43 protein-coding genes, 2 tRNA genes and 8 pseudogenes (1 of these 53 running past the window's edge) are annotated in these 57,671 nt (G+C 53.5%); 20 read left to right on the forward strand and 33 right to left on the reverse strand.

Going from position 1 to position 57,671, the window contains the following annotated elements; genetic code table 11:
- Positions 1-243, reverse strand: a 243-nt coding sequence (locus tag DFR77_RS13730; RefSeq protein ID WP_346223244.1) for a hypothetical protein, incomplete at its 3' end; no start/stop codon positions are given.
- A 254-nt stretch (positions 244-497) separates the two neighbouring features.
- On the reverse strand, positions 498-1,337 hold the full coding sequence (locus DFR77_RS06275; protein ID WP_002216672.1) for a c-type cytochrome: 840 nt from the start codon (positions 1,335-1,337) through the stop codon (positions 498-500).
- Positions 1,338-1,621: 284 nt separating this feature from the next.
- On the opposite strand from DFR77_RS06275, the gene DFR77_RS06280 reads away from it, so the two are divergent.
- A tRNA-Arg gene (locus DFR77_RS06280) sits at positions 1,622-1,697 on the forward strand.
- Positions 1,698-1,761: 64 nt separating this feature from the next.
- Here the strand turns inward: DFR77_RS06280 and DFR77_RS06285 are convergent.
- Both DFR77_RS06285 and trmA read right to left on the reverse strand, forming a co-directional pair.
- Positions 1,762-2,955, reverse strand: a complete 1,194-nt coding sequence (locus DFR77_RS06285) for an amino acid aminotransferase (protein WP_003691659.1) — start codon at positions 2,953-2,955, stop codon at positions 1,762-1,764.
- Between the two features lie 19 nt (positions 2,956-2,974).
- A complete protein-coding gene (gene trmA / locus DFR77_RS06290) occupies positions 2,975-4,063 on the reverse strand; it encodes a tRNA (uridine(54)-C5)-methyltransferase TrmA (protein ID WP_003691661.1) in 1,089 nt (362 codons plus the stop codon).
- Between the two features lie 146 nt (positions 4,064-4,209).
- Here trmA and aroC point away from each other — a divergent pair, with 146 nt between their 5' ends.
- The gene (gene aroC / locus DFR77_RS06295; RefSeq protein ID WP_003691663.1) at positions 4,210-5,310 is read left to right on the forward strand and encodes a chorismate synthase; all 1,101 of its coding nucleotides are present in this window, start codon (positions 4,210-4,212) and stop codon (positions 5,308-5,310) included.
- Positions 5,311-5,400: 90 nt separating this feature from the next.
- Positions 5,401-5,826, forward strand: coding sequence for a ProQ/FINO family protein (locus DFR77_RS06300; RefSeq protein ID WP_002238237.1), 426 nt, complete (start codon positions 5,401-5,403; stop codon positions 5,824-5,826).
- A gap of 73 nt (positions 5,827-5,899) precedes the next feature.
- Here the strand turns inward: DFR77_RS06300 and DFR77_RS06305 are convergent, their stop codons facing one another.
- Positions 5,900-7,885, reverse strand: a complete 1,986-nt coding sequence (locus DFR77_RS06305; RefSeq protein WP_003697337.1) for a DNA topoisomerase IV subunit B — start codon at positions 7,883-7,885, stop codon at positions 5,900-5,902.
- A 66-nt stretch (positions 7,886-7,951) separates the two neighbouring features.
- A complete protein-coding gene (locus DFR77_RS06310; RefSeq protein ID WP_010358841.1) occupies positions 7,952-8,476 on the reverse strand; it encodes an RNA pyrophosphohydrolase in 525 nt (174 codons plus the stop codon).
- A 165-nt stretch (positions 8,477-8,641) separates the two neighbouring features.
- On the opposite strand from DFR77_RS06310, the gene serS reads away from it, so the two are divergent.
- Entirely contained in the window at positions 8,642-9,937 is a 1,296-nt protein-coding gene (gene serS, locus DFR77_RS06315; RefSeq protein WP_003691671.1) for a serine--tRNA ligase, read from the forward strand.
- Between the two features lie 72 nt (positions 9,938-10,009).
- Here the strand turns inward: serS and DFR77_RS06320 are convergent, their stop codons facing one another.
- From DFR77_RS06320 to DFR77_RS06355, 8 genes are all read right to left on the reverse strand, one after another.
- Positions 10,010-11,008: a 2-hydroxyacid dehydrogenase gene (locus DFR77_RS06320; protein WP_003693793.1), complete on the reverse strand. Its 999-nt coding sequence runs from the start codon at positions 11,006-11,008 to the stop codon at positions 10,010-10,012.
- Between the two features lie 124 nt (positions 11,009-11,132).
- A complete protein-coding gene (prfA, locus tag DFR77_RS06325) occupies positions 11,133-12,209 on the reverse strand; it encodes a peptide chain release factor 1 (RefSeq protein WP_003691675.1) in 1,077 nt (358 codons plus the stop codon).
- 89 nt (positions 12,210-12,298) lie between these two features.
- Positions 12,299-13,069, reverse strand: a complete 771-nt coding sequence (locus DFR77_RS06330; RefSeq protein WP_010358842.1) for a TatD family hydrolase — start codon at positions 13,067-13,069, stop codon at positions 12,299-12,301.
- A gap of 2 nt (positions 13,070-13,071) precedes the next feature.
- Positions 13,072-14,064: an asparaginase gene (locus DFR77_RS06335; RefSeq protein WP_003693790.1), complete on the reverse strand. Its 993-nt coding sequence runs from the start codon at positions 14,062-14,064 to the stop codon at positions 13,072-13,074.
- 66 nt (positions 14,065-14,130) lie between these two features.
- Positions 14,131-14,814 carry a DedA family protein gene (locus tag DFR77_RS06340; RefSeq protein WP_002216652.1) on the reverse strand — a complete coding sequence of 228 codons (684 nt, stop codon included), beginning with the start codon at positions 14,812-14,814 and terminating at the stop codon, positions 14,131-14,133.
- A gap of 189 nt (positions 14,815-15,003) precedes the next feature.
- Entirely contained in the window at positions 15,004-16,338 is a 1,335-nt protein-coding gene (gene glmM / locus DFR77_RS06345) for a phosphoglucosamine mutase (RefSeq protein WP_003691680.1), read from the reverse strand.
- Positions 16,339-16,467: 129 nt separating this feature from the next.
- Positions 16,468-17,319, reverse strand: a complete 852-nt coding sequence (folP, locus tag DFR77_RS06350) for a dihydropteroate synthase (protein WP_033910087.1) — start codon at positions 17,317-17,319, stop codon at positions 16,468-16,470.
- Positions 17,320-17,458: 139 nt separating this feature from the next.
- Complete coding sequence (locus DFR77_RS06355; RefSeq protein WP_003691684.1) at positions 17,459-18,352, reverse strand: chorismate mutase; 894 nt, start codon at positions 18,350-18,352, stop codon at positions 17,459-17,461.
- A gap of 90 nt (positions 18,353-18,442) precedes the next feature.
- Here DFR77_RS06355 and DFR77_RS06360 point away from each other — a divergent pair, with 90 nt between their 5' ends.
- Positions 18,443-20,545, forward strand: a complete 2,103-nt coding sequence (locus DFR77_RS06360) for an AsmA family protein (RefSeq protein ID WP_033910088.1) — start codon at positions 18,443-18,445, stop codon at positions 20,543-20,545.
- A gap of 63 nt (positions 20,546-20,608) precedes the next feature.
- On the opposite strand, the gene ubiD is transcribed toward DFR77_RS06360, so the two are convergent.
- The 4 genes and pseudogenes from ubiD to DFR77_RS06380 all read right to left on the reverse strand — a co-directional run bounded on the left by ubiD (position 20,609) and on the right by DFR77_RS06380 (position 24,008).
- A complete protein-coding gene (gene ubiD / locus DFR77_RS06365) occupies positions 20,609-22,087 on the reverse strand; it encodes a 4-hydroxy-3-polyprenylbenzoate decarboxylase (protein ID WP_003691687.1) in 1,479 nt (492 codons plus the stop codon).
- Positions 22,088-22,106: 19 nt separating this feature from the next.
- Positions 22,107-22,622 (reverse strand): DUF2199 domain-containing protein, encoded by a 516-nt coding sequence (locus DFR77_RS06370; RefSeq protein ID WP_003693782.1) that lies wholly within the window; start codon positions 22,620-22,622, stop codon positions 22,107-22,109.
- Between the two features lie 6 nt (positions 22,623-22,628).
- Positions 22,629-23,166: pseudogene (locus DFR77_RS14685) on the reverse strand (COG4648 family protein).
- Between the two features lie 92 nt (positions 23,167-23,258).
- Positions 23,259-24,008, reverse strand: a complete 750-nt coding sequence (locus DFR77_RS06380; RefSeq protein ID WP_003705851.1) for a beta-ketoacyl synthase chain length factor — start codon at positions 24,006-24,008, stop codon at positions 23,259-23,261.
- Between the two features lie 263 nt (positions 24,009-24,271).
- Between DFR77_RS06380 and DFR77_RS14560 the strand changes: the two are divergent.
- The 7 genes and pseudogenes from DFR77_RS14560 to DFR77_RS06420 all read left to right on the forward strand — a co-directional run bounded on the left by DFR77_RS14560 (position 24,272) and on the right by DFR77_RS06420 (position 30,404).
- A pseudogene (locus tag DFR77_RS14560) lies at positions 24,272-24,700 on the forward strand (ApeP family dehydratase).
- A gap of 37 nt (positions 24,701-24,737) precedes the next feature.
- Positions 24,738-25,467: pseudogene (gene fabG, locus DFR77_RS06385) on the forward strand (3-oxoacyl-ACP reductase FabG).
- A pseudogene (locus DFR77_RS14105) lies at positions 25,461-26,806 on the forward strand (beta-ketoacyl-[acyl-carrier-protein] synthase). The pseudogenes fabG and DFR77_RS14105 overlap by 7 nt, the downstream one beginning before the upstream one ends.
- Positions 26,807-26,859: 53 nt before the next feature.
- Positions 26,860-26,935: transfer RNA gene (locus DFR77_RS06400), tRNA-Ile, on the forward strand.
- 68 nt (positions 26,936-27,003) lie between these two features.
- Entirely contained in the window at positions 27,004-27,768 is a 765-nt protein-coding gene (locus DFR77_RS06405) for a glycosyltransferase family 2 protein (protein WP_003691703.1), read from the forward strand.
- Positions 27,769-28,833, forward strand: a complete 1,065-nt coding sequence (locus DFR77_RS06410) for a glycosyltransferase family 4 protein (RefSeq protein WP_003691706.1) — start codon at positions 27,769-27,771, stop codon at positions 28,831-28,833. It begins immediately after the preceding gene.
- 233 nt (positions 28,834-29,066) lie between these two features.
- Positions 29,067-30,404 (forward strand): sodium-dependent transporter, encoded by a 1,338-nt coding sequence (locus DFR77_RS06420; protein ID WP_003695694.1) that lies wholly within the window; start codon positions 29,067-29,069, stop codon positions 30,402-30,404.
- Positions 30,405-30,578: 174 nt separating this feature from the next.
- Here the strand turns inward: DFR77_RS06420 and DFR77_RS14110 are convergent.
- Positions 30,579-31,591, reverse strand: a pseudogene (locus tag DFR77_RS14110) (FAD:protein FMN transferase).
- A gap of 8 nt (positions 31,592-31,599) precedes the next feature.
- Positions 31,600-32,394, reverse strand: a complete 795-nt coding sequence (locus tag DFR77_RS06440) for a thymidylate synthase (protein WP_003691712.1) — start codon at positions 32,392-32,394, stop codon at positions 31,600-31,602.
- A gap of 423 nt (positions 32,395-32,817) precedes the next feature.
- Between DFR77_RS06440 and gdhA the strand changes: the two genes are divergently transcribed.
- The gene (gdhA, locus tag DFR77_RS06445; protein ID WP_003691714.1) at positions 32,818-34,152 is read left to right on the forward strand and encodes an NADP-specific glutamate dehydrogenase; all 1,335 of its coding nucleotides are present in this window, start codon (positions 32,818-32,820) and stop codon (positions 34,150-34,152) included.
- Between the two features lie 94 nt (positions 34,153-34,246).
- Positions 34,247-34,353: pseudogene (locus tag DFR77_RS13760) on the forward strand (IS5/IS1182 family transposase); the annotation flags it as partial.
- Between the two features lie 37 nt (positions 34,354-34,390).
- Here DFR77_RS13760 and DFR77_RS06455 read toward each other — a convergent pair.
- Positions 34,391-35,170 (reverse strand): FadR/GntR family transcriptional regulator, encoded by a 780-nt coding sequence (locus tag DFR77_RS06455; protein ID WP_003691718.1) that lies wholly within the window; start codon positions 35,168-35,170, stop codon positions 34,391-34,393.
- Positions 35,171-35,519: 349 nt separating this feature from the next.
- Between DFR77_RS06455 and DFR77_RS06460 the strand changes: the two are divergent.
- A pseudogene (locus DFR77_RS06460) lies at positions 35,520-35,726 on the forward strand (L-lactate permease); the annotation flags it as partial.
- Positions 35,726-35,924 (forward strand): annotated as a pseudogene (locus tag DFR77_RS06465) (hypothetical protein); the annotation flags it as partial. The pseudogenes DFR77_RS06460 and DFR77_RS06465, both read left to right, overlap by 1 nt.
- Before the next feature lie 200 nt (positions 35,925-36,124).
- Here DFR77_RS06465 and mtrE read toward each other — a convergent pair.
- The 3 genes from mtrE to mtrC are packed head-to-tail and all read right to left on the reverse strand — an operon-like array spanning position 36,125 to position 42,034.
- Complete coding sequence (gene mtrE / locus DFR77_RS06480) at positions 36,125-37,528, reverse strand: multidrug efflux transporter outer membrane subunit MtrE (protein ID WP_003693770.1); 1,404 nt, start codon at positions 37,526-37,528, stop codon at positions 36,125-36,127.
- Between the two features lie 52 nt (positions 37,529-37,580).
- The gene (gene mtrD / locus DFR77_RS06485) at positions 37,581-40,784 is read right to left on the reverse strand and encodes a multidrug efflux RND transporter permease subunit MtrD (protein WP_113852064.1); all 3,204 of its coding nucleotides are present in this window, start codon (positions 40,782-40,784) and stop codon (positions 37,581-37,583) included.
- An 11-nt stretch (positions 40,785-40,795) separates the two neighbouring features.
- Complete coding sequence (mtrC, locus tag DFR77_RS06490; protein ID WP_003693766.1) at positions 40,796-42,034, reverse strand: multidrug efflux RND transporter periplasmic adaptor subunit MtrC; 1,239 nt, start codon at positions 42,032-42,034, stop codon at positions 40,796-40,798.
- A gap of 250 nt (positions 42,035-42,284) precedes the next feature.
- On the opposite strand from mtrC, the gene mtrR reads away from it, so the two are divergent.
- Positions 42,285-42,917 (forward strand): multidrug efflux system transcriptional repressor MtrR, encoded by a 633-nt coding sequence (mtrR, locus tag DFR77_RS06495; protein ID WP_003693763.1) that lies wholly within the window; start codon positions 42,285-42,287, stop codon positions 42,915-42,917.
- A gap of 92 nt (positions 42,918-43,009) precedes the next feature.
- On the opposite strand, the gene DFR77_RS06500 is transcribed toward mtrR, so the two are convergent.
- Entirely contained in the window at positions 43,010-43,222 is a 213-nt protein-coding gene (locus tag DFR77_RS06500) for a hypothetical protein (protein WP_010358853.1), read from the reverse strand.
- Positions 43,223-43,553: 331 nt separating this feature from the next.
- On the opposite strand from DFR77_RS06500, the gene mtrF reads away from it, so the two are divergent.
- Positions 43,554-45,122: an AbgT family antimetabolite efflux transporter MtrF gene (mtrF, locus tag DFR77_RS06505; protein ID WP_003693758.1), complete on the forward strand. Its 1,569-nt coding sequence runs from the start codon at positions 43,554-43,556 to the stop codon at positions 45,120-45,122.
- Positions 45,123-45,191: 69 nt separating this feature from the next.
- On the opposite strand, the gene recC is transcribed toward mtrF, so the two are convergent.
- From recC to ccoN, 6 genes are all read right to left on the reverse strand, one after another.
- Complete coding sequence (recC, locus tag DFR77_RS06510) at positions 45,192-48,401, reverse strand: exodeoxyribonuclease V subunit gamma (protein WP_003700237.1); 3,210 nt, start codon at positions 48,399-48,401, stop codon at positions 45,192-45,194.
- Positions 48,402-48,501: 100 nt separating this feature from the next.
- The gene (locus tag DFR77_RS06515; RefSeq protein ID WP_003693752.1) at positions 48,502-49,911 is read right to left on the reverse strand and encodes a PepSY-associated TM helix domain-containing protein; all 1,410 of its coding nucleotides are present in this window, start codon (positions 49,909-49,911) and stop codon (positions 48,502-48,504) included.
- A gap of 344 nt (positions 49,912-50,255) precedes the next feature.
- The gene (gene ccoP, locus DFR77_RS06525; protein WP_003695664.1) at positions 50,256-51,575 is read right to left on the reverse strand and encodes a cytochrome-c oxidase, cbb3-type subunit III; all 1,320 of its coding nucleotides are present in this window, start codon (positions 51,573-51,575) and stop codon (positions 50,256-50,258) included.
- Positions 51,576-51,598: 23 nt separating this feature from the next.
- Entirely contained in the window at positions 51,599-51,769 is a 171-nt protein-coding gene (locus tag DFR77_RS06530) for a CcoQ/FixQ family Cbb3-type cytochrome c oxidase assembly chaperone (protein WP_003693747.1), read from the reverse strand.
- Between the two features lie 4 nt (positions 51,770-51,773).
- Complete coding sequence (gene ccoO, locus DFR77_RS06535) at positions 51,774-52,385, reverse strand: cytochrome-c oxidase, cbb3-type subunit II (RefSeq protein ID WP_002212596.1); 612 nt, start codon at positions 52,383-52,385, stop codon at positions 51,774-51,776.
- A 26-nt stretch (positions 52,386-52,411) separates the two neighbouring features.
- On the reverse strand, positions 52,412-53,845 hold the full coding sequence (gene ccoN / locus DFR77_RS06540) for a cytochrome-c oxidase, cbb3-type subunit I (RefSeq protein WP_010358857.1): 1,434 nt from the start codon (positions 53,843-53,845) through the stop codon (positions 52,412-52,414).
- 325 nt (positions 53,846-54,170) lie between these two features.
- On the opposite strand from ccoN, the gene DFR77_RS06545 reads away from it, so the two are divergent.
- Entirely contained in the window at positions 54,171-55,919 is a 1,749-nt protein-coding gene (locus DFR77_RS06545) for a M61 family metallopeptidase (RefSeq protein ID WP_017146922.1), read from the forward strand.
- A 64-nt stretch (positions 55,920-55,983) separates the two neighbouring features.
- Complete coding sequence (locus tag DFR77_RS06550; RefSeq protein WP_002220419.1) at positions 55,984-56,412, forward strand: TIGR01244 family sulfur transferase; 429 nt, start codon at positions 55,984-55,986, stop codon at positions 56,410-56,412.
- A 500-nt stretch (positions 56,413-56,912) separates the two neighbouring features.
- Here the strand turns inward: DFR77_RS06550 and DFR77_RS06555 are convergent, their stop codons facing one another.
- Complete coding sequence (locus DFR77_RS06555) at positions 56,913-57,347, reverse strand: ExbD/TolR family protein (RefSeq protein WP_003693740.1); 435 nt, start codon at positions 57,345-57,347, stop codon at positions 56,913-56,915.
- Between the two features lie 2 nt (positions 57,348-57,349).
- Positions 57,350-57,671, reverse strand: the 3' portion of a protein-coding gene (exbB, locus tag DFR77_RS06560; RefSeq protein WP_003695658.1) for a TonB-system energizer ExbB. Its footprint extends 341 nt past the window's final position; only the last 322 of its 663 coding nucleotides appear in the window; its start codon lies off the right edge, out of view; its stop codon occupies positions 57,350-57,352.

The raw sequence follows: 57,671 nt of genomic DNA on the forward strand, positions 1-57,671 counted from the left end.
ACAAGTTAAACGTTGCTGCGGTTTGGCCGGTGTTTTTGCATTGTCCGTAATATAGCGGATTAACAAAAACCGGTACGGCGTTGCCCCGCCCCGGCCCAAAGGGAACGATTCCCTAAGGTGATGGAGCGCCGGGCGGATCGGTTCCGTACTATCCGTACTGCCTGCGGCCCGCCGCCTTGTCCTGATTTTTGTTAATCCGCTATGGTTTAAAGCTTTGTTTCTTAAGTCCGCAGAGTATGCCATGGTTAAACCTTCAACGTCGAGTGTTGTACTATTTTGTTTTTAATTGAATATAAAACAAATGGGTTAAACCAGTATCCATACATCAGCTTTTTTATCATCCTACTTTTTATTCATCCGATCGGGCAGACAGATTTCAAAGATGAAAAGCCTATTCTATTCACACCCATTTGATGTCATTTCCACACGGACGAACAAATAAATTCCCATAAAAAAACGGAGCAGATACCTGCCCCGTTTTTTAATTTAATCCGAATTTAGAATTTTGCACCGGATTGGTTTGCCATATAGTCAACAGCCGCTTTGACTTCGTCATCGCTCAAACCTGCATTGCCGCCTTTGGCCGGCATCGCGTTAAAGCCTTCAAGGGCATGTTTGTGCAAGGTTTCTTTGCCTTTTTTGATACGCGGTGCCCAATCGTCTTTTTTGCCTATGCCGGGAATACCGGGAATCGAACCGCCGTGGCACACCTGACAGGTTGCTTCGAAGACTTTTTTACCGTCAACGCCGACCGCAGGGGCTGCCGCACCCTTGTCTTCTGCCTTCGCTTCTGCCGGAGCTGCACTATCGGCAGGAGCAGAAGCTGTTCCTGAAGCGGCATTGTCGGCAGGCGCAGCCTCATCAGGATTCGGGAAAGAACCGCCGCTTTTGTTCGCCATGTAGGTAATCGCCCGTTTGAGTTCCTGATCGGTCAGGTCTGCCGCACCGCCTTTGGCAGGCATGGCGTTAAAGCCGTTCAGCGCGTGTTGGAACAAGGTATCGAAGCCTTGCGCGATACGCGGCGCCCAGTCGCCGTTGTGTTCCAGTTTCGGAGCGTTCGGCACATTGCTGTCCGCCGCGTGGCATTGGATACAGATTTTGCCGAAAATCTGTTCGCCTTGGCGTTCGCCGACGGGGATGCCGTCACCCATCGTCAATTGTCCGACAGGCTGGATGCGGGTCTGCGTTGCCGCTTCCGTAGTGGCATCGACATCGCCGAACGATCCACTGCCCGCCAGCTTAATCAGGAAATAAAGGACTGCAATAACAATAACGATACCGCTCACAAGGGTAAACAGTGCAGAGCCTTGGGCTTTGTTGTCGCGGAGTTGTTTCATTTGGTAGGCCTCGCCGTCAGGTTAGGTTGTGCTGTAGATTATAGTTTGGCGTGTTAAACACAGTTAACAATATTTTGCTGGATTATACTGAATTCACAGGGTCTTTCCAATCGCTATCATTGAAAATATGAAAAAATTTGCCAATGGTATCTGTACAAAACAAATAATCCGTTGAAAATACCGGATTATCTCCAAGAAAACTCCCCTTGTGCCGCCATACGCCGCCTGCCGGCGCAAGATAACCTTTGCCAATTTGCAGAATTTACGTTAACCTTACGTTTTCCGCACCCATAGCTCAGTTGGAAGAGTGTCAGTTTCCGAAGCTGGAGGTCACAGGTTCGATCCCTGTTGGGTGCGCCAATTATAAAGAGGCCGTCTGAAAGATAAATATTTTTCAGACGGCCTTTTGACTTACTTCAAATTCTTATTTCAACACTTCGGCAAGCGCATCGGCGACATAGGTGATATTTGATGTATTCAGCCCGGCGACGCACATCCTGCCGGAATCCAGCAGGTAAACGGCAAATTCGTCGCGCAACCTGCGGACTTGCCCCACGCTCAACCCCGTGTAGCCGAACATTCCGCGCTGTTTGATGAAATAAGTGAAATCGCGGTCGGGGATTCGGGCGGTCAATACGCCGTAAAGTTTCTGCCGCATCGCACGGATGCGGTCGCGCATCATATAAACTTCGTTTTGCCACAAGGCGTAAAGTTCGGAGCTGTTCATCACGTCGGCGGCGATATACGCGCCGTGCGCGGGCGGGCTGGAGTAGATGCGGCGGACGGTGAATTTGAGTTGTCCGAACACCAAATCCGCTTCTTCTTTATTGGGGCAAACCACGCTTAAGCCGCCGACGCGTTCGCCGTAGAGCGACAGGTTTTTTGAAAACGAATTGCTGACAAACAGCGGCAAATCCATTTCCACCGCTTTGCGGACGGCGTAGGCATCGCTGTCCAAATCGCCGCCGAAGCCTTGGTAGGCGATGTCCATAAACGGAATCAGTTTGCGCGTTTTGATGATCTGCAACACTTCGTCCCATTGCCGTTCCGACATATCCACGCCGGTCGGGTTGTGGCAGCAGGGATGGAGGATGAGGACGCTGTTTTCGGGCAGGGTGTTGAAAAACGCGGTCATTTCGTCGAATTTCACGCCGACAGTGGCAGGGTCGTAATATGGGTAAGTGCCGACCTCGAAACCTGCGCCTTCAAAAATGCCGCGATGGTTGTCCCAAGTCGGATCGCTGACGTAGGCGCGCGCTTCGGGAAACCAGCGGTGCAGGAAATCCGCCCCGACTTTGAGCGCGCCCGAGCCGCCCAGAGTCTGTACGGTAACGATGCGTCCCTGCGCGAGCGCGGGGTTGCCTTTGCCGAACAACAAATGCTGCACCGCGCTGCGGTAAACGTCCAAACCTTCCATCGGCAGGTAGGGCGACGGCGCAGGCACAGCGGTGCGGGCGGTTTCGGCACGGCTTACGGATTCCAATACGGGCATTCTGCCTTCGTCGTCGAAATAAATGCCTATGCTCAAATTGACTTTTTCGGGGCGCGGGTCGTTTTTGAAGGTTTCGACCAAACTCAAAATCGGGTCGCCGGGATAGTATTCGATGTGTCGGTACATAGTCCTTACCTTTTGCTTTTCAAAGGATTTTCTTTTTCAACAGTACGCCGCTTTCAATATGGTGCGTAAACGGGAATTGGTCGAACAGGGCGGCACGTCCGACCGTATGGGTTTCCGTCAAGGTGTCCAAATTGGCGCGCAGCGTTTCGGGATTGCAGGAAATGTAGATGATGTTGTCGAACTGCGACACCAGCTTCAAAGTTTCCTCATCGATGCCGGCACGCGGCGGATCGACGAAAATAGTGGAAAATGCGTAATCCGTCAAAACAATACCGCTCTCCTTAAGGCGTGTAAACTCACGTTTTCCGGTATAGGCTTCGGTAAACTCCTCAGCAGACAGGCGGGCGATTTTGATGTTGCCTATCCAGTTTGCCTCAATATTCCATTGCGCCGCACTGACGGAGGTTTTGGAGATTTCGGTTGCCAAAACCTGTCGGAAATATCGGGACAGCGGCAGGGTGAAATTGCCGTTGCCGCAATACAGTTCGAGCAGGTCGCCGCCCAAGCCTTCCGCCGCGCGGCACGCCCATTCGAGCATTTTCCGGCATACAGCGGCATTCGGCTGGGTAAAGCTGCCTTCGATTTGGCGGTAGTGGAAATCGCGGTCGCCGACGCGCAGGGTTTCCGTCACATAGTCCTGTTTTAAGACTATTTTCTGCCCCCTGCTCCGCCCGATAACGGAAATATCCAACTGTTGCTGTAACGCTTGCGCCGCCTTCATCCACTCATCATCAAGCCTTTTGTGGTAAATCATGGTAACCAGCATTTCCCCGCTGAGCGTGGACAGAAATTCGACGGCATACCAATGGTTTCTCAGTTCGGCAGATTGGGCGGCAACGGCAATCAATTCGGGCATCAGGCAGTTGACTGCCTCTGAAGCAGCATCGAAACGGTCGCAACGGATCAGGCTTGCCCCGCTAGCCTTCTGCCCTTTTTCAAACATGGCGTAAAACATTTCACCGCCTTCGTGCCAAATGCGGAATTCGGCGCGCATGCGGTAGTGTTTGTCCGGAGATTCGTACACTTCCCACTCAGGAACATCCAAACCTGCAAAAAGGGTTTTAAGGTAGTCTTTTTTACCTTGAAGCTGCTGCGTGTAGTCATTCATATCGCTATCCTGAAAAATCAGGCCGGATTATAAGCCGATTTTCCTCGCCGCACGCAAACTCTTTGACTGCCGCCCCTTCAATGACGGACGGGCTTTTGTGCTAAAATCCGCCATCTTTCCACACTATACCGATAAAGGGAAAAATCATGGCAGGCAACACTTTCGGACAAATCTTCACCGTGACCACCTTCGGCGAAAGCCACGGCGCGGGTTTGGGCTGCATCATCGACGGCTGCCCGCCCGGCTTGGAATTAAGCGAAGCGGATATCCAATTTGACCTCGACCGGCGCAAACCCGGCACCAGCCGCCACGTTACCCAACGCCGCGAAGCCGACCAAGTCGAAATCCTCTCCGGCGTATTCGAAGGCAAAACCACCGGCACACCCATCGCCCTCCTAATCCGCAACACCGACCAGCGCAGCAAAGACTACGGCAACATCGCCACCGCCTTCCGCCCCGGACACGCCGACTATACCTATTGGCACAAATACGGTACGCGCGACTACCGGGGCGGCGGCAGGAGTTCCGCCCGCGAAACCGCAGCCCGCGTTGCCGCCGGAGCCGTTGCCAAAAAATGGCTGAAAGAAAAATTCGGCACGGAAATCACCGCCTACGTTACCCAAGTCGGCGAAAAAAAAATCCGGTTTGAAGGCAGCGAACACATTTCCCAAAATCCTTTTTTTGCCGCCAACCAAAGCCAAATCGCCGAACTGGAACACTATATGGACGGTGTGCGCAAATCCTTGGATTCCGTCGGCGCGAAACTGCATATCGAAGCCGCCAACGTCCCCGTCGGTTTGGGCGAACCCGTTTTCGACCGCCTCGATGCCGAAATCGCCTACGCGATGATGGGCATCAACGCCGTCAAAGGCGTGGAAATCGGCGCAGGTTTTGACAGCGTAACGCAACGCGGCAGCGAACACGGCGACGAACTGACCCCGCAAGGCTTCCTGTCCAACCATTCGGGCGGCATCCTCGGCGGCATCAGCACCGGGCAAGACATCTGCGTCAATATCGCCATCAAACCCACCAGCTCCATCGCCACACCGCGCCGAAGCATCGACATTCACGGCAACCCCGTCGAACTCGCCACCCGCGGCAGGCACGATCCCTGCGTCGGCTTGCGCGCCGCGCCGATTGCCGAAGCTATGCTCGCCTTGGTTTTAATCGACCACGCCCTGCGCCATCGTGCGCAAAATGCGGATGTTGCCGCGGATACGCCCGATATTTCCCGCTCGGACAAGTAAAAAGATTTAGCCAAAACACGGGCTTTATACTAAAATACCGACCATTGCCGTGCCGTCTGAACGCACGATTCTTAGAGGAATACAACCGAAATGACACAAGAAACCGCTTTGGGCGCGGCACTGAAATCCGCCGTCCAAACTATGAGCAAAAAGAAACAGACCGAAATGATCGCCGACCACATCTACGGCAAATACGATGTATTCAAACGCTTCAAACCGTTGGCGCTCGGCATCGATCAGGATTTGATTGCCGCTTTGCCGCAATACGATTCCGCACTGATTGCACGCGTCCTCGCCAACCACTGCCGCCGTCCGCGCTATCTGAAAGCCTTGGCGCGCGGCGGCAAACGTTTCGATTTGAACAACCGTTTCAAAGGCGAAGTTACCCCCGAAGAACAGGCGATTGCGCAAAACCATCCTTTCGTGCAGCAGGCTTTGCAACAGCAGTCCGCCCAAGCTGCCGCCGAAACGCCGTCTGTTGAAGCCGAAGCAGCCGAATCTTCCGCAGCAGAATAAATCCCCAAACGAAATGCCGTCTGAAAACCGATTTGGTTTCAGACGGCATTTTTTCGTATGCGGCAATCACGGCTCAAATATCGAGTTGCGCCGTATCGCCTTCGCGTTCCATCCAAGCGCGGCGGGCGGCGGCTTCGCCTTTGCCCATCAGTTTGACGAAGATGTCGCGCGTCTCGTCATCCGCGCCTTCGGGGATTTGCACCTGCAACAGGCGGCGGGTGTCGGGGTGCATGGTGGTGTCTTTGAGCTGGTCGGGGTTCATCTCGCCCAAGCCTTTGAAACGGCTGATGGAATAGGCGGTTTCTTTAACGCCTTCTTTTTGCAGCCGCTCTAAAATGCCGTCAAGTTCGTTTTGGTCGAGGGCGTAGAATTTGCGGGCGGGTTTGCTTTTGCCTTGTGCGTTGACATCGACGCGGAACAGCGGCGGCTGGGCGACGTAGATGTGTCCGTCGGCGACCAGTTTGGGGAAGTGGCGGTAGAACAGGGTCAACAGCAAAACCTGAATATGCGAACCGTCCACGTCGGCATCGGACAAGATGGCTATTTTGCCGTAGCGCAGGCCGCTTAAGTCGGGATGGTCGTTGATGGCGTGCGGATCGACACCGATGGCGACGGAAATGTCGTGGATTTCGGCGTTGCCGAAAAGCTGGTCGGGGTGGACTTCAAAGCTATTGAGCACTTTGCCGCGCAGGGGCAGGATGGCTTGTGTGGCTTTGTCGCGGGCGAGTTTGGCGGAGCCGCCGGCGGAATCGCCTTCGACGAGGAAGAGTTCGTTTTCGCGGATGTCTTCGCTTTCACAGTCGGTCAGCTTACCGGGCAGGATGGCGACGCCGCTGCCTTTTTTCTTTTCGATTTTTTTAACCGAACGTATCCGTGCCTGTGCCTGACGGATGGCGAGTTCGGCGATTTTTTTGCCGAAGTCCACGTTTTGGTTCAGCCACAATTCCAAAGGATCGCCCGATACGGCGGCGACAAGTTTCAGCGCGTCGCGGTTGGTCAGCTTGTCTTTGGTCTGACCTTGGAATTGCGGGTCGAGGACGCGGGCGGAGAGGACGAAGGCGGTTTTTCCGAACACGTCGTCGCTTTGCACTTTAACGCCGCGCGGTAAGAGGTTGTGCAGGTTGATGAAGTTGTTGACGGCGTTGAACACGGCTTGTTTCAAGCCTGCTTCGTGCGTTCCGCCCAGCGAGGTCGGGATAAGGTTGACGTAGCTTTCGTTGGCGCACGAGCCTTCTTCCAGCCAAGTCAAAGCAAACGCGGCACCTTCGCCAATGCTGAAATCGCCGTTGTGGCCGTCTGAAATGTAGTTTTCGCAGGAGAACAGCGGCACGGCTTCCTGTGCGTCGGCAATCAGGTCGGTCAGATAGCTTTTCAGACCGTCGGGGTAATGCCAGGTTTGGGTGTGCGCTTCGTCTTCGCCTTTGACCGGACGGGTCAGGGAAACGCGCACGCCCGGCAGCAGCACGGCTTTGGCGCGCAATAGACGCTCGAGTTCGGGAATGCTGTAATTCGGGCTTTCAAAATATTTGCCGTCCGGCCACACGCGCACTTCGGTGCCGCTGTCTTTGACGGCGCATTTGCCCACTTGTGCCAACGGTTCGACCACATCGCCGCCGGCAAACACGATGCGGTGGACTTTGCCGTCTCGTTTGACACTGACTTCAAGTCGGGTGGAAAGCGCGTTGGTAACGGATACGCCCACACCGTGCAGGCCGCCTGAAAAGGCATACGCACTGCCGCCGTCTTTTTTGTTGAACTTGCCGCCCGCGTGCAGGCGGGTAAACACGAGTTCGGCTACGGGTACGCCTTCTTCAGGGTGCAGGCCGACGGGAATGCCGCGCCCGTTGTCGCGCACGGAAAGCGAACCGTCTTCATGAATTTGCACGTCGATTTCAGTGGCGAAACCGCCCAACGCCTCGTCCGCCGCGTTGTCGATGACTTCTTGGCAGATATGTGTCGGGCTGTCGGTGCGGGTGTACATGCCGGGACGTTCTTTGACCGGCTCCAAGCCTTTGAGGACGGTGATGCTGGATTCGCTGTATTGGTTGTTTTTAGCCATAGGAATAATCTGAAAGTAAGAAAAACAACGCTTTCAGACGGCCTGAAAGCGTTGCGTTCCGTTATTTTACCGGTTGCCGGAAGGTTGGCGGGCGGCAAAGTCTTCATAACTTTCCATACCGCGCAGGAAGCGGGAAGAGAGTTCTTTCAACGCCCCCAAATAAACGTCGCGTTTGAAATCAATCACTTCGTCAACGGGCGCCCAATATTGATGCCAACGCCAGCCGTCAAATTCGGGGTGGCGGGTGGCGCGCAGGTTGACATCGCAATCCCGGCCGGTCAGGCGCAGGAGATACCAAATCTGCTTCTGTCCGCGATAAGAGCCGCGCCATTCGCGGCGCACCCAGTTGTTCGGCACGTCGTAACGCAGCCAGTCGCGCGTCCGCCCGACGATTTTGACGTGTTGCGGCAGAAGTCCGACTTCTTCGTAAAGCTCGCGGTACATCGCGGTTTCGGGGCTTTCGACGGGCTTGATGCCGCCTTGCGGAAACTGCCAAGAATGTTCGCGCACGCGCTTGCCCCAAAAGACTTCGTTACGTTCGTTAATTAGGATAATACCGACATTGGGGCGATAGCCTTCCCTGTCCAACACGGTGTCGCCCTCCGTTAAATTCAATCTTGGGATTTTCCCACAAATCGGACGGTTTTGACAAATCGGACGGTATGGTTCAAGCATGTCGAAACACGGACGGATTCGGGAAAATATCTTAAATTTGGTTTACAATAATACGTTTCAAATTAATTCCGGAATCAGACTATGTTAGACATCCAATTGCTCCGCAGCAACACCGCCGCCGTTGCCGAACGGCTTGCACGGCGCGGTTATGACTTTGATACCGCACGTTTTGACGCACTGGAAGAACGACGCAAGTCCGTTCAGGTGAAAACCGAAGAACTACAAGCCTCGCGCAACAGCATTTCCAAACAAATCGGCGCACTGAAAGGTCAGGGCAAACATGAAGAGGCGCAGGCGGCCATGGATCAAGTCGCCCAAATCAAAACCGATTTGGAACAGGCTGCCGCCGATTTGGATGCCGTTCAAAAAGAATTGGACGCATGGTTGTTGAGCATACCTAACCTGCCGCACGAAAGCGTACCTCCCGGTAAAGACGAAACCGAAAACGTCGAAGTCCGCAAAGTCGGTACGCCGCGCGAATTTGATTTTGAAATCAAAGATCATGTCGATTTGGGCGAGCCTTTGGGCTTGGATTTCGAAGGCGGCGCGAAACTCTCCGGCGCACGATTTACCGTGATGCGCGGACAAATCGCCCGTCTGCACCGCGCCTTGGCGCAATTCATGCTCGATACGCACACGCTGCAACACGGCTACACCGAGCATTACACGCCTTATATCGTTGACGATACGACGCTGCAAGGCACAGGTCAGCTGCCCAAATTTGCAGAAGATTTGTTCCACGTTACCCGCGGCGGCGATGAAACCAAAACCACGCAATATCTGATTCCGACAGCCGAAGTTACCCTGACCAATACCGTTGCCGGCAGCATTATCCCGTCCGAACAACTGCCGCTGAAGCTGACCGCGCATTCGCCCTGTTTCCGCAGTGAAGCGGGATCATACGGCAAAGACACGCGCGGCCTAATCCGCCAGCACCAGTTCGACAAAGTAGAAATGGTACAAATCGTTCATCCCGAAAAATCATACGGCGCGCTGGAAGAAATGGTCGGCCATGCCGAAAACATCCTGAAGGCTTTGGAACTGCCCTACCGCGTGATTACCCTGTGTACCGGCGACATGGGTTTCAGCGCGGCCAAAACGTATGACTTGGAAGTTTGGGTTCCCGCACAAAATACCTACCGCGAAATCTCAAGCTGCTCCAACTGCGAAGATTTCCAAGCACGCCGCATGAAGGCGCGTTTCAAAGACGAAAACGGCAAAAACCGCTTGGTACATACCTTAAACGGCTCCGGTTTGGCAGTCGGTCGCACTTTGGTCGCGGTTTTGGAAAACCATCAAAACGCCGACGGCAGCATCAATATCCCCGCCGCACTGCAACCGTATATGGGCGGTGTTACCAAGTTGGAAGTGAAATAAGCCTTAACCCTGAACATAAATGCCGTCTGAAACCTGTTTCAGACGGCATTTCCTTTAAACTCTTAAAACACATCAACCGTCGGCACGAACCGCATTGCCGCAATCGCCGGTCTGTCCGACCTCGCGGATATTGGACAGCGTAACTTCCGAAATATTACCCAACGCCTCTTCCGTCAAAAATGCCTGATGTCCGGTAAACAGTACGTTATGACAAGACGACAGGCGGCGGAACACGTCGTCGGTAATCACATCGTTGGATTTGTCTTCAAAAAACAGCTCGCGCTCGTTCTCGTACACATCCATGCCCAATGCACCGATTTTCCGGCATTTCAACGCCTCGATGGCGGCGGCGCTGTCAATCAGCCCGCCCCGGCTGGTGTTGATAATCATCACGCCGTCTTTCATTTTGTCGAACGCCGCTTCGTTCAGCATATAGTGGTTTTCCGGCGTGGCGGGACAATGCAGCGTGATGATGTCCGATCGGGCATACAGCTCGTCCAAATCCACATACCTGCCGCCGAGTTTTTCCACTTCGGGGTTGCAAAACGGATCGTAAGCCAGCAGGTTCATACCGAAACCCTTTAAAATCCGCATCGTTGCGATACCGATTTTCCCCGTGCCGATAACGCCCGCCGTTTTGCCGTACATATTGAAGCCGGTCAGACCTTCCAGCGAAAAATTCGCATCGCGGGTACGCTGGTAGGCTTTGTGGATACGGCGGTTCAAAGTCAGCATCAGACCGACCGTATGTTCCGCAACCGATTCGGGCGAATAGGCAGGCACGCGCACGACTTTCAAGCCCAACTCTTCAGCCGCCTTCAAATCCACATTATTGAAGCCGGCACAACGCAACGCCACAGTTTTCACGCCAATTTGCGCCAATTTTTCCAACACGGGCCGGCTGCCGTCGTCGTTTACAAAAATACAGGCCGCTTCCGCGCCTTCCGCCATTTTCGCCGTTTTCGCATCCAGCATGAAATCAAAAAACTCCAGCTCGAAGCCGAAATGCCGGTTGGCGCGGGTAAAATGTTCGCGGTCATAGCTTTTCGTACCGTAAATCGCAATCTTCATCAATATGTCCAGTTGTCGTCTATGGTTGAGAAACGGCATAATACACCGAATTCAAACAAATCAGTAGAATATGGCGGATTAAAATTGATTTCATGCACGGCATTTCCATTTCAAAACACAAAACTCAATCGCCCATCGCCGCCAGAAGCTCCGCCTGATGTTCGGCAATCAGGGCATCGGTGATTTCTGCCAAATCGCCGTCCATCACAAAATCCAGCTTGTGCAGGGTGAGGTTGATGCGGTGGTCTGTTACCCTGCCTTGGGGATAGTTGTAGGTGCGGATGCGTTCGCTGCGGTCGCCGCTGCCGATGAGGGATTTGCGTTCGGCGGCTTCTTTGGCTTGGACTTCGCGTTTTTGCGCGTCGTTCAGGCGGGCGGCGAGGACTTTCATCGCCTGCGCTTTGTTGGCGTGTTGGCTGCGGCCGTCTTGGCATTCGACCACCATGCCTGTCGGCAAGTGGGTAATGCGGACGGCGGAGTCGGTTTTGTTAATGTGCTGACCGCCCGCGCCGGATGCGCGGAAGGTATCGGTGCGCAGGTCGGCGGGGTTCAGTTCGATGTCTTCGAGCTCGTCCGCTTCGGGCATGACGGCAACGGTACAGGCGGAGGTGTGGATGCGGCCTTGGCTTTCGGTGGCGGGGACGCGCTGCACGCGGTGTCCGCCCGATTCAAATTTCAGACGGCTGTACGCGCCGAGTCCGACAATACGGGCGATGACTTCTTTATAGCCGCCCAATTCGCTTTCGTTGGCGGACACGATTTCAACCTGCCAGCGGTTGCGTTCGGCGTAGCGGCTGTACATACGCAGCAAATCGCCGGCAAACAGCGCGGCTTCGCCGCCGCCCGTGCCGGCGCGTATTTCGATAAAGATGTTTTTGTCGTCGTCGGCATCTTTGGGCAGCAGCAGTTTTTGCAATTCGGTATCGAGTTCGTCGATTTTGGCTTTCGCCGCTTCGATTTCTTCGGCGGCAAAGTCTTTCATTTCGGGGTCGGACAACATTTCTTCGGCATCCGCCAAGTCGCTTTGGGCAAGCCGATAGTTTTGGAATACTTCGACGACGGGGGTCAGTTCGGCGTGTTCGCGCGTGAGCTTGCGGTAGTTGTCCATATCGGATGTGGCTTCGGGTTGCCCTAAAAGGTGGGTAACTTCTTCCAACCGGTCGCCGAGTTGTTGCAGTTTTTCTAAGATAGACGGCTTCATAATTCTTCCATAACAAACGCCGCCTGAATTTCAGACGGCATCAAAACGCGGTCATTATAATATATTTTCTGAATATTCAAAAAGATAATCTAGGGACGGAGCAGACTGTCGGCATTGCGTTCCGTTATCGCGGCGATTTCCGCCGCGCCGGTACCGCGTATTTCCGCAGCAATTTCGGCAATCCGAAGAATGTTGGCAGGCGTATTGACGGTGTTTTCCAACATGAACGGGCTATCCGTTTCCAATACGAAATCCCCGTCGTTCAAGGCTTTAAGCGTATCGCGCACTTTACGCGCGTTCGGATTGAGCAGCAGCGAACCGATGCCGATTTTGAACCCCAGTTTTGTCAACACGCGCGCTTCTTCCGCGCTGCCTGAGAAAGCGTGAACGATGCCGCCTTGAGTAAAGCCTGTCTGTTTGACGGCGGCGGCGATGTCGGCGGTGGCTTTGAGATTATGGATAATCACGCGGCGGCGCAGGGTTTGCGCGATGGCAAGCTGGCGGCTAAAAACTTGAATTTGCCGTTCACGCTGCGGCGGCGTTTGGGTTTTGTCGTAAAAATCCAAGCCGATTTCGCCGACCCACGCTCGGGGGTAACGCACCAATACGGCTTCCAAACCGGAAAAATCCTGTTCCGCAATGCCGTCTGAAAACCAAGGATGGATGCCCAGCGCAATACGGATTTGACCGTGTTCGGACGGCATTTCCGACAGTTCCGCCACGTCCTGCCAATCCTGCGGACAGGTGGCGGGAACGATAAACCGCCACACGCCCGCCTGTCGCGCTTCGGCAAGCACCTGCGCCAGATTGCCGCGCAAAACGGAATCGGCAAGATGGCAATGTGTGTCGGTCAGCCTCATCTTCACACCAGCCCCAACCGCTGCAACTCGTGTTTCACCCCGTCCGCGCCCCATCCTTCGGAAACGGCAAGCGTCATCAATGCGGTTGCGGTTTCCAAATTGCATTTGCCGCCGTTGACCACGCCCGCCCGACGCAGCGCGTCGCCCTGTGCGTAAACGGCGGCAGCGCAACCCTGCGGCACTTGGCTGATGTTAAGCAACAATTTGCCTTGCTGCGTAAAGTCTTGCACGGCGCGGATGAAGCCTTCGCCGGCGGAGGTATTGCCGTGTCCGTAGCTTTGCAGGATAAGGGCTTGGGCGGGAAGCTGTCCGAGCCCGTCGGCAAGTTCTTGGACGGCAAAGCCGGGGATAAGCGTGCGGACGGCGATTTTTGCCTGCGGGTCGGGATAACGGATTTCGAGGCCGTCTGAAACATCTGCCGCGTCCTGATTCGGGATGCGGACATTGTGCCAGCCCCGGGTTTCGTCCCACTCGGCAAGTGCGCCGAAATGGGCATTGCCGAAACCGGCGGCGGTTTCCGTGCTGATTTTGCTGCTGCCGACGGCGGGATACAGTTTGCCGTCAAAGGCAATAAGCGTCTGCTTCAATCCGAGTGGGAATGCGGCAACGGCAGTCACCAGATTGCGCGGAGCGTCGCTGCCCTCTGCGTTGTACGGCCATTGCGAACCGGTCAGGACGATCGGTTTGTCCAAACCTTGCAGGGCGAGGGCGAACATATTGGCGGTATAGGCGAGTGTGTCCGTGCCGTGCAGCACCAAAACACCGTCGTACTGCGGCAGCGCGGCGGCAATGATGTCCAGCCAAGCGCACCAGTTTTGCAGTTGGACGGCGGAAGAATCAATCAGCGGCTCACAAACGTGCCAATCGAAATCCATGCCGTCTGAAAACGGCGCGAGTGCCTGCCCGACCAGCGCGGTATCGGGGCGCAAGCCCGCACTGCTTTGCGTCATGCCGATGGTGCCGCCGGTATAAAGGACAAAAATTTTCTGTTTCATGGCTCATTCTGAAAATGCAAAGACCGCCTGAAACGCGAAATGCGTCCGGACGGTCGAAAATCCGATTTACTGCTGCTTCTGTGCCGCTTTTTTCGCTGCCTTTTCCGCCTTGCGTTTGGCGCGTTTTTCGCTCAATTGTGCGCGGTAAAGCTGATAATGTCGGCGTTTGCGCCACCAGAACCACGCCAGCGCCGCCGCCAGCACGCCCAATGCGATGAAGATGCCCGATTGCAGGCTGTGCATTTTCGCCATCAGCCAATCGATGTTGTGCGCGCCGTACTCGCCCAAGTAAATCCAAACGGGCACGGAAATCAGCGCGGCCAGCCCGTCCATAATCAGAAAGCGCAGATACGATACTTTGCGGCTGATGCCGGCGGTAACGAAAACGGCAGTCCGCAAACCCGGCAGGAAACGGGCGACAAACAGAACCCAGTTGCCGTATTTGTCGAATTTTTCCTGAACCTGCGCGTAACGTTTCGGCGTCATGATGCGCGCAATCGGTTTGAACTTGAGGATTTTCTGCCCCCAGATGCGTCCGGCGGCAAACATCACGCCGTCGCCCGCCAACACGCCGAGCATACCGACCGCAAACATAATATGCGGATTGGTATAACCCATACCCGAAATCACGCCGCCCGTTACCAAGGTCAAATCTTCGGGAATCGGCACGCCGAAACCGCAGATGACCAAAACGAAAAACACGGCCGCATAGCCGTATTCGACAAAAAAGGCTTCCAAAAGGGCAAACATAGCGGATATTCCATTGTCGGAGATAAAAAGTCAGAACAAGCCGAAACATTTTCTGCGCGAAACGGCATTCTATCAAAGATTATGCCGTCTGAAAGCGGCAGGGGGGGCAGATTCGCGCCCCCGCCGGACGTTCAGACGGCATTTAAACAGGAAAACCGCCGCTGTTGAAACGGTTTTGCCTGATTTTGCCTAAATGCCGCCGATGGCGGCGGCGATACGCTCCGCCCCGTCGCGCGCCCAATCGGCCTGACGCGCCTCGACCATCACGCGCACGACGGGTTCGGTTCCCGAAGCGCGCAACACGACACGCCCTTTGCCTTCGAGTTCTTTTTCCACTTCGGCCAACACGTCTTTCGAAGCCTCCTGCCATTTCTGACCCTTTTGGATGCGCACGTTAATCATCGTTTGCGGATACGGCTGCCAGTCGGCGCAAACGGCGGCGAGGTCTTGGTTCAGGATTTGCAGCGCCGCCAAGACTTGCAGCGCGGAAATAATGCCGTCGCCGGTGTTATGTTTGTCCATGCACAAAATATGGCCGCTGGCTTCGCCGCCGATGAGCCAGCCGCGTTGGTTCAGCTGTTCCAACACATAGCGGTCGCCGACTTTGGCGCGGCAGAAATCGACGCCCTGCTCTTTCAGGGCGATTTCCATCGCCATATTGGTCATGACCGTTCCGACCACGCCGCCGATGTTGATACCTTCTCGGGTGCGGGCTTTGGCGATGACGTAAATCAGGCTGTCGCCGTCGTAAACCTGCCTGTTTTTATCGACCATCATCAGGCGGTCGCCATCGCCGTCCAAGGCAATACCGTAATCGGCTTCGTTTTGCAACACGGCGGCTTGGAGGGTTTTGGTATGGGTCGCGCCGCATTTTTCGTTGATGTTGTAGCCGTTGGGTTCGTTGCCGATGCTGACGACCTGTGCGCCGAGTTCGTGGAACACTTTGGGTGCAACGCCGTATCCTGCACCGTTGGCGGTATCGATAACCAACTTCAAACCCCGAAGGTCGGAATGGCCGGGGAAGGTGGATTTGCAAAACTCGATATAGCGGTCGTCCGCACCGCTGATGCGGCGGGCGCGTCCGAGACGTGCGGACGGTTGGGTTTTCATTTCTTCATCGATTTTGGCTTCGATTTCCAACTCGACTTCATCGGAAAGTTTCACGCCGCCTTCGGCAAAGAATTTGATGCCGTTGTCGGAATAGGTGTTGTGCGACGCGGAAATCATCACGCCGGCGGACAGGCGCAATGCGCGGGTCAGATAAGCCACACCGGGCGTGGGCAACGGCCCGGTCTGTACCACATTCACACCCGCCGCCGTAAAGCCCGCTACCAGCGCGGCTTCCAGCATATAGCCTGAAATGCGCGTGTCTTTGCCGATGAGGACGGTCGGTTTCTGATCGGTATCGTGCTGCACCAGCACCTGCCCCGCCGCATAGCCGAGTTTCAATACAAAATCGGGCGTAATCGGAAACTGACCGACTTCGCCGCGCACGCCGTCCGTGCCGAAATATTTTTTTGCCATCATTTGCTCCGTGAATGTGAACCGTTGTCCGAGATTATACAGTCAGTTTGCGCCCTGCTGCCTGCACCGTTGATGCCGTCTGAAGCCGTCCCGCCCTTTTCAGACGGCATTCGGCGCAAAAACCGCCGTTTACCGGTTCACGCCCAACGCTTCCCACACCTTCAACGCGTCCGCCGTCGCCTTCACATCGTGCACGCGCACGATTTGCGCTCCGCGTGCCACGGAAGCCAAAGCCGCTGCCACGCTGCCGTGTACGCGCGCCGCCGCGTCCGCCTCACCGGTCAGCTCACCTATCATGCGTTTGCGCGACACACCGATCAGCAGCGGCAAACCGGTTTCCGCCATCAATTCGGGCAAATGCCGCATCAGTACGATATTGTGTTGCAGGTTCTTGCCGAAGCCGAAACCCGGGTCGAGCGTAATCCGTTGCGGCGCGATGCCTGCCGCGACACAGGTTTCTGACCGTGTTTTCAGATAACGTGCCACTTCGCCGACCACATCCTGATATTTCGGATTGTCCTGCATGGTTTCGGGCAAGCCCCGCATATGCATCAGGCAAATGCCCGTGTCCGCCTGGCGCGCCAGCAATTCGACCGCACCTTCGTCGGTCAACGCCGCCACATCATTGATAATATCGATGCCGCCGAGTGCCAACGCCTTTTCCATAACCACCGTGCGGCGCGTGTCCAAACTGACGGGAACGCCCCACCCCGCCGCTTCCGCCAATACAGGCTCAACCCGCGCCCATTCTTCTTCGGGCGGAACGAAATCCGCACCCGGCCGCGTCGATTCGCCGCCGATGTCGAGAATGTCCGCACCCTCTTTCAAAAGCCGTTCGGCATGCGCCAAAGCTGTTTGGGCGTTTTGCGAATACGCGCCGCCGTCGGAAAAAGAATCGGGCGTGAGATTCACGATGCCCATGATTTTCGGTTTGTCCAAACCGATTTCAAACCGTCCTGCCCGCCAAACGTGTCGTGCCATCTGAACTCCTCCCGAAATAAAAAACAGATTATATGCCGTCTGAAACCGTCTTGTGCGCTTCGGACGGCACCGCTATTCGGGCGGCAGACGGCATGTTGTCCCAATGTCTGCGCCGCCTTTGAATCTGCCGGCATGCCTGCTATCCGCCCGCCTTTTCAAAACAGGTTCCGACGATTCCGCACGCGCCTGCCGCCTTTGCCAAGCCGTACAGGATTTCCTGCGGCATATCGCGGCTCCATAATCCCGTAATATTCGCAATCACGGGCAGATGGCTGATTTGGCGGACTTTCACGATGGATTCGACATCCAAACGGTAGGGATGGCCTTTGGTATGGCCCAACACGCCCGACTCGCCCAGAATCAGGTGGCGGTTGCCGCGCGAGACGACATATTCTGCGGCATTCAACCAATCTTCGGCAGAATGGTGCTTGTCTTTACACAGAACCAAGGGAATGTTCAGGCTTCCGGCTTCATTCAATACGGCAAGATCGGACATCAGCCCGCCGCCCAAATACAGGATGTCCGCTCCCGCATTCAAAGCCGCTTCGACATGGCGGACGTTGCGAACGCGCACCAATACGGGTTTCCCTGCGCCATGCGCCGATGCGGCCTGTTCCGCCAACCGTCTGCACCGTCCCCGCCCTTCATCCGCACTTAAAGTGTCGTATAAGTTTGCCGAAGTGAAAAACGGATCCAGAAACACTGCATCCGCATTGCTCCATACTGACGGTTCTGCAGCGATACGGACGGTTTCCCCGCCGCCGAAAGCCACGCCTTTGGCGGCAACGCGGCTGTCTTCCGCCCGATTTTCCCGACTGACGGTTTTCCATGTGTCCAAAATGCGGACGGCTTTCTCGACCTCCGGCAGCGTCTGTACCTCCCTGACGCTCAAAACCCTATCGTCGCCGATTGCGCCGATGACGGTACGCTCGTCGCCGTGAGAAATGTGTTCTCGCAGACCTCTGCTGCGGATGAAGGCGACAACGCCGGCAATGTCCGCTTCGGCGGCACGCCTGCTCATGACAATAATCATATTTCCTCCTGACACAAGAGACGGCCCGCCCAAAATAGGATTTTTGCAAGCCGTGTTATACTGTGGCGTGTTTTACAGATTGTTCGGGCTATGGATTTATTATCGGTTTTCCACAAATACCGTCTGAAATATGCGGTGGCGGTGCTGACGATGCTGCTTTTGGCGGCAGTCGGGCTGCACGCTTCCGTATATCGCACCTTCACGCCCGAAAACATCCGCAGCCGCCTCCAACAAAGCATTGCCCATACTCACCGGAAAATCTCGTTTGATACGGATATACGGCGCAGGCTTCTGCCCCGCCCGACCGTCATCCTGAAAAACCTGACCATTACCGAACCCGACGGCGGCCGGGTCGCCGTTTCCGTCAAAGAAACCAAAATCGGATTGAGCTGGAAAAACCTGTGGTCGGATCGGATACAGGTTGAAAAATGGGTGGTTTCGGGTGCGGATCTTGCCCTGACGCGCGACAGAAACGGCGCTTGGAACATCCAAGACCTGTTCGACGGCGCGAAACACTCCGCCTCAGTCAACCGCATTATCGTCGAAAACAGCACCGTCCGCCTCAATTTCCTGCAGCAACAGCTTATCCTGAAGGAAATCAGCCTCAACCTGCAATCCCCCGATTCGTCGGGGCAGCAGTTTGAAAGTTCGGGCATACTGGTTTGGAGAAAGCTGTCCGTCCCGTGGAAAAGCAGGGGGCTGTTCCTTTCAGACGGCATCGGCACGCCCGAAATCTCACCGTTCCATTTTGAAGCTTCCACTTCGCTGGACGGACACGGCATCACCATTTCCACCACCGGCAGCCCTTCTGTCCGCTTCAACGCCGGCGGAGCGGATGCCGCCGGCCTCGGCCTGCGTGCAGACACTTCCTTCCGCAACCTCCACCTGACCGCGCAAATCCCCGCACTGGCACTCAAAAACAACAGCATCAAAACCGGCACGGTCAACGGCACGTTTACCGCCGGCGGCGAATATGCCCGATGGGACGGTTCGTTCAAACTCGACAAAGCCAACCTGCACTCCGGCATCGCCAACATCGGCAACGCCGAAATCTCCGGCAGCTTCAAAACACCGCGCCTTCAAACCAATTTCTCCCTCGGCTCGCCGTTGGTTTGGAGTCGGGACAACGGGCTGGACGCCCCGCGCCTGCACATATCGACCCTTCAGGATACCGTCGACCGCCTGCCGCAACCCCGTTTCATCAGCCGGCTCGACGGTTCGCTGTCCATACCGAATCTGCAAAATTGGAATGCCGAATTAAACGGCACATTCGACCGCCAACCCGTTGCCGCAAAATTCAAATATACGCGGGAAGGCGCACCGCACCTGGAAGCCGCCGCCGCGCTGCAAAAATTAAACCCCGCCCCCTATCTTGACGAATTTCGGCAACAAAACGGCAAAATATTCCCCGACATCCTCGGCAGGCTGTCCGGCAACGTCGAGGCACACCTCAAAATCGGCAGCATCCAACTCCCCGGCTTGCAACTGGACGATATGGAAACCTACCTCCACGCCGACAAAGACCATATCGCGCTCAGCCGTTTCAAGTCAGGGCTTTACGGCGGCCATACCGAAGGCGGCATCAGCATCGCCAACACCCGTCCCGCCACTTACCGCCTGCAACAGAATGCAAGCAACATCCAAATCCAACCGCTGCTGCAAGACCTGTTCGGCTTCCACAGCTTCAGCGGCAACGGCGATGCGGTCATCGACCTGACCGCAAGCGGCGAAAACCGCAAACAGCTTATCCGCTCGCTGCAAGGCAGCCTGTCGCTGAATATTTCCAACGGCGCGTGGCACGGCATCGATATGGACAGCATTTTAAAAAACGGCCTTTCCGGAAAAATCTCGGGCAGCACACCCTTCTACCGATTCACGCTCAACAGCGAAATTTCAGACGGCATCAGCCGCCACATCGATACCGAACTCTTCTCCGACAGCCTCTATGTTACCAGCAACGGCTATACCAATCTGGATACGCAGGAATTGTCTGAAGATGTCCTTATCCGCAACGCCGTCCATCCGAAAAACAAACCGATTCCCCTGAAAATCACCGGTACGGTGGACAAGCCGTCCATTACCGTCGATTACGGCAGGCTGACCGGCGGCATCAATTCGCGCAAAGAGAAACAGAAAATCCTCGAAGACACCCTGCTGGAACAATGGCAGTGGCTCAAACCTAAAGAACCGTAAATACCCTGCGTACAAAAATGCCGTCTGAAACACATTAATCTTCAGACGGCATGACCGTAAAACCTACAACCCCAATTTCCCCCAAATCCCATCAATTTTAACCGTAACCGCAGGGTCTTTTTTGATTACCCGTCCCCATTCGCGGTCGGTTTCTCCCGGCCATTTGCTGGTCGCATCCAAACCCATTTTGCCGCCGAGTCCGCTGACGGGGCTGGCGAAGTCGAGGTAGTCGATGGGCGTGTTTTCCACCAAAACGGTGTCGCGGACGGGGTCCATGCGCGTGGTTACCGCCCAGATGACTTCTTTCCAGTCGCGCACGTTTACATCGTCATCCACCACGATGATGAATTTGGTGTACATAAACTGGCGCAGGAACGACCAGCAGCCCGTCATCACGCGCTTGGCGTGTCCGGCGTACTGTTTTTTCATGCTGACCACCGCCATGCGGTAGGAACAGCCTTCGGGCGGCAGGTAGAAATCGGTGATTTCGGAGAACTGCTTTTGCAAAAGCGGTACGAACACTTCGTTCAACGCCACGCCCAAAACGGCAGGTTCGTCGGGCGGTTTGCCTGTGTAGGTAGAGTGGTAAATCGGGTTTTCGCGCATGGTGATGCGTTCGACCGTAAACACAGGGAAATGGCCCTGCTCGTTGTAATAGCCCGTGTGGTCGCCGTATGGGCCTTCCAACGCGGTTTCGTTTGGATGAATCACGCCTTCCAATACAATTTCAGCACGGGCAGGCACTTGCAAATCGCTGCCGATACATTTCACCAACTCCGTCCGCGAACCGCGCAGCAGTCCGGCAAACTGGTATTCGCTCAAAGTATCGGGAACGGGCGTTACCGCGCCCAAAATGGTGGAGGGGTCGCAACCGAGTACGACGGCGACGGGATACGGCGTATCGGGATTGAGTTTGCGGAATTCCTGATAATCCAACGCGCCGCCGCGATGCGACAGCCAGCGCATAACCAGCTTGTTTTTGCCGATCAGTTGTTGGCGGTAAATGCCGAGATTTTGGCGTTTTTTGTGCGGCCCGCGCGTGACGGTCAAGCCCCACGTTACCAGCGGCGCAACGTCTTCCGGCCAGCAATGTTGAATCGGAAGCTGATACAAATCAACGTCTTCTCCTTCCCACACGATTTCCTGACACGGCGCGTTTTTCACCACGTTCGGCGCCATGCTCCAAATATCTTTCAACAGCGGCAGTTTGGAAAACGCGTCTTTGATGCCTTTGGGCGGTTCGGGTTCTTTCAAATACGCCAGCGTCTGCCCGATTTCGCGCAGCTTGGACACGCTGTCCGCGCCCATGCCCATCGCCACACGTTCGGGGGTGCCGAACAGGTTCGCCAACACGGGATAATCATAGCGCGTACCGTCGGGCTTAACCGGGTTTTCAAACAACAACGCCGGCCCTTCGGCGCGCAACACGCGGTCGGCAATTTCGGTCATTTCCAAATGCGGGGAAACGGGGTGGGCGACGCGCTTGAGCTTGCCCTGCTGCTCGAGCATAGCGATGAAGTCGCGCAGGTCTTTGTATTTCATGTTTATCCTTTTTGTCCTTTTATCCTGAACAATCCGATTCGGATACCGCCCCTATCCTTGCCTGCGCTTCGGCATATCCCATGCCGTGATAAAAGTCGCGTACCGGCGGATGTCCGCCGCTTTGATGAAGTTGCAGCAAAGGGCGTTGGTTGTCGGACTGGGTAACGACATTGCAGTGCAGACCGAAGGTGTCGGTTTCATAAGGGGGCAGCCGATTGCAAATCATACCGAAATAAACGGCGTTTTCAGGGTTGTCGTAAAAGCGGCTTTGATAGTCGTTAAAACTCTTTTCGCTGACGGACACCCACACGCCGTATTCCAGCGTTTCCTGATGCCCGATAATCGGAATAGGCAGCGCCGCGCGGATAAAGCGGTCGGTTTGGCCGGAATAGCGGATGATGCAGAAATCAGAATCGCATTCCGCTTGATAAGCAATGCGTTCTTCTTCACTGAGTTGATTATAGGGATAGGGGGCGGTAAAGCCGGTTGCGGGCATATCTTCATGTTTTTCGCCGCAGGAAGTGCAAGTGTGCATAAGGTTTCAGACTTTCAACACAAGTTTGCGGTAAAGCCATTCGCCGGCAAACAGCATCCCCATCAATACATAGGCAATCACGCCTGTATAAACCGCCCACCAATCATATCGCCCCAACCGGGCCAACAAAGCGGCAAGCGTCCCGTTGGCAATAAAGAATACGCACCAAACCTGCGTTACCCGGCGGGTATAGCGCACGGCTTTTTCAGGCAGGTCGGGCTGTTGCAGCCGCGCAAGTTTTTCAATCACCGTCTGCCCGGCAAACAGGCTGCTGCCGAACACCGCCAACATCATCAAATTAACGAGGACAGGATACCAATACATTGAATCACGCCGCCCGAACACCAATACTGCGGCAAAAAACAGTGTAATATAGTGGATTAAATTTAAATCAGGACAAGGCGGCGAAGCCGCAGACAGTACAAATAGTACGGCAAGGCGAGGCAACGCCGTACCGGTTTAAATTTAATCCACTATACCACAAAGCGGGATAGGCAATGCTTAATACGGTCAAAAAAATATGTCCGAAAAAACCGGGTTTCATTTTGAATCCGCACAAACGTTTTCAGACGGCATCCGATAAAAACATGCCGTCTGAAAAATAATTAGAAATACCCGATTAGCCGGCCTGAATCTTCAATACCGCCTGTACCACGTCGTTGACGGTGCGGACATTGCGGAAATCTTCAGCCTGCAGCTTGCGGGCTGCCACAACCATTCACGATTGCGATATACCCGGCGGCATTCCCGACTGCCGTTCAGCAGAAAACGCACCCATTCCAAACCGCTCCAATATGCCTCGGGCAGCATACCGGCTTCAGACGGCATATCGTCCGAAGCAGACAAAGTCAGGCTGTAACGCGTCCCTTTGGTCAGAACCATCGCCAAAGCATAAGCAAACGGCGCGCGCGTTGCCGATACGGCATATCCTTCCGGCAGCGGATCGTCCGCCGCCAAAACCAAAACCGACCCGCATCCCTCTTCCAACAGGGACGCCGCTTCCGCCAATGCCGTTTCCACACCGTCGGCACACACGGCCAATGCCGTCTGCTCGCTCATATCCCGCCTCAATATCGACCATTGCCCCGCCGTCGCATTGTGCACCGACAAACCGAACGAAGTCGGCGACACGGTATGCGATTTCAACAGTTCCAACCACAAATCGAAACTACGCGCCATTTCCCCGTCGTGCGAGGCATAAACTACCGGACTGCCGGGATGGGCGGAGGCAATGTCCCAAGCCGCGTCGCATACCAAACGCGCCGCCTTACTCAAACGGCGGCGCCGCATAGCGGGCAGGAACGGCAATTCCCGCCTGACATCGGGCAAACCGTCGGCAAAATCCGGACATTCCGCCCACTGCCTCCACTGGGCCATATCGCGCATTTTGCCGCCCGAAACCCGTCAGTCGGCGATGTCGAAGTGGAACCGGCAAATAATCGGCGGCATAGTTTCTTTCAAAAATTTACACTGTGCCGCATTCTAACCAAAGCCCATCCCCCTGACAATGCCGAAATTCAAACGCATCCACGCCATTTTTTCCGACAACGCCGCCCCTCGGCAAACCGCCCGAATTAGCCTGAATTTACATTTATCATTGATAATGCCCGATTACCGACACCGCCTCCCTGCTGCCGCACAGCGGGCGTATGGTTCTGATAGACCGCATTACCCGATACGGCGATGATTTTGTCGAAGCAGGGGCGCAGGTAAAACCCGACCACATCCTGCTGGCCGGCGGCATACTGCCCTATACGGCATTTATCGAACTGATGGCGTAGGCTGTCGGCGCATATGCCGGCCTCCAAGCCCGAAAAAAGGCGCAACCGGTCCGGCTCGGTTTTCCTGCCCGGCACGCGCAAACTTGAAATTTTTACCCAATCCGTCCCTGTCGGAACACATTTGCCGGCAACGGCGCATATGTCTATCCAAGATGCCGGGGTATGGGCGTGTCCGACTGCGAACTGCGTTGGACGGACGCGCCGGAAACCTTGTCTGAAACACTCCTTTCAGACGGCATTTTGGCGCGCGCCTCACTCAACGTGTACAGCCCCGAACACCCTGTCGAAACAACTTAATGCCGTCTGAACAGGCACGCACATACGGAGAACAACCATGACTGAAACCGTCCTGATTACCGGCTCAAACAGAGGCATAGGCAAAGCCGCCGCACTCGGTTTTGGCGGACGACGGCTTTGATATCGCCGTCCACTGCCGCAGCCGCCGCGACGAAGCCGAAGCCGTGGCGGAAGAAATCCGCGCTTTGGGCAGAAATGCGCGCGTGTTGCAGTTTGACGTGTCCGACCGCGAAGCCTGCCGCGAGATTCTGACCGCCGACATCGAAGCAAACGGCGCGTATTACGGCGTGGTGTTGAACGCCGGCCTGACGCGCGACAATGCCTTCCCCGCGTTTTCAGACGACGATTGGGATGTGGTGCCGCGGACTAATTTGGACGGTTTTTACAATGTACTGCATCCGCTGGTTATGCCGATGATACGCCGCCGCAAAGCCGGACGGATTGTGTGTATGGCATCGGTGTCCGGCCTGACGGGCAACCGGGGGCAGGTCAATTACAGCGCGTCAAAAGCGGGCATTATCGGCGCGGCAAAAGCCTTGGCGGTCGAACCGGCGAAACGCAAAATCACCGTCAACTGCGTGGCGCCGGGTTTGATCGATACGGAGATTGTCGATGAAAACGTACCCGTCGGAGAAATTTTGAAAGCCGTCCCCGCCGCGCGTATGGGACTGCCGGAAGAAGTGGCGCACGCAGTGCACTTCCTGATGGATGAAAAAGCGGCGTATATCACGCGCCAGGTGATTGCGGTGAACGGAGGTTTGTGTTGAATACCAGAAGGGTCGCAGTAACGGGCATAGGCGGCATTACCGCCTTCGGCCGGGATTGGCAAAGCATACAGGCAGCATTCAAAGCCGAAAAAAACGCCGTCAAATATATGGATTGGCGCGAACGTTTCCCCGAATTGGAAGCGCAACTGGGTGCGCCGATTGAGGATTACGCGCCGCCGAAACATTGGACGCGCAAGCGGCTCAGAAGTATGGGGCGCGTGTCGTACCTGTGCGTCGATGCGGCGGAGCAGGCGCTGGCGGATGCCGGTTTGCTCGGAGACGAAAGCATTACCGACGGACGGATGGGCGTTGCCTGCGGCTCTTCCGGCGGCGGCACCAAAGACATCGGAGATGTGGGAGAATTGTTGCTGACCGGCACGTCGCGCAACTTCGGCGCCAATACCTATGTGCGTATGATGCCGCACACCGCCGACGCCAATATCGGCATCTTTTTCGGATTAACAAGGACGCATCATCCCGACATCGAGCGCGTGTTCTTCGGGCAGCCAAGGCATAGGTTATGCTTACGAGGCCATCAAATACGGTCTGACCGATATGATGCTGGCGGGCGGCGGCGAAGAATTTTGCCCGTCCGAAGTGTATGTTTTCGACTCGCTCTATGCCGCCAGCCGCCGCAACGGCGAACCGGAAGAGACCCCGCGTCCATACGACGCGAACCGCGACGGGCTGGTCATCGGAGAAAAGGCGCGGGGATTTTCGTATTGGAAGAATTGGAACACGCCAAACGGCGCGGTGCGAAAATTTACGCCGAACTCGTCGGCTACGGCGCCAACAGCGACGGCATCAATATCGGCGAAGGCGCAGCCGTATTCATCATGACGCGCGATGCGGATTTTTCCGGCGGTATGCAGCTTCTGGGTTACGGCGCAAGCAGCGATGCCTACCATATTTCCACGCCCCGCCCCGACGCAAAGGCGCAATCCTCGCCTTTCAGACGGCATTGCAGCACGCCGGCCTTGCGCCCGAAGACATCGGCCGGATTAATCTGCACGGCACCGGGACGCACCACAACGACAGTATGGAAAGCCGCGCCGTTGCAGCGGTTTTCGGCAACAATACGCCCTGCACGTCCGCCAAGCCGCAAACCGGACACACGCTGGGCGCGGCGGGCGCAATCGAAGCCGCGTTCGCGTGGGGCATTGCCGACCGGCAAAGCAATCCCGAAGGGAAACTTCCGCCCCGGCTTTGGGACGGGCAGAACGACCCCGACCTGCCCGCCATTAACCTGACCGGCGACGGCTGGGAAACCGAAAAACGCATTGCCGCCAGCTCGTCGTTTGCCTTCGGGGGAAGCAACTGCGTCTTAATCATCGGATGAAATAAGTTTGTCAATCCCACCGCTATGCTATACAATACGCGCCTACTCTTGACGGGTCTGTAGCTCAGGGGTTAGAGCAGGGGACTCATAATCCCTTGGTCGTGGGTTCGAACCCCACCGGACCCACCAATTCCCAAGCCCGGACGTATGTTTGGGCTTTTTTGCCGCCCTGTGAAACCAAAATGCTTTGAGAAACCTTGATAATGAAAAAAGTCAGCGTATTGATTGTTGCCAAAAACGAAGCAAACCACATTCGGGAATGTATTGAAAGTTGCCGTTTCGATAAAGAAGTTATCGTTATCGACGACCATAGCGCCGACAACACTGCCGAAATTGCCGAGGGTTTGGGTGCAAAAGTCTTCAGACGGCATTTGAACGGGGATTTCGGAGCGCAAAAAACATTTGCCATCGAACAGGCAGGCGGAGAATGGGTTTTCCTGATTGATGCAGACGAACGCTGCACGCCGGAACTATCTGATGAAATCTCAAAAATTGTCCGAACCGGCGATTATGCCGCCTATTTTGTCGAACGCCGCAACCTTTTCCCCAACCATCCCGCCACACACGGCGCGATGCGTCCCGACAGCGTATGCCGTCTGATGCCGAAAAAAGGCGGTTCGGTGCAAGGCAAAGTACACGAAACCGTACAGACCCCCTACCCCGAACGCCGTCTGAAACATTTTATGTACCATTACACGTACGACAACTGGGAACAATATTTCAACAAGTTCAACAAATATACTTCCATCTCGGCCGAGAAATACCGGGAGCAGGGAAAGCCCGTGAGTTTCGTTAGGGACATTATCCTCCGTCCGATTTGGGGTTTTTTCAAAATTTATATCCTGAACAAAGGGTTTCTTGATGGAAAAATGGGTTGGATTATGTCCGTCAACCACAGCTATTACACGATGATTAAATATGTCAAACTATATTATCTGTACAAATCCGGCGGAAAATTTTAAATGGAAAAAGAATTCAGGATATTAAATATCGTATCGGCCAAGATTTGGGGTGGGGGCGAACAATATGTCTATGATGTTTCAAAAGCATTGGGACTTCGGGGCTGCACCATGTTTACCGCCGTCAATAAAAATGATGAATTGATGCGCAGACGCTTTTCCGAAGTTTCTTCCGTTTTCACAACGCGCCTTCACACGTTCAACGGGCTGTTTTCGCTCTACGCGCTTACCCGCTTTATCCGGGAAAACCACATTTCCCACCTGATGATACACACCGGCAAAATTGCCGCCTTATCCGTACTTTTGAAAAAACTGACCGGGGTGCGCCTGATATTTGTCAAACATAATGTCGTCGCCAACAAAACCGATTTTTATCACCGCCTGATACAGAAAAACACCGACCGCTTTATTTGCGTTTCCCGTCTGGTTTACGATGTGCAAACCGCCGACAATCCCTTTAAAGAAAAATACCGGATTGTTCATAACGGTATCGATACCGGCCGGTTCCCCCCGTCTCAAGAAAAACCCGACAGCCGTTTTTTTACCGTCGCCTACGCCGGCAGGATCAGTCCGGAAAAAGGATTGGAAAACCTGATTGAAGCCTGTGTGATACTGCATCGGAAATATCCTCAAATCAGGCTCAAATTGGCAGGGCACGGACATCCGGATTATATGTGCCGCCTGAAGCGGGGCGTATCTGCTTCGGGAGCAGAACCATTTGTTTCTTTTGAAGGGTTTACCGAAAAACTTGCTTCGTTTTACCGCCAAAGCGATGTCGTGGTTTTGCCCAGCCTCGTCCCGGAGGCATTCGGTTTGTCATTATGCGAGGCGATGTACTGCCGAACGGCGGTGATTTCCAATACTTTGGGTGCGCAAAAGGAAATTATCGAACATCATCAATCGGGGATTCTGCTGGACAGGCTTACGCCTGAATCTTTGGCGGACGAAATCGAACGCCTCGTCTTAAACCCCGAAGCAAAAAACGCACTGGCAACGGCAGGACATCAATGCGTCGCCGCCCGTTTCACCATCAACCATACCGCCGACAAATTATTGGATGCAATATAAGCCGCTTTCAGACGGCCTATGCCGTCTGAAAGCCTTTGATGCAACAAACCGCCAAATTATATTCGTTCATTGGAAAAAAACACCCCGAATTCATCCTTCAAAATAAGAAAATCCCAATATCCCCCGATATCGCGCAGCCTATTGGCAAAGTTTTGCAGCGTCTTCCCCGGCTTGTGCCGCCGCGTCAAGTGCTTTGTTACAATGCACTACCTTCACATTTCTTAATAAATTTTATGAGTAACCATACTTCTTGGTCGTCCAAAATCGGTTTCGTACTTGCTGCGGCAGGTTCGGCCATCGGTTTGGGCGCGATTTGGAAATTTCCTTATACGGCGGGCACCAACGGCGGCGCGGTGTTTTTCCTGCTGTTTTTGATATTTACCGTCTTGGTCGCCCTGCCCGTCCAGCTTGCCGAATTTTATATCGGGCGCACGGGCGGTAAAAATGCCGTCGATTCCTTCAGGGTTCTGCGTCCGGGTACGCAATGGCTTTGGGTCGGGCGCATGGGCGTTGCCGCCTGCTTTATTTTGCTGTCGTTTTACAGCGTGGTCGGCGGATGGGTATTGAATTATGTCGTCCACAGTTTTACAGGGGCAATCCATGCGGGAGCGGACTTTGAAGCCCTGTTCGGCACAACGATTTCCAATCCGGCAGGTTCGCTGTCCTATCAGGCACTGTTTATGCTGATTACGGTTTGGGTGGTCAAAGGCGGCATTTCAGACGGCATTGAAAAGGCAAACCGTTATCTGATGCCGGGGCTGTTTATCCTCTTTATTGCGCTGGCTGTCCGTTCGCTGACGCTGCCGGATGCAATGGAGGGCGTGTCTTTCCTGCTCAAACCCAATTGGTCGTACTTTAAAGCCGATACGATGATTACGGCTTTGGGCCAGGCGTTTTTTGCCCTGAGCATCGGCGTTTCCGCCATGATTACCTATGCTTCGTATTTGGGAAAAGATCAGGATATGTTCCGTTCCGGCCATACGATTATGTGGATGAACCTCTTGGTTTCCCTGCTTGCCGGCCTGGTGATTTTCCCGGCGGTATTCGCCTTCGGTTTTGAACCGAACCAGGGGCCGGGATTGATTTTTATCGTATTGCCCGCAGTGTTCATGAAAATGCCGTTCGGTACGGTTTTATTTGCAGTATTCATGCTTCTGGTCGTTTTCGCCACGCTGACTTCGGCATTTTCGATGTTGGAAACGGTCATTGCCTCAACCATCCGCCAAGACGAGCGCAAACGCAAAAAACATACTTGGCTTATCGGCACGGCTATTTTCATTGTCGGCATCCCGTCCGCGCTGTCTTTCGGCGCATGGGGTGAGTTTAAGGTTTTCGGCAAAACCATTTTTGATTTGTGGGACTATGTTATTTCCGCCGTCATTATGCCGATTGGTGCTTTGAGTGTTTCCATCTTTACCGCCTGGATTCAGGACAAGCAGTCTGTGTTAAAAGATGCCGGCGCGGGCAGCACCGTACCACGGGCAGTGCTGCTGCTGTGGCTGAATACCTTGCGCTACCTTGCCCCGATTGCCATTATTATTGTTTTCGTCAATTCTTTAGGCATCCTTTAAACATACCGCCCGACGGCAAAATGCCGTCTGAAAGCCTTTCAGACGGCATTTTGCTTCAGATTCAACCTATTTCGTTCAAAGTATAGTGGATTAAATTTAAATCAGGACAAGGCGGCGAAGTCGCAGACAGTACAGATAGTACGGCAAGGCGAGGCAACGCCGTACCGGTTTTTGTTAATCCACTATATTGTCCGGCATGGCCAGCCTAACTTTAAGCCGCCTGCTTTCGGCAACCGACCGTATCAGCGGCAAATCCATCACGGAAAACGCCGTCGACAAGGCATCGGCAACCGCCGCATCATCCGCCATTACGCTCATGCTTTTATAACGCGGCGTACTCACGCCGGTTCGCGGATCGAACAAATGGGTAAGCCTGCCCGCTTTGTCCATCACCGTCCCATAGCCGCCCGAAGTGGCAAACGCCTTGTCTTTCATCGTGATATTTGCCAACACGCCTTCTTCGTCGTCCGGATTGCGGATGCCGACATTCCACATCCGCCTGCCGTTTGTATCAAACCCCCTGATTTCGCCCATATCGACCAGCGCGGCAGGCACTCCGTTTGCTTTAAGCAGCGCAACAACCTTGTCCGTGATATAGCCTTGCGCGATGCCGTTCAAGGACAAACCCATACCCTTTTCGGCAAAACGGATTTCACGGTCGTCAAACGAGACTTTGCCGAAGCCGACCCGTTTCAGGGTTTCCTTCACGCTATTCTCCGGCGGCGTTTCCGCATCGGGACGGGCGGCAAAATAATCGGCATACAGTTTCCACAACGCCTGAACCGTCGGATCGAACGCGCCTTCCGTCAGCGCGTGAATATCGCGGCCAGGCTCAACAGTTCCAAAAAATCCGCCGGAGGCGAAGTCAGATAACCGTCGCGGTTCAGACGGCTGATCAGGCTGTCTTCACGGTAAAGGCTGAACATTTTTTCCAAACGCGCCACTTCCGCCAAAACCTTATTGACCAAATCCGCCGCCTGTCTGTCGTCCACGCCGAACAGGCGCAGCTCCGCGCCGGAACCCAGCGCGACACCTTTCCAGAAAAACACATTTTCATCGCGTTTTTTATCCATGTTGCGTTTTTCGCCGCCGGCGGCAAAAGGATTCGGCAAAAAAGAAACCGCCGCACCGGCCACAGCAACGGCGGCAGCCGTCAGAAAACGTCTGCGCCCGAAATGCCTGCCCATACCGCCTCCTAAACCGACACTACCGCCTTGATGTGCGGATGCGGATCGTAGCCTTCCAACTCGAAATCTTCAAACTTGAAGGCAAACAAATCCTTGACTTCAGGATTGATTTTCATCACAGGCAAGGCGCGCGGTTCGCGTTCCAACTGCAATGCGGCCTGTTCGAAATGGTTACGGTACAAATGCGCGTCGCCAAACGTATGGACAAACTCGCCCGCCTCCAGCCCGCACACTTGCGCCATCATCATCGTCAACAGCGCGTAGCTGGCAATATTAAACGGCACACCAAGGAAAATATCTGCACTACGCTGGTAAAGCTGGCAGGACAGTTTGCCGTCGGCAACGTAAAACTGAAACAGCGCGTGGCAGGGCGGCAAGGCCATCTCATCGACCAAAGCCGGATTCCACGCCGACACAATCAGGCGGCGCGAGTCGGGGTTTTTCTTAATTTGTTCCACCACATTGGCGATTTGGTCGATATGCCTGCCGTCGGGCGCGGGCCAGCTGCGCCATTGGTAGCCGTAAACCGGGCCCAAGTCGCCGTTTTCGTCCGCCCACTCGTCCCAAATGGAAACATTGTTATCCTTCAGGTATTTGATATTGGTATCGCCTTTGAGGAACCAAAGCAGCTCGTGGATTATCGAGCGCAAATGCAGCTTTTTGGTCGTCAGCAGCGGAAAACCTTTGCCCAAGTCAAAACGCATCTGATAACCGAATACGGAGCGCGTACCCGTACCGGTGCGGTCTGATTTGTCCGTACCGTTGTCGAGGACGTGGCGCATCAAGTCCAAATAGGCCTTCATCATCATCTTTCATCAAATTAAACGGCACATATTGTAACATTTCCGGCCAACACCCGAGTCCGGACAAACGCGCAGGCCGCCCCGCCGGACGCTCAAAACGCGGATGAAGGCAGGCAGGATTGTTGGCAATTTCAGCCCTTTTTCACAGCAAAAGCAGGCGTGAAAACAAAATTATCTTGATTGGAATCAAAAAATCTAGTTTAACTACTTAGAATAAAATTCCAATAATATTTTTTATTTGAGAAATTAATTTATGATTATTGGTTGATTATCGGCAATAAACATCATATATCGAAAATATGGGAAAAATAATGTCAACAATTTGTGCAAAATTAGGCTTGGCATCAGAAAAAAATAGGTTTATATTGCCAACTACAAATTTGTTTTCCCATTAGTACAATATCAACCAAAAGGAGTATCCGAATGACTGACCTGAACACCCTGTTTGCCAACCTCAAACAACGCAACCCCAATCAGGAGCCGTTCCATCAGGCGGTTGAAGAAGTCTTCATGAGCCTTGATCCGTTTTTGGCAAAAAATCCGAAATACACCCAGCAAAGCCTGCTGGAACGCATCGTCGAACCCGAACGCGTCGTGATGTTCCGCGTAACCTGGCAGGACGACAAAGGACAAGTCCAAGTCAACCGCGGCTACCGCGTGCAAATGAGTTCCGCCATCGGCCCTTACAAAGGCGGCCTGCGCTTCCACCCGACCGTCGATTTGGGCGTGTTGAAATTCCTCGCTTTTGAACAAGTGTTCAAAAACGCCTTGACCACCCTGCCTATGGGCGGCGGCAAAGGCGGTTCCGACTTCGACCCCAAAGGCAAATCCGATGCCGAAGTAATGCGCTTCTGCCAAGCCTTTATGACCGAACTCTACCGCCACATCGGCGCGGACACCGATGTTCCGGCCGGCGACATCGGCGTAGGCGGACGCGAAATCGGCTACCTGTTCGGACAATACAAAAAAATCCGCAATGAATTCACTTCCGTCCTGACCGGCAAAGGTTTGGAATGGGGTGGCAGCCTCATCCGCCCCGAGGCGACCGGCTACGGCTGCGTCTATTTCGCCCAAGCGATGCTGCAAACCCGCAACGATAGTTTTGAAGGCAAACGCGTTCTGATTTCCGGTTCCGGCAACGTGGCGCAATACGCCGCTGAAAAAGCCATCCAACTGGGTGCGAAAGTGCTGACCGTCTCCGACTCCGACGGCTTCGTCCTCTTCCCCGACATCGGTATGACCGAAGCGCAACTCGCCGCCTTGATCGAATTGAAAGAAGTCCGCCGCGAACGCGTTGCCACCTACGCCAAAGAGCAAGGTTTGCAATACTTTGAAAACCAAAAACCGTGGGGCGTTGCCGCCGAAATCGCCCTGCCCTGCGCGACCCAGAACGAATTGGACGAAGAAGCCGCCAAAACCCTGTTGGCAAACGGCTGCTACGTCGTTGCCGAAGGCGCGAATATGCCGTCGACTTTGGGCGCGGTCGAGCAATTTATCAAAGCCGGCATCCTCTACGCTCCGGGCAAAGCCTCCAACGCCGGCGGCGTGGCAACTTCGGGCTTGGAAATGAGCCAAAACGCCATCCGCCTGTCTTGGGCGCGCGAAGAAGTGGACAGCCGACTGTTCGGCATCATGCAAAGCATCCACGAGTCCTGCCTGAAATACGGCAAAGTCGGCGACAAAGTGAACTACGTCAACGGTGCGAACATCGCCGGCTTCGTCAAAGTTGCCGATGCGATGCTGGCGCAAGGCTTCTAAGCAAACGCCTCCGCCCCGCAAACAAAATGCCGTCCGAACCGCAAATGCTGTTCAGACGGCATTTCATTATCCGCCCGTTCGAATCGGGTAATACTATAGTGAATTAAATTTAAATCAGGACAAGGCGGCGAGCCGCAGACAGTACAAATAGTACGGCAAGGCGAGGCAACGCCGTACTGGTTTAAATTTAGTTCACTATACCGATACATCCGAATATGCCAGACCGTCTGAACGGTATTCATACCTCCCAATCCTGCACGCGCTTCAAATCGTTTTGCGCCAAAGTATCCGCGTGGCGGTTACGGCTCTGATATTCCCTGTCTTTCAATATGCTGCTCGCCACATAATTCAAATGAGCCTTTGCCGCCTCCGAAGCCTCGCCCGGCCGGCGGTTCGATATCGCCTCATACAGCACGCGGTGCTGCGCCATCAGTTTCGGACGCGGATCTTCTTCCTGATTCAGATAAATAAGGCTGCTGCGCGTCTGCCGGTACAGCATTTTCAACAAACCGCCCGACAAATGGCTGAACAACAAATTGTGCGCCGCATCCGCAATCGTCTGATGGAAGCTGACATCGGCTTCGCCCTGATGTTCCAGATTGCCGCTTCCGCACGCTTCCTCAAACTTTTCAAGCCAAAACCGAATCCGCTTCAAATCGGCATCCGTCCGGCGTTCTGCCGCCAATGCCGCCATACAGCCCTCGATGTGGCAGCTGAAATCAAAAACATCCTGTTCCCAATTGGAATGTTTGCCCAAAAGCTCCTGCCAACTTTGCAAAAAATCCTGCTGCGGCTTGACCGAAACATAATAACCATCGCCCTGCCTCGCTTCCAAAATCTGACGGGCAACCAAAATATTCAATGCCGACCGGACCGACGGACGCGAAACGCCGAACTCTTCCGCCAAAACGCGTTCGGGCGGAATCTTGCCCCCTTCCGCGTAAACCCCTTCCACGATGCGGCCTTCCAATACCGACAATACCTGATCGCTGATTTTCTGAGGCCTTACCAGTTTCATCACTCCTCCTTTATAAAGATTCCCTGCAGAACCCTTCCGAAATACATCAAACATCAAATTGGACTGGCCAATCAGGGCGGATTCTAATGACACGCCGTTCCCGCCGTCAACGGCACTTACCTCGCACCGCCCCCGAAACACAGGAAAAAACTACACCAAACTACAATTTTTGTTCATGCAAATATTTGTTTTAACGGGATTTAAATGAAAGCTCCGATTCAAATCTGCCGAACCGCCCAAAAATATATTGACCTGAATATTAAAGTTTCGTAAAGTAATGCAACGTTGCTTTAATTGGTTTGACCACTATTGCCGACGATTAGAAAAATATTTTCGGAGATGTTCAATTATGGAAACTTGGGTTCAAAACTACACGGCAATCGGCGGCAGCCTGTATCTGACTGCCGCCGCCGCACTCTTACCCATCGTCTTTTTCTTTGCCGCGCTGACCGTCCTGAAGCTGAAAGGCTATCAGGCGGGGCTTTATACGCTGCTGATTGCGCTTGCCGTTGCCGTATTCGGCTTCGGGATGCCGACGGGTATGGCGGTTTCTTCCCTGTCGCCGCAGCCGGATTGACCCAACGCCCCATACGCTACACTGGACTTGACCGCGCATTACAAAATCGGCAAATCCACCCGCATCGGTTTGGACTTTGAAAACGTCTTTAACAAACGCTGCCGCACGATGCCCGACATTCACGTTTACGGCACGCCGCGCAGCCTGACCGCAACCGTCAAACATATAGTGGATTAACAAAAATCAGGACAAGGCGGCGGGCCGCAGACAGTACAAATAGTACGGAACCGATTCGCCCGGTGCTTGGGCGCCTTAGGGAATCGTTCTCTTTGAGCTAAGGCGGGGCAACGCCGTACTGGTTTTTGTTAATCCACTATAAAGAAAGAAATGCCGTCTGAAACCTTATCGTTTCAGACGGCATTTGTTTGCCCGGGCGGTTATTTGCCGGTTTGGGTATCCCGTTTCAATCCGCCGCCGAGCGCCTTGTACAAATCGGCAAGGTTTTCGGCGCGGGTCAGTTGTGCCGACAAAGCCGCACCTTCCGCCGAATAGCTGATGCGTTCCGCATCGAGCAAATCGAGCGCGCCGGATACGCCGTGTTTGTAACGCAGTCCGACCAAGCGCAACGCTTCTTTAGAGGCGCGGCTTTGTTTGCTTAAAGCGTCATAGGCTTTATCCAGCTGCTCGCGCGCCGCCAATGCGTTTGCCACGTCTTGAAAGGCGGATTGGACGGCGGATTCATAGGCAACAATTTGTGCCTGTTGGCGCAGTTTTGCCACATCAAGGTTCGCCTTGTTCGTTCCCCAAGTAAAAATCGGCAGGGTAATAGACGGCGCGAACGCCCAAACGCCCGTGCCGCTTTTGAACAGCCCGCCCAATTCGACAGAACCCGTACCGACGCTTCCGGTCAGGCGGATGGACGGGAAAAAGGCGGCGCGCGCCGCACCGATATTGGCGTTTGCCTGTTTGAGCGCGTGTTCGGCGGCGCGGATGTCGGGACGGTCGAGCAATACTTCGGAACTCAAACCGGCAGGCAGTTTTTCAACAAAAAACTGCTTGTCCAACGGCAAACCGGCGGGCAGGTCTTCGGGTATCGGACGGTTAATCAAGGTTGCCAAGGCATTGCGCGCCTGTTCGCGGCTGCGCGCGGCATGGGCATAATCGGCTTTGGCAGATTCAATCAAGGCTTCCTGCTGGCGCAGGGCGACGGCGGAAATCACGCCTGCCTTGTACCGCAATTCGGACAGCTTGTAGGTTTCCTCGCGCGTTTTCAAGACACGCTGCGCCAAAGACATCGCTTCTTCGGCATAACGCTCGTTGAAATAGGCTTTGGCAACGGTGGCAATCAGACTCAAATGTGCCGCATCGCGGTTGGCAACGCTGGCAAAATAGCCTTGCAGTGCTGCTTCGCTGCTGCTGCGCACGCGCCCGAACAGATCGAGTTCGTAAGATGCCGCACCCAGTCCGACATTGTAGCTGCTGCTGACATTGCCGCCGCTCAAGCTGCCTTGGCGCGAGCCGTTCGCATTGGCGGCAAGCGTGGGCAGGAGGTTGTTGCGCTCGATCATGTATTGTTTGCGGTAGATTTCGCTGTTCAATACGGCTGTACGCAAACTGGTATTGCGCTCGAGTGCGATGTCGATCAGCTTTTGCAGGCGCGGGTCGGCAAAATAGTCATGCCAACCCAAATCAACCGCGCGGATGGAAGAAACCGATGTGTCGTTTTGGAAGGTTTCCGCAACTTCGACTTTGGGCTGCTCGTATTGAGGAATCATGGTGCAGGCAGACAATGCAAAGGCTGCTGCAACAGAGGTCAAGGTAGTTTTCAATGTAGTATTCATAAAAAAGTCCTGATGCCGTCTGAAAACCGGCGGTTCTCAGACGGTATTTTGCTTAATATTGTTTATCGTCCGAACCGGTTATACCCGCTTTTGATGCATGTCTGACCGCCATTTCATGCTCGTGTGCAGTTTCTTTGAAGAATTTGCGCACCACTACATAAAAAAGCGGAACAAGGAACACGGACAAGAGCGTGCCGATGAGCATCCCCCAGAATACGGTCGTGCCGATGGCGCGCTGGCTGGCAGAACTCGCACCAGCGGCAATATACAGGGGAACCACGCCCAAAATAAAGGCAAACGAGGTCATGATAATCGGACGGAAACGCAGGCGGGCTGCCTCCAAAGCGGCTTCGACCGCGCTTTTCCCTTGCGCTTGAAGGTCTTTGGCAAATTCGATAATCAGAATCGCGTTTTTCGCACTCAAACCCATCACAGTAACGAAACCGACTTGGAAGTAGATGTCGTTGGCAAACGAGGGAACGCTGCCCAACAGTCCTTCAAACAGGTTGCGCCCGGTTACGCCCGCAGCCGCACCGATCAAACCCAACGGAATCACAAGGATGACCGCCAGCGGAATCGACCAGCTTTCATAAAGCGCGGCAAGTACCAAAAATACGGCTGCAACCGCCAAACCGTACAAAATCAGGGTTTGCGAGCCGCCTTTTGCCTCTTCGCGCGACTGTCCGCCCCATTCGAAGCTGTAACCGCCGCCCAATTCGTCAACCATTTTTTGAACCGCCGCCATAGCCTGCCCGGTGGAAACGCCGGTTGCAGGCGAAGCGGACAGCTTCATCGAGGGATAACCGTTGAAGCGTACGCTCTGTTCCGTACCGTTTTCCCAAGAAACAGTAGCAATGGTGGAAAGCGGTACGGCGACGCCGGATTTGTTCGGCACGGTCAGGTTCAAAATATCGGCAGGCTGCATACGGGCATCCTCGTCGGCCTGCACCATCACGCGTTGCAGACGGCCTTGGTTCGGGAAGTCGCTGACATAAGACGAACTCAGCGCGCTTGCCAATGCGGTGCGGATGTCGGCAAACGAAATGCCTTGCGCCGCCGCTGCGGCACGGTTGATGTCGATTTTCAACTGCGGCGAGTCTTCCAAACCGCCGGCACGGACGGTGCTGGGGTCAAACAAACCGCTGGCACGCATTTTCTGAATCAGCTCGTTGCGCTTCGCCAGCAATGCGGTATGGCCGGTATTGTTGCGGTCTTGCAGGTTGATGCTCAGGCCCGAACCGTTGCCCAACTCCAGAATCGGAGGCGGGACGACGGCGATGCCGAAACCGTCTTTAAGCGTCCCCATCATCATACCCGTCAGCTTGCCGGCAACCGCAACGGCATCGCTGCCGGAGGCGGTACGTTCGTTCCAATCTTTCAATATGGCAAAACCCATCGCCATATTCTGACCGCTGCCCGAAAAGCTGAAGCCGGAAACGGTAATGATGTTTTCAATTTCGGGAATGCTTTTCGCCAGTTGGGTAACTTGTGCTAGCGTCGCATCGGTGCGCTCTTTGGTCGCACCCGCAGGCAGTTGCACGCTGACCATAACGAAGCCTTGGTCTTCGGTCGGCAGGAACGAAGTCGGCAGGCGCATAAACAGGAACACGCCCACAACCGCCAAGCCGATATAGACAACCATCATGCGGAAAGTCTTACGCAGCACTTTGGCAACCCGGCCTTCGTAGCCGTGCGTCCAACTGTCGAATTTCTTGTTGAACCAGCCGAAGAAACCTTTTTTCTCTTCGTGATGCCCTTTCGGGATTGTCTTCAACATTGTGGCACACAAAGCAGGGGTAAGGGTCAGCGCAAGGAAGGCGGAGAATGCGATTGATGACGCCATCGTCAGGGCAAACTGTTTGTAAATATTGCCGGCCGCCCCGCTGAACATCGCCAGAGGCACGAACACGGAAATCAGAACGGCGGTAATACCGATGACCGCGCCCGAAATCTGACCCATCGCTTTTTTGGTCGCTTCTTTGGGCGGCAGGCCTTCACCCGCCATAATGCGCTCGACGTTTTCAACCACCACAATCGCGTCATCGACCACGATGCCGATGACCAATATCATCGCAAACATCGTCAATACGTTAATCGACATCCCCATATAAGAGATGAAGGCGAAACCGCCCAACAGGGAAATCGGTACGACGATGGTCGGAATCAGCGTATAACGGATGTTTTGCAGGAAGAGGTACATTACGACAAACACCAGCACCATCGCTTCGATTAAAGTGTGAATCACTTTTTCAATCGAAATTTCAACGAATTTGGAAGTATCGTAAGGGGTTTTCCAACTCATACCCTGCGGAAAGTATTTTTCCAGCACCGCCAAGCGTTCTTTTACCGCCTTTGCCGTCGCCATCGCATTGCCGCTGTTGGACAACATTACCGCCATACCGGTGGTATTTACCCCGTTCAGGCGGGTTGAGGAAGAATAGTCTTCCATACCCAATCCGACTTTCGCCACATCCTTCAGGTAAATATTAGAACCGTCGGTATTGGCGCGGAGGATGACGTTGCCGAATTCTTCTGCCGTACCCAACTGCCCTTGCGCCGTTACGGTAGCCGTAACCGTCTGTCCGCGCACAGCGGGAAGCGAACCGATGGAACCTGCGGAAATTTGGATATTCTGCGCCGACAACGCGCTGCCGACATCGGCAAACGACAAATTGTAGTTTTGCAGTTTCTTAGGATCGACCCAAATCCGCATCGCGCGTTGCGCGCCGAACAGGCGGACCTGCCCCACGCCTTCGATACGCTGCAATTCGGGAACGACGTTGCGCTGCGCGTAGTCGTTCATCTCTTCGGTTGACTGCACATCCGACGAAAGCATCACAATCATCAGGAAATTGGAACGCGCCTTGGATACGGTTACGCCGTATTGCTGGACGGTTGCCGGCAGCGTGCTCAATACTTCGGAAAGCTTGTTCTGCACTTCCACCTGCGCCAGATTCTCGTCGGTATCGGGCGTAAAGGTCAGGCTCACGCTGCCGCTGCCGCTCGAATCGACGGAAGTGGACATATAGTCCAAACCTTCCACGCCGTTCATATTCCGTTCGATCACGGAAAGTACGCTGCCTTCCATCACTTGTGCGGACGCACCCGGATAAATGGCGTGCAAAGTAATGGTCGGGGCGGCAACGGACGGATATTGCGAAACCGGCAGGCTTTTAATGCCGAAAATACCTGCCGCAATAATGAAAATCGAAATAACCCACGCGAAAATGGGGCGGTCGATAAAGAATTTAGCCATCGATGCCTTCCTTATTTCGCTTCAGAAGCAGGTTTGGCTTCAGATGCCGTCTGAACGCCGGCTTGAGGGGCGGCAGCTTGGTTTTCAGACGGCGCCCATTCTTTAGGCGTTACCTTTTTCGCCCCCGTCATACCGGCGATACTGATGCCTTCCACAACCACCTTGTCCCCGTCCTTCAGACCCGACGTAACAATCCAATTCGTACCCTGCTGTTGCGCGACCGTTACCTCGCGGGGTTCCATACCGCCCTGGGCATTCACAATCATCACGGTATCTTTCGCACCGCGCGTTACCGCCTGCTGTGGAACGATGAATGCATTATCCGCCGCCACCTGATCCATCAGCACACGCACATACAGGCCGGGCATCAGGATATTCTGATCGTTCGATACGGCGGCGCGCAAGGTAATCTGACCGGTCGATTCGTCAACGGTCGGATCAGCAAACAGCAGGCGGCCTTTTTCAGGATAAACCGTACCGTCGTCAAATTTGATGCCGACCGCAATCGCACCATCCGCCGCCAGCAGCTTGCCTTCGGCTATCTGCCGGCGCAGTTTCATCACTTCGGATGCAGACTGGGTAACGTTCACATACATCGGATTGGTTTGGCGGATGGTGGCTAAAACAGTTGTATCGCCCGCATTCAACAGCGTACCTTCGGAAACTTTGGACTGACCGATAAAGCCCGAAATCGGCGCGGTAATGCGCGAACGGTTCAGATTGATGCCGGCGGATTTGATCGCCGCCTGCGCCGCTTTAACGCTTGCTTCGGCAGAACGTTTCGCCGTTACCGCAGCATCGTACTCTTGTTTACTGATGGCATCGGCGGAAACCAGCGGTTTGTAACGCGCCAAATCCGCATCCGCTTTGGCAAGCGTTGCCTGTGCCGTTGCCAGTTGCGCGCGCGCGCTTTCCAGACCTGCTTCATAAGTGGAACTGTCGATCTGATACAGCGGCTGCCCGGCGCGGACATAACTGCCTTCTTGGAACAGGCGTTTTTGGATGATGCCGCCGACTTGGGCGCGGACATCGGCGGTACGCAGCGATTCCAAACGCCCCGGCAACTCGACGGTCAATGCGACGGTTTGCGGATGGACGGTTACGACGCCGACGACGGGCGCGGGGGCTTCCCGACCCGCAGGCTGCCCGCCCTGCGCCGCGTCTCCGCCTTTACCGCAAGACGACAGTGCCAATGCAACGGCGGCAGCCAACGCGGCCGCACGCATCGCCTTAGAAGCATAAAAAGCCATTATTTATCCTATCTGTCTGGTTTGATGTAAAGGGTTTTGCCAATCAACAGGCATTCTTATTTCAGGATATAAAAACCGCCTGCTTTGATACCCGAATGTTCGAACGGGTTGCAAAGCAGGTTATACCTGTTTTCAAAGTTGAGATGCAGTCTCAATTTTATGGGTTTCATTATACATACACGATTGCACGGATAAAAAGTCTTTTTTATAATCCGCCCTCGTCAAACCGACCCGAAACGAAAACGCCATTATGAGAAAAACCAAAACCGAAGCCTTGAAAACCAAAGAACACCTGATGCTTGCCGCCTTGGAAACCTTTTACCGCAAAGGGATTGCCCGCACCTCGCTCAACGAAATCGCCCAAGCCGCCGGCGTAACGCGCGGCGCGCTCTATTGGCATTTCAAAAATAAGGAAGACTTGTTTGACGCGTTGTTCCAACGTATCTGCGACGACATCGAAAACTGCATCGCGCAAGATGCCGCAGATGCCGAAGGAGGTTCTTGGACGGTATTCCGCCACACGCTGCTGCACTTTTTCGAGCGGCTGCAAAGCAACGACATCCACTACAAATTCCACAACATCCTGTTTTTAAAGTGCGAACATACGGAACAAAACGCCGCCGTTATCGCCATTGCCCGCAAGCATCAGGCAATCTGGCGCGAGAAAATTACCGCCGTTTTGACCGAAGCGGTGGAAAATCAGGATTTGGCTGACGATTTGGACAAGGAAACGGCGGTCATCTTCATCAAATCGACGTTGGACGGGCTGATTTGGCGTTGGTTCTCTTCCGGCGAAAGTTTCGATTTGGGCAAAACCGCCCCGCGCATCATCGGGATAATGATGGACAACTTGGAAAACCATCCCTGCCTGCGCCGGAAATAATCAAGCCTTGGTAACAATGCCGTCTGAAACAAACAAACCCTTTCAAACGGCATCAAAATGACACAAAGCATTCTTCTAAAAATACATATTCACTAAATTGCATTTTTAATTTCCCCTATCATCGCATGAACATTGTCTTGGTCAAAATGTCCGTTTTCTTCTGAATAAACTTCTAACAAATAATGTTCAATGAACGTTTTATCTGTCATCAACGATACATCTTTGGCAATGTCTTCATACGACTCAAAATCATCTTCATGCCATGGATCATATTTATCCATGATTTTTTGAATTTCATTTTTCATATCATTTACCTTCCAATATTTATTTACAATTAATAACAATACCATTCGAATGCAAACTGCATTTTTCTCCGGCATTCTTGCAAACAAAAACCGAAAATCCCGTCATTCCCGCGCAGGCGGGAATTCGTTTTTTTGAGTTCCAGTCATTCCTGATAAGGCTTTAACGTCAAGTTTTCGGATTACCGCCTTTATGAGAATAACGATGTGGGCATTTTCCGTTTTAATCTATTACGGTTATATACATATACGATTATTTTAGTTTGCTTACAAAACACTTCATGTTAAATTCAAAAATTTAATGCACTCAATATATTTTTTTAAGGAGAAGCAGATGAGTCAAACCGACGCGCGTCGTAGCGGACGATTTTTACGCACAGTCGAATGGCTGGGCAATATGTTGCCGCACCCGGTTACGCTTTTTATTATTTTCATTGTGTTATTGCTGATTGCCTCTGCCGTCGGTGCGTATTTCGGACTATCCGTCCCCGATCCGCGTCCTGTTGGGGCGAAAGGACGTGCCGATGACGGTTTGATTCACGTTGTCAGCCTGCTCGATGCCGACGGTTTGATCAAAATCCTGACGCATACCGTTAAAAATTTCACCGGTTTCGCGCCGTTGGGAACGGTGTTGGTTTCTTTATTGGGTGTGGGGATTGCGGAAAAATCGGGCTTGATTTCCGCATTAATGCGCTTATTGCTCACAAAATCCCCACGCAAACTCACTACTTTTATGGTTGTTTTTACAGGGATTTTATCTAATACCGCTTCTGAGTTGGGCTATGTCGTCCTAATCCCTTTGTCCGCCGTCATCTTTCATTCCCTCGGCCGCCATCCGCTTGCCGGTCTGGCTGCGGCTTTCGCCGGCGTTTCGGGCGGTTATTCGGCCAATCTGTTCTTAGGCACAATCGATCCGCTCTTGGCAGGCATCACCCAACAGGCGGCGCAAATCATCCACCCCGACTACGTCGTAGGCCCTGAAGCCAACTGGTTTTTTATGGCAGCCAGTACGTTTGTGATTGCTTTGATTGGTTATTTTGTTACTGAAAAAATCGTCGAACCGCAATTGGGCCCTTATCAGTCAGATTTGTCACAAGAAGAAAAAGACATCCGGCATTCCAATGAAATCACGCCTTTGGAATATAAAGGATTAATTTGGGCAGGCGTGGTGTTTATTGCTTTATCCGCCCTATTGGCTTGGAGCATCGTCCCTGCCGACGGTATTTTGCGTCATCCTGAAACAGGATTGGTTGCCGGTTCGCCGTTTTTAAAATCGATTGTTGTTTTTATTTTCTTGTTGTTTGCGCTACCGGGCATTGTTTATGGCCGGATAACCCGAAGTTTGCGCGGCGAACGGGAAGTCGTTAATGCGATGGCCGAATCGATGAGTACTTTGGGACTTTATTTGGTCATCATCTTTTTTGCCGCACAGTTTGTCGCATTTTTTAATTGGACGAATATTGGGCAATATATTGCCGTTAAAGGGGCGGTGTTCTTAAAAGAAGTCGGCTTGGCCGGCAGCGTGTTGTTTATCGGTTTTATTTTAATTTGTGCTTTTATCAATCTGATGATAGGCTCCGCTTCCGCGCAATGGGCGGTAACCGCACCGATTTTTGTCCCTATGCTGATGTTGGCCGGTTACGCGCCCGAAGTCATTCAAGCCGCTTACCGCATCGGTGATTCCGTTACCAATATTATTACGCCGATGATGAGTTATTTCGGGCTGATTATGGCGACGGTGATGAAATACAAAAAAGATGCGGGCGTGGGTACTCTGATTTCTATGATGTTGCCGTATTCCGCCTTCTTTTTGATTGCATGGATCGCCTTATTCTGCATTTGGGTATTTGTTTTGGGCCTGCCCGTCGGCCCCGGCGCGCCCACTTTGTATCCCGCACCTTAAACACGATAAACAAAATACCGTCTGAAAACCTTTTTTCTGTTTTCAGACGGCATTTGCCTTTCCATCCCGTCAGGCTTCTCCGGTCCCTTCCCTCTTTTCCGCTGCGGCAAGCGTGTCGGCGAGCAGGCGGGCGAGGTTTTCAAACAGGGGCTGTTCGAGCGGGTTTTGGCTTGCGTTGCCGAACACGAGGGCGACTTCGGTATAGTCTTTCTGCCCTTTGCTGACTTTGCTGCCGTAATAGGCGGTTTGGGCTTTTTTCAGGGCGGCTTCCCAATCTTGTTTTTGGGCAAACGCTTCGGCGGCGGCAAGCGAGGTTTTGGCAAAAAACGGCAGCGGGCGGTTTTGCCCGATATTGAAAAACGCCATCCATTCCGACAACAGCTGCAATGCCCTGTCTTGCGCGATTTCCGCCAATACTTCTGTTTCTCCGGATTGGACGATAAAGGTTTGCCGCGTTTCGGCTTCAGACGGCATAACGGCGCAAAATATCAGGTGTTCCAACAAAAAAGCCACACGTTGCGGCGCATTGGGTTTGCCGTAGGCGTAAAACACCTGACCGCAGCGGTACAGATTGCCCAAGCTGCCTTTCAGGATTTGCCCGTCCGACGGTATGGCGTATGGGAACGGAGGAAGTTTTGGGCTGTTTAAAACCGACGTGTCGATTTGTTTGGCGGCGGTTTGGAAGTCCTGCTGCCAAAGTCTGCCCAACTCTCCCGACGGCAGGAGGCTTTCCGCCGCGATACGGGCGGCGGTTTGGGAAAAATCTTGTCCTTCGCGGCGCGCCCCGATATAGGTTTCGGCGATTTGCTCCGCGTGTTGCGGATCGAAGGGTTCGGCAGGTTCCCAGGCTTCGCCGATATGGGGTTCGCTCCACGCAAGCTGCTGCTGAAGCCATACTTTGACGGGGTTGCGCCAGAAGCGGATAAATTCGTCCTGTCCGATTTCGGCAACGGGTTCGGCGTTTTCTACGGGTTGGTCGAAAAAAGGGCGCGGCGGTTCGGGCGTTTGTCCGAGCGCGGCGGCGTAGTCGGTACGCGTGCCGAATATGCCGTCTGAACGTCCGCCTTCTTGGAAATATCGGCGCGAGAAGGCTTGCAGCGGATGCTGTTCTATCCAATTTTGTGCAAGTTGGCGGCTACCAATGCCCGCCATAGCGGCAACGGTATCGATGAGTTCGCCCAACAAAGAAGACGGAGCCAGTTCTTCGTCTTTGCGGATGTCGCGCCCGATGTAGGACAAATACAGGATTTCGCGCGCGCTGATGAGGGCTTCGAGGAACAGGTAGCGGTCGTCGTCGCGGCGGGCGCGGTCGCCTTTGGCGGGATGTTTGGCAACCAGGTCGAATACGGCGGCTTTGGTATTGCGGGGAAAATCTCCGTCGTTCAAACCCAACAGGCAGATGACTTTGAACGGCAGGCTCCGCATCGGCACCATACTGCAAAAGGTGATGCCGCCGCGTAAAAAGCCTGCCTCGCTTTCGCTGTCGAGGAAGCGGCGGATGTGGCGGATGACGGTGTGCGGCGGCAACTGTCCGGAAAATTGCGCCAATTCGGTTTCCGCCTGCCATTTGACCCATTCGTTTTCGAGGTTTTGGACTGCCTTTTGGTCATCGGCTCCGGCTTCGAACAATCTGTCGGGCAAATCCCGGCAACGCGCCACCCATTCTCCGACCGTCGCGGGCTGCCGCCATATCCGGGCAATATCCGACAGGGTTTCGAGGAAGGCGGCAAAACGTCCGAACAGGGCGGTTTGGTTCACGTCGGCATACCACGCGCTGACATCCTGCCACATCGGGTTGCCGCCTTCGGGCAGCATCCAGCCCAATACCATACGGTCTGCCGCCTGCTTCCAGGTAAACAGCTGATCCGTGCCGCCGCGCATTGCGCCGTCCAATCCCCAATGGACGTTCAAATCGGCAACCATATCGTGCAAAAGCGGCAAATCGTCCCCGGTCAGTCCGAAACGGCGCAACACGGGCGCGGTTTCCAAAAGCGCGAGCACTTTGCCGACTTCAAAACGGCTTTCCAGCAAGTCAGACACGCACTCCAACGCATAAAAAAACGGTTGCCGGCGGCTAATTTTCACGTCCGAAACGGAATACGGCAATGCCTGCGCGCCGGGCTGCGCCTGTCCGAACACGGCTTCGATAAAAGGCGTATAGGGTTCGATGTTCGGGGTTAATACGGCGATGTCGTGCGGCTGCCAATCGGGATGTTCATGCAGAATTTTCAACAGTTTGTCTTTGAGTATCTGCAATTCGCGCAAAGGGCTGTGTGCGGAGACGATGCGTATCGAGCCGTCGCCCGTGTTGACGCTTCCCACATTTTCAGACGGCATTTTCAGGTTTTGAATATCGGTTTGCAGGGCGTGCAAAAGCGTATCGCGCCCGCCTTCTTCAAATACCGGCGTTTCTTCTTCTATTTCCATTTCGTTCAAAAAGTCGAAAAAGTCGCGCCCCTGCTTGCCCAATGAGGCAAGCAGCGGATGCCCTGCCTGCGTCAGATCGGGATCGCCGCCGCCTTTGAGGATTTGCGCCGCTTCGATGACGTTGCCCCAATGCATCCCGCTCGGATTGAGTGCGAACACGAACACGTCGCAATGTTCGGACAGCTTGTGCAAAAGCTGCAAATACATCGGCGCCATCGTGGAAATGCCGAACACGAAATAACGCTCGGGCAGCTTATCCTTGTCCAACGCGGCAAGCAGTTTTTCCCACAACGCGACACGGTGCGGCGCGCTCTGCCTGCCGTCGTCGAGGTAACGCCACAGTTTGGACTGCCAGATTTCGTCGTCGCCCAAACCGAGTATCCTGCCCTGCTGCCAAGCGTCTATCCACTGAGGACGGTACACGAGGTATTGGTCGAATATGTCTGCAAGCTGTCCCGCAAGCTGGTAATCCGCCGATTCTCCGCTGCCCAGATAGTCTTGCAGCACATTCCTCACATCTTCAAATTCCGCTCCGTTTTGAAATTCTGCGCTGCGGAACAAATCCAGCAGCCGCCAGCGCATGACTTCGGGTGCAAACGGGCTGAGTTCGGGAATACCGGGAATCAGTTTTTTCATCAACTTCCACGTCAGGCCGGCGGGCAGGCTGAACGCCAAATTCGCCGCCACGCCCAAATCGCGGGCGAGGCAGGTGTTGAGGTAGCGGCGCATCCCCTGGCTCTGCACAACAATCTGTTCGGGCTGCAAGGCACATTTCAGCGGTTTGACTTTTTGAATGCGGGCAAACAGTGCAGCGAGCGATTCGAGGCGGTTGGATTGGTACAGGTAAAACATGGCTTGCTTTTTCAAAATGACAGTGATGCGGAATTATATAGCTTCTCGGGCAAGCCGCCCGCAAACAAAATGCCGTCTGAACGCTTCAGACGGCATCGGGTCATTTAAACCATTTCCTCAACACAGGAATCCGCGACAGCAGCAAGGTATCCAACAGCCAAATCACGGCAATGGCAAGCAGCGCGGTCGGGAAAAGCAGTGCAATCAACAGCAGCGGCAATGCCATCGCCCACCAGACGGGCAGTTTGATTTTTTGCGCCGGAGGAACAATGCCCGCCACGCCGGACGGACGGCGTTTCCACCACATCACGCAGCCGCTGATGCCGATAAAAATCACGGCAAGGCAGAACACGACGTTCGCCAACACGCTCCACCAGCCCAAAGTCCCCATATGCAGCGCAATGCTTGCCGCCATAAATTTGCCGAACGGGTTGTAATCGTCAAAACGGATGTCGGCAAGAATCTTGCCGCTGTACTGGTCGATATGCACCGTGCGGTCGGCAAACGGGCTGATCATGTCATAACTCATAGAATCCTGCGACAAAGTCCATACCCCGTCCTCGCCTTTGGGCAAATTCAACTGATAACGCCCTTTGAAACCGATTTCCCGCGCGAAACGGTCGACGGTTTCCAATGTCATCGGCTCGCTGGGGTTAATGCCGTTTTCACCCACAGTCGTCCCTGAGACAGGCATAGGCGTAAGCTCCAAAATCCACGGCACTTCCTTAACCTTGCCGTCATTCAATACCTCGCCGTGGGTCGGCACGACTGAAACGGGGTTCGGTTCGACACCCCATTTGCCGGCCGGGAACTGACTCCAAGCCTGCACGAACTTGCCGCCCCAAATACCTGCCCAAGCAATACCCGACAGGCAGAACAACAGTAAAATCAACGACACCCAAGTTCCAAACGCGCCGTGCAGATTCCGCCACCAAGAACGCGCCCTGCCTTTTGGCGGCAGCAGCATCGCTTTAATGCCGCGCTGTTTCGCCCACCAAAGGTACAAGCCGCTGACAACCATAATAATGGTCAGTGAAGCTGCCGTTTCCAAAAGATAATCGCCTGCCGCACCGAGCATCATATCGCCGTGGATTTCATCCATAGTGTGATACCAACCCTGATTGCGCGGCATGGTGTTGACCACTTTTGCCGTATAAGGATCGACCGCAACCATGGTTGCCTTACCCTCATTGTTGACACGGAACACAGCAACCATATCATCGGCACGCGGTGCAATATATTGGACGACGGACGAAGTCTCCGGATTAATGGCACCGCGTGCCGCTTCTGCCTGAACAGAGAGGGGTTGCACCACTGCCTGAGGGAAAACGTGAATACGCTCTCCCTCTTTACCGGTAATATTGGCAAACAACAGCATACCCAAACCTGTAACGGCAAGCAGGGTCAAGAAGGGCATAACCAATAAACCGGCATAAAAATGCCACCTCCAAACGCTCAGATAATGCCGGTTATTCTGCTGACCGGCTTCAGTTTTGATTTGTGTATCCATTAATCGTCCTTTTGAAATTAAGGCTATCGTGATGATGCGCGATTATAAACAATAAAGACTAATTCTTTATGACTAAAATCAATTTTTTTTGCAACATATGAAAAAAGATTCAATTTTGAAGAAACAAACCTATATGCCGTCTGAAAGCATCAAACAATGCTGTCCGACACCCAACTGCACCATTCTTTAAACCATACAAAAATATCAGTCGGTCTGACTGCTTAAGCATCAAAATCCCCACTTTCAGACGGCATAAATCAAAAACAGGATTTCCGTTCAAAATAAAAAATCCGGATTCGATATGAATCCGGATTTCTGCATCCGACAAAGTCGGAAAACAACGGTTAGAACTTACCGCCTGACTGGTTGACCATATAGTCAACCGCAGCTTTGACCTCATCATCGCTCAAATCGCCGCGACCGCCTTTTGCGGGCATCGTATTGAAACCTTCGATCGCGTGTTTGTGCAACGTGTCCTTACCTTTTTTGATGCGGTCGGCCCAGTCGGCTTTGGTGCCTACATGGGGAATACCTGGAATTGCATTGCCATGGCAGGCGGCACAAACGGTTTCATAAACCTGTTTGCCATCCGCTTTGGCGGCAGGTGCGGCTTTTTCCTCGGCTTTAGGTTCTGCTGCGGCAGGTTTGGCTTCAGAAGCGGCTTGTGCTGCTTCTGCAGGAGCAGATGGTGCGGGTTCTGCCGCCGGTGCAGGCTCGGCTTTTTTCACCGGAGCTTTACCGTCTTTATTGGAAAGACCCCATACATAAGCAGTCATGATATGCAGTTTGTCTTTATCTAAGAAATGTCCCCAAGCGGGCATTTGGCTGCTGCGACCGTTGGTAATGGTTTCGATAATGGATTTTTGCGTACCGCCCCACAACCACACGTCATCAGTCAGGTTCGGACCCAAACCTTGGATACCTTGTCCCTTATCGCCGTGGCAAGTGAAACAGTTGGCAGGCGGACCGCTGAACAAGGCTTGTCCGCGCGCGGCACGTTCCTCATCATACTGACCTTTGGGTTTTGAAAGGGACATCACATAATGGGCAACGTCTTTCACGCCTTCTTCGCCCAAAGCAGGACCCCAGGCAGGCATAGTCGCAACACGGCCTTTTTCGATGGTCTCGTGGATTTTATCGGGATCGCCGCCCCACAACCAATCGCTATCGGTCAGATTCGGAAAACCTTTAGAACCTTTGGCATCAGAGCCGTGGCACTGGATACAATAAGTGTTAAACAGGTTTTGGGCGATTTGCTTGGCCTGTGGGTCTTTTGCCACTTTTTCAATCGGCATATCCGCAAACTTGGCATACAGTTTGCCGTATTGCTCATCGGCTTTTTTGACCTCTTTTTCATATTGGTTATGGCTGGTCCATTTCAGCAGACCTTTGTAGTCGCCGACACCCGGATACATAACCAGATAACCGATACCGAACAGCCACGTCAAAACACACAGCCAAAACCACCAGCGGGGCAGCGGATTGTCGTATTCGGCAATGCCGTCCCACTCATGACCCGTAGTTTGTACTTCTTCGCCCTTCTTCGGACGTTTGACAACATTTTGAGACAGCAGCAGCCAAGCCAAAGCGATAAAGCTCAGTAAGACAATAACTGCAATATATATATTCCAGAAATTACTGGTAAATTGGGATGTTGCGTTCATTGTTTTGCTCCGTTATCACAATATTAACGGTTTTCGCTTTTCTTATCTTGCGCATCTTGGTTTTCAGCAAAAATGCTGTTTGCGGCATCATCGTAGTTTTTCTTATTCCGCCTGTTGAAGACGATATAGAGTACTAACAGGAAACAGATAAAGATCCATACCGTGAAAAGAGCGCGAATACCGTTAATATCCATGATGTTACCTTACGTTTTTCAAAGCCAGACCCAATCCTTGCAGATAGGCGACTACAGCATCCAGCTCGGATTTGTTTGCCAAAGCCTCAGGCGCTTTCGCAATTTCCTCATCACTGTAAGGAGTACCTACTTTACGCAAAGCCTTCATGTTGGCAACGGTTGCATCGACATCGACTTTATTGCGTGCAAGCCACGGGAATGCCGGCATATTGGACTCAGGCACGACATCACGGGGATTCAGCAGGTGGATGCGGTGCCATTCGTCGGAATAGCGGCCGCCCACACGTGCCAAATCAGGACCGGTACGTTTGGAACCCCATTGGAACGGATGGTCGTAAACCGACTCTCCGGCAACAGAGTAATGACCGTAACGCTCAGTTTCCGCACGGAACGGACGAATCATTTGAGAGTGGCAGTTGTAACAGCCCTCACGGATGTAAATATCGCGTCCGGCAACCTGCAGGGCATTGTAAGGCTTCACGCCCGGCGCCGGCTGTGTTGCCGCCTTGGTAAAGGCCAAGGGCACAACTTCAATCAACAGACCGACACTGACTACAAGCAGCGTGAACACAATCAGAACGCCGATTTTTTCTTCAGCCAATTGTTGTAATTTCATTTTGGTAGCCTATCTTTCTTAGTATTTTAGTGGTGCTGTGTTTGGGAAACCGCAGGGATTTCGGCATCGACTGCTTTACCACCGATGGCTGTGCGGTACACGTTGTACGCCATAATGCACATGCCACTCAGATACAATAAACCACCTGCAAAACGGATCATGTAGTAAGGCATGGTGCGTTTTACGGATTCGACAAACGAGTAGGTCAGCGTACCGTCATCGTTCAGAGAACTCCACATCAAACCCTGCATCACACCTGCAATCCACATCGCGGCGATATACAGAACCACACCGATAGTCGCAATCCAGAAATGCGCCTCTACCAGCTTGGTGCTGTGCATCTGCTCTTTGCCGAACAGACGGGGAATCATGTAATAGACGGAACCGATGGTTACAAAGCCTACCCAGCCCAACGCACCCGCATGAACGTGCGCGACGGTCCAGTCCGTATAGTGGCTCAATGCATTGACCGTTTTAATCGACATCATCGGGCCTTCAAAGGTAGACATACCGTAGAAGGACAAGGATACAATCAGGAATTTAAGAATCGGGTCTGTACGCAGTTTGTCCCACGCGCCGGACAAGGTCATAATGCCGTTAATCATACCGCCCCAAGAGGGTGCGAACAAAATCAAGGACAGAACCATACCCAAAGATTGCGTCCAGTCAGGCAGCGCAGTGTAGTGAAGATGGTGCGGACCCGCCCACATATAGGTGAAAATCAACGCCCAGAAGTGAACGACGGACAGGCGGTAGGAGTAAACGGGGCGGGCTGCTTGTTTGGGTACGAAATAGTACATCATACCCAAAAAGCCGGCAGTCAGGAAGAAGCCCACGGCGTTATGCCCGTACCACCATTGAACCATAGCATCAATCGCACCGGAATAGACGGGGTATGACTTCATCAAACCGGCCGGGATGCTGATATTGTTGACGATGTGCAAAAGTGCGACCGCCAAAATAAAGCCGCCGTAGAACCAGTTGGCAACGTAAATGTGTTTTACCTTGCGTTTGGCAATCGTACCGAAGAATACGATGGCGTAAGCCACCCAAACCAAAGTAATCAGAATGTCAATCGGCCATTCCAGTTCGGCATATTCCTTACCTTGGGTCCAACCCATAGGGAAGCTGACGACGGCGGCAACGATTACCGCCTGCCAACCCCAAAAGGTAAATGCCGGCAGCCAACCGCCGAAAAGACGGGTATTACAAGTACGTTGGACAACGTAGTATGATGTGCCGATCAGACCGCAACCGCCAAATGCGAAAATAACCGCATTGGTGTGCAGCGGACGCAGGCGGCCGAAGTGGAACCAAGGTCCGATATTAGACAAGTCGAGGGCAGGAGCAAAAAGCTGGGCGGCGACGATAACGCCGACCAACATGCCCACAATCCCCCAAACTACAGTCATGATGGCGAACTGGCGCACCACTTTGTAGTTGTAAGTTTGTGTGTCCATGAGAGTCTCCATGAATTATGGGAATAAAGATTTTTATCCTGCCGCTTCCGCAGCCTGTTTAAGGTGCAATCCGGGCAAGCATAATTTTTTCTAAATTTAACATATCTGCCTTATTACGCCAAGCGGAATTACATTCGCGCCGCCGGCGAACCCTTTGCTTAATCTGTTTTTTATTACATATAAATCATATTGTTATAATAAATTACAACCCGGCCGCCATTGCTTTTGTTTCCAATTTTCCCTTTTTGTGGCACTTTATTGATGTAGGTTAAGCTGCATTTTAAAGGCATTTAATCCATCCCGTTTAACGATATATTTGATAGTTATGATTCATTATAAAATAGCCCCGTCCCCTCTAGACCATGAATGGCACATCCTGCTGAAATTCACACAAGATAATGATTTTCCTATAGAAATAAGCCTTCCGAATTGGGTGCCGGGCAGCTATCTGATTCGGGATTTTTCCCGCCACATCACTTCTATCCATGCATCCTGCAACGGCACGTCCATGCCGCTCGAACAAATTGCAAAAAACCGCTGGCACACTGCCGCCGTACGCGGCGAGTGGCAAATCCGCTACACCGTATATGCATTCGATTTGTCGGTTCGAGGTTCTTTCCTGACGACAGAACGCGGTTTTTTTGACGGATCGTGCCTGTTTTTGAAAGTCGAAGGAACGGAAACGCTGCCGCACCGCTTGGAATTGACAGGCATTCCACCCGAATGGCGTATTGCCACAACGCTGCCGGAAACAGGGAGGCTTGTCTTTCAGACGGCATCTTATGACGAATTGATTGACCGACCTGTCGAGATGGGCTTGATTGAATTTTTAGATTTTGAGGCGGCAGGCATTCCGCACACGATTGCCTTAAGCGGCATATATCCCGATTTCGACCGCGACAGGCTGGTTTCGGACATCAAAAAAATCTGCGAAACAGAACTGGCGATGTTCTCCTCCCCTGCCCCATTTGAGAAATATTTGTTCCTGCTCCACGTCGGCGACCATATTTACGGCGGTTTGGAACACACCGACAGCACCGCACTGCTCGCCGATCGCCACAGCCTTCCGCCGTACGGTATGACCGATGCCGACGATGCCTACACCACATTGCTCGGACTTTTCTCCCACGAATATTTTCACGCGTGGAACGTCAAATCCATCAAACCTGCCGCATTCGCCCCTTATGACCTCGACAAAGAAAACTATACCGAACAACTATGGGCATTCGAAGGCATTACATCCTATTACGACGATTTGTTTTTGGCACGCAGCCGCACCATCTCGCCCGAATTTTATTTAAACCTGCTAGCACAAGGCATTACGCGCGTACAACAAACCCGCGGCCGTTTGAGGCAGACCTTGGCGGAATCGAGTTTTACCGCGTGGAACAAATTTTACAAACCGGATGAAAACAGCCCCAACGCCATCGTCAGCTACTACCAAAAAGGCGCACTTGCCGCATTGTGCCTTGATCTGATAATACGCAACCGAAGCAACGGCAGACATTCCCTTGATACGGTAATGGACAAACTCTATCGGGAGTGGAGGGACACACACTCGGGTATTCCGGAAAAACACTGGCAAATCCGTTGTCAGGAAATTACCGGCTTGGATTTGACAGATTTTTTTCAGACGGCATTGTACAGCACCGAAGATTTGCCGCTTGCCGAATGCCTGGCAACCACAGGCGTGAAACTGACCTTCCTGCCGCTTCCCCGACAACACGGCGGCGGATATGCGGAACACATTTTCCCCATCCCGCCGACGGGCGATTTCGGCGCACGCTTCAAACAAAACGCCGACCATATCGTCCTGACCCATGTCTTCAACGGCGGAAGTGCGGAATCTGCGGCACTGTGCCCGCAAGACAAAATCATTGCTTTAGACGGTTATGCCTGCACCGACTTTGCCGCACAATGGGCCCGATACCACGTCAGGGCAAAAATCAATATCCACTTCTTCCGTGCAGGCATATTGCGTCAAACCGTCTTGACGGTTCAGGCAACGGCGGCGGATACTGCCATCCTACACATCACAGATCGCAACCTGTTGGAAAACTGGTTGTTCGGTTAAACTTTCAGACGGCATTGCACACAAAATGCCGTCTGAACACCAACCGCAAAGCAAAGGAAACAAAATGGCGATTCTCAAACTTGACGAACATCTCTACATCTCCCCGCAACTGACCAAAGCCGATGCGGAACAAATCGCGCAACTTGGCATCAAAACCGTCATCTGCAACCGCCCCGACCGCGAAGAAGAATCGCAACCCGACTTCGCCCAAATCAAACAGTGGCTGGAACAAGCAGGCGTTACCGGATTCCATCACCAACCCGTTACCGCACGCGACATCCAAAAACACGATGTCGAAACCTTCCGCCAACTCATCGGACAAGCCGAATATCCCGTCCTTGCCTATTGCCGGACCGGTACGCGCTGCTCCCTCCTGTGGGGCTTCCGCCGGGCGGCAGAAGGTATGCCGGTTGACGAAATCATCCGCCGCGCCCAAGCGGCAGGTGTAAATCTGGAAAACTTCAGAGAGCGGCTGGACAACGCCCGCGTCTGATTACAAGCCGAAACGTTTAAACCACACCTTCAAGCGGCATTCCACCGCAACTTGAAAAAGAGGACGGCAAACCTTACTGCCGTCCTCTGTCCTTCTCCGTTTTTACAGCGGGTATAGCGGATTAACAAAAACCAGTACGGCGTTGCCTCGCCTTAACTCAAAGAGAACGATTCTCTAAGGTGCTGAAGCACCAAGTGAATCGGTTCCGTACTATTTGTACTGTCTACGGCTTCGTTGCCTTGTCCTGATTTTTGTTAATCCACTATAAAAATTAGAAATGCACATTTTCATTATTCTCGCGCAGGCAGGACTCCAGACTTACCCATTTCAGTAATGTTTGAAAATAAAAGAAAAATCAGATGTTTGTATTCCCGCCTGCGCAGAAATGGAGACGGTGCTCTGTCGTCTCATTTTTGTTTTAATCAACTATATATAACTGATTAAACATAAGAAATGCCGTCTGAAAGACTTTCAGGCGGCATTCGTTCAAGCGTCGAACTTTATTGCGCCTTGGTTTCGGTTACAAAACCGATTTTGGTGATTCCTGCCTGACGGGCGGCTTCTAAAGCTTTGTTTACATAATCGTATTCCACCGCCTTGTCTGCCGCAATCGCCACAATCACGTTTTCATTCTGCTCCTTGGCGGCTTTCAGACGGCTTTCCACTTCCCCGATTTCCACTTTGCTTGCAGAATCCCCGCCGACATAATAGCCGCCGTTCGCATCAATCGTCAGGCGCAGGGGGTCTTTAGGCTGTTTGTCCTGCTTGTTTGCCTGCTCGGACGCGGTCGGCAGTTCCAAAGGGATGGAATGCGTCAGCACCGGCATAGTAATCATAAACACAATCAGCAACACCAGCATCACGTCCACCAACGGCGTAACGTTGATGTCGGACATCGGAGAATCGTCGCTGGAATTCATCGAACCAAATGCCATAATCAGCTATCCTTTTGATTAAGCAGGCGGACATGCAAATCGTGCGCCATCGCATCCAAATCCTGGGTCAGTATTTTTGTGCCGCGATTGAGGAAGTTGTATGCCAACACCGCCGGAATCGCCACGAACAAACCCGCCGCCGTCGCCACCAGTGCCTCGCCAATCGGGCCGGCAACCGCCGCAATACTCATCTGCCCGCTTTGCCCGATATTGATCAGGGCGTGGTAAATCCCCCAAACCGTGCCGAACAACCCGATAAACGGCGCGGTCGCGCCGATGGAGGCAAGCGCGGTCATCCCGTAATCAAACCGGCGCATAATCTGC

Source organism: Neisseria gonorrhoeae (genome assembly GCF_003315235.1).
Taxonomy (GTDB): domain Bacteria; phylum Pseudomonadota; class Gammaproteobacteria; order Burkholderiales; family Neisseriaceae; genus Neisseria; species Neisseria gonorrhoeae.

What these genes read in the sequence shown, in the direction of transcription:
- DFR77_RS06275 (WP_002216672.1), bottom strand. Translation starts at nt 1,337, where the DNA reads ATGAAACAACTCCGCGACAACAAAGCCCAAGGCTCTGCACTGTTTACC.
- DFR77_RS06285 (WP_003691659.1), bottom strand. Translation starts at nt 2,955, where the DNA reads ATGTACCGACACATCGAATACTATCCCGGCGACCCGATTTTGAGTTTG.
- trmA (WP_003691661.1), bottom strand. Translation starts at nt 4,063, where the DNA reads ATGAATGACTACACGCAGCAGCTTCAAGGTAAAAAAGACTACCTTAAA.
- aroC (WP_003691663.1), top strand. Translation starts at nt 4,210, where the DNA reads ATGGCAGGCAACACTTTCGGACAAATCTTCACCGTGACCACCTTCGGC.
- DFR77_RS06300 (WP_002238237.1), top strand. Translation starts at nt 5,401, where the DNA reads ATGACACAAGAAACCGCTTTGGGCGCGGCACTGAAATCCGCCGTCCAA.
- DFR77_RS06305 (WP_003697337.1), bottom strand. Translation starts at nt 7,885, where the DNA reads ATGGCTAAAAACAACCAATACAGCGAATCCAGCATCACCGTCCTCAAA.
- serS (WP_003691671.1), top strand. Translation starts at nt 8,642, where the DNA reads ATGTTAGACATCCAATTGCTCCGCAGCAACACCGCCGCCGTTGCCGAA.
- DFR77_RS06320 (WP_003693793.1), bottom strand. Translation starts at nt 11,008, where the DNA reads ATGAAGATTGCGATTTACGGTACGAAAAGCTATGACCGCGAACATTTT.
- prfA (WP_003691675.1), bottom strand. Translation starts at nt 12,209, where the DNA reads ATGAAGCCGTCTATCTTAGAAAAACTGCAACAACTCGGCGACCGGTTG.
- DFR77_RS06330 (WP_010358842.1), bottom strand. Translation starts at nt 13,069, where the DNA reads ATGAGGCTGACCGACACACATTGCCATCTTGCCGATTCCGTTTTGCGC.
- DFR77_RS06335 (WP_003693790.1), bottom strand. Translation starts at nt 14,064, where the DNA reads ATGAAACAGAAAATTTTTGTCCTTTATACCGGCGGCACCATCGGCATG.
- DFR77_RS06340 (WP_002216652.1), bottom strand. Translation starts at nt 14,814, where the DNA reads ATGTTTGCCCTTTTGGAAGCCTTTTTTGTCGAATACGGCTATGCGGCC.
- glmM (WP_003691680.1), bottom strand. Translation starts at nt 16,338, where the DNA reads ATGGCAAAAAAATATTTCGGCACGGACGGCGTGCGCGGCGAAGTCGGT.
- folP (WP_033910087.1), bottom strand. Translation starts at nt 17,319, where the DNA reads ATGGCACGACACGTTTGGCGGGCAGGACGGTTTGAAATCGGTTTGGAC.
- DFR77_RS06355 (WP_003691684.1), bottom strand. Translation starts at nt 18,352, where the DNA reads ATGATTATTGTCATGAGCAGGCGTGCCGCCGAAGCGGACATTGCCGGC.
- DFR77_RS06360 (WP_033910088.1), top strand. Translation starts at nt 18,443, where the DNA reads ATGGATTTATTATCGGTTTTCCACAAATACCGTCTGAAATATGCGGTG.
- ubiD (WP_003691687.1), bottom strand. Translation starts at nt 22,087, where the DNA reads ATGAAATACAAAGACCTGCGCGACTTCATCGCTATGCTCGAGCAGCAG.
- DFR77_RS06370 (WP_003693782.1), bottom strand. Translation starts at nt 22,622, where the DNA reads ATGCACACTTGCACTTCCTGCGGCGAAAAACATGAAGATATGCCCGCA.
- DFR77_RS06380 (WP_003705851.1), bottom strand. Translation starts at nt 24,008, where the DNA reads ATGCGCGATATGGCCCAGTGGAGGCAGTGGGCGGAATGTCCGGATTTT.
- DFR77_RS06410 (WP_003691706.1), top strand. Translation starts at nt 27,769, where the DNA reads ATGGAAAAAGAATTCAGGATATTAAATATCGTATCGGCCAAGATTTGG.
- DFR77_RS06420 (WP_003695694.1), top strand. Translation starts at nt 29,067, where the DNA reads ATGAGTAACCATACTTCTTGGTCGTCCAAAATCGGTTTCGTACTTGCT.
- DFR77_RS06440 (WP_003691712.1), bottom strand. Translation starts at nt 32,394, where the DNA reads ATGAAGGCCTATTTGGACTTGATGCGCCACGTCCTCGACAACGGTACG.
- gdhA (WP_003691714.1), top strand. Translation starts at nt 32,818, where the DNA reads ATGACTGACCTGAACACCCTGTTTGCCAACCTCAAACAACGCAACCCC.
- DFR77_RS06455 (WP_003691718.1), bottom strand. Translation starts at nt 35,170, where the DNA reads ATGAAACTGGTAAGGCCTCAGAAAATCAGCGATCAGGTATTGTCGGTA.
- mtrE (WP_003693770.1), bottom strand. Translation starts at nt 37,528, where the DNA reads ATGAATACTACATTGAAAACTACCTTGACCTCTGTTGCAGCAGCCTTT.
- mtrD (WP_113852064.1), bottom strand. Translation starts at nt 40,784, where the DNA reads ATGGCTAAATTCTTTATCGACCGCCCCATTTTCGCGTGGGTTATTTCG.
- mtrC (WP_003693766.1), bottom strand. Translation starts at nt 42,034, where the DNA reads ATGGCTTTTTATGCTTCTAAGGCGATGCGTGCGGCCGCGTTGGCTGCC.
- mtrR (WP_003693763.1), top strand. Translation starts at nt 42,285, where the DNA reads ATGAGAAAAACCAAAACCGAAGCCTTGAAAACCAAAGAACACCTGATG.
- DFR77_RS06500 (WP_010358853.1), bottom strand. Translation starts at nt 43,222, where the DNA reads ATGAAAAATGAAATTCAAAAAATCATGGATAAATATGATCCATGGCAT.
- mtrF (WP_003693758.1), top strand. Translation starts at nt 43,554, where the DNA reads ATGAGTCAAACCGACGCGCGTCGTAGCGGACGATTTTTACGCACAGTC.
- recC (WP_003700237.1), bottom strand. Translation starts at nt 48,401, where the DNA reads ATGTTTTACCTGTACCAATCCAACCGCCTCGAATCGCTCGCTGCACTG.
- DFR77_RS06515 (WP_003693752.1), bottom strand. Translation starts at nt 49,911, where the DNA reads ATGGATACACAAATCAAAACTGAAGCCGGTCAGCAGAATAACCGGCAT.
- ccoP (WP_003695664.1), bottom strand. Translation starts at nt 51,575, where the DNA reads ATGAACGCAACATCCCAATTTACCAGTAATTTCTGGAATATATATATT.
- DFR77_RS06530 (WP_003693747.1), bottom strand. Translation starts at nt 51,769, where the DNA reads ATGGATATTAACGGTATTCGCGCTCTTTTCACGGTATGGATCTTTATC.
- ccoO (WP_002212596.1), bottom strand. Translation starts at nt 52,385, where the DNA reads ATGAAATTACAACAATTGGCTGAAGAAAAAATCGGCGTTCTGATTGTG.
- ccoN (WP_010358857.1), bottom strand. Translation starts at nt 53,845, where the DNA reads ATGGACACACAAACTTACAACTACAAAGTGGTGCGCCAGTTCGCCATC.
- DFR77_RS06545 (WP_017146922.1), top strand. Translation starts at nt 54,171, where the DNA reads ATGATTCATTATAAAATAGCCCCGTCCCCTCTAGACCATGAATGGCAC.
- DFR77_RS06550 (WP_002220419.1), top strand. Translation starts at nt 55,984, where the DNA reads ATGGCGATTCTCAAACTTGACGAACATCTCTACATCTCCCCGCAACTG.
- DFR77_RS06555 (WP_003693740.1), bottom strand. Translation starts at nt 57,347, where the DNA reads ATGGCATTTGGTTCGATGAATTCCAGCGACGATTCTCCGATGTCCGAC.